At 38.9% G+C, this 57122-nt stretch carries 65 protein-coding genes, 6 pseudogenes and 2 riboswitches (2 of these 73 cut by a window edge); of the genes and pseudogenes, 61 read left to right on the forward strand and 10 right to left on the reverse strand.

Going from position 1 to position 57122, the window contains the following annotated elements; genetic code table 11:
- Window positions 1-164: the 3' end of a peptide MFS transporter gene (locus FLK20_RS05440; protein ID WP_152655543.1), read on the forward strand. The gene continues 1318 nt to the left of window position 1, outside the view; the window shows 164 of its 1482 coding nt (coding positions 1319-1482); its start codon lies beyond the left edge, outside the window; the stop codon is at window positions 162-164.
- 650 nt (window positions 165-814) lie between these two features.
- Here the strand turns inward: FLK20_RS05440 and FLK20_RS05445 are convergent.
- Window positions 815-1588: a class I SAM-dependent methyltransferase gene (locus FLK20_RS05445; RefSeq protein ID WP_152655544.1), complete on the reverse strand. Its 774-nt coding sequence runs from the start codon at window positions 1586-1588 to the stop codon at window positions 815-817.
- A 173-nt stretch (window positions 1589-1761) separates the two neighbouring features.
- Here FLK20_RS05445 and FLK20_RS05450 point away from each other — a divergent pair, with 173 nt between their 5' ends.
- From FLK20_RS05450 to FLK20_RS05470, 5 genes and pseudogenes are all read left to right on the forward strand, one after another.
- The gene (locus tag FLK20_RS05450) at window positions 1762-1872 is read left to right on the forward strand and encodes a helix-turn-helix domain-containing protein (protein ID WP_370453166.1); all 111 of its coding nucleotides are present in this window, start codon (window positions 1762-1764) and stop codon (window positions 1870-1872) included.
- Between the two features lie 237 nt (window positions 1873-2109).
- Window positions 2110-2529, forward strand: coding sequence for a nucleoside 2-deoxyribosyltransferase (locus FLK20_RS05455; protein ID WP_152655545.1), 420 nt, complete (start codon window positions 2110-2112; stop codon window positions 2527-2529).
- Between the two features lie 178 nt (window positions 2530-2707).
- A pseudogene (locus tag FLK20_RS05460) lies at window positions 2708-3158 on the forward strand (SRPBCC family protein).
- On the forward strand, window positions 3159-3491 hold the full coding sequence (locus tag FLK20_RS05465) for an ArsR/SmtB family transcription factor (protein ID WP_152655546.1): 333 nt from the start codon (window positions 3159-3161) through the stop codon (window positions 3489-3491).
- A gap of 156 nt (window positions 3492-3647) precedes the next feature.
- A complete protein-coding gene (locus FLK20_RS05470; RefSeq protein ID WP_152655547.1) occupies window positions 3648-4016 on the forward strand; it encodes a YybH family protein in 369 nt (122 codons plus the stop codon).
- Window positions 4017-4153: 137 nt separating this feature from the next.
- Here FLK20_RS05470 and FLK20_RS05475 read toward each other — a convergent pair whose 3' ends face one another.
- Window positions 4154-4582 (reverse strand): SRPBCC family protein, encoded by a 429-nt coding sequence (locus FLK20_RS05475; protein WP_152655548.1) that lies wholly within the window; start codon window positions 4580-4582, stop codon window positions 4154-4156.
- Window positions 4583-4806: 224 nt separating this feature from the next.
- Here FLK20_RS05475 and FLK20_RS05480 point away from each other — a divergent pair, with 224 nt between their 5' ends.
- From FLK20_RS05480 to FLK20_RS21845, 12 genes and pseudogenes are all read left to right on the forward strand, one after another.
- Window positions 4807-5319 (forward strand): GNAT family N-acetyltransferase, encoded by a 513-nt coding sequence (locus tag FLK20_RS05480; protein WP_152655549.1) that lies wholly within the window; start codon window positions 4807-4809, stop codon window positions 5317-5319.
- Window positions 5320-5566: 247 nt separating this feature from the next.
- Window positions 5567-6514, forward strand: a complete 948-nt coding sequence (locus FLK20_RS05485) for an ABC transporter ATP-binding protein (RefSeq protein WP_152655550.1) — start codon at window positions 5567-5569, stop codon at window positions 6512-6514.
- Between the two features lies 1 nt (window position 6515).
- Window positions 6516-7262 carry an ABC transporter permease gene (locus FLK20_RS05490; RefSeq protein WP_194165536.1) on the forward strand — a complete coding sequence of 249 codons (747 nt, stop codon included), beginning with the start codon at window positions 6516-6518 and terminating at the stop codon, window positions 7260-7262.
- Window positions 7259-7942 carry an ABC transporter permease gene (locus tag FLK20_RS05495; RefSeq protein ID WP_152655552.1) on the forward strand — a complete coding sequence of 228 codons (684 nt, stop codon included), beginning with the start codon at window positions 7259-7261 and terminating at the stop codon, window positions 7940-7942. Before FLK20_RS05490 ends, FLK20_RS05495 begins: the two co-directional genes overlap by 4 nt.
- A 100-nt stretch (window positions 7943-8042) precedes the next feature.
- Window positions 8043-8921, forward strand: a complete 879-nt coding sequence (locus FLK20_RS05500; protein WP_194165537.1) for a CPBP family intramembrane glutamic endopeptidase — start codon at window positions 8043-8045, stop codon at window positions 8919-8921.
- Window positions 8922-9052: 131 nt separating this feature from the next.
- Window positions 9053-10162: a sensor histidine kinase gene (locus tag FLK20_RS05505; RefSeq protein ID WP_152655554.1), complete on the forward strand. Its 1110-nt coding sequence runs from the start codon at window positions 9053-9055 to the stop codon at window positions 10160-10162.
- Between the two features lie 24 nt (window positions 10163-10186).
- Window positions 10187-10792 (forward strand): response regulator transcription factor, encoded by a 606-nt coding sequence (locus tag FLK20_RS05510; protein ID WP_152655555.1) that lies wholly within the window; start codon window positions 10187-10189, stop codon window positions 10790-10792.
- 314 nt (window positions 10793-11106) lie between these two features.
- Window positions 11107-11523 carry an ester cyclase gene (locus FLK20_RS05515; protein WP_152655556.1) on the forward strand — a complete coding sequence of 139 codons (417 nt, stop codon included), beginning with the start codon at window positions 11107-11109 and terminating at the stop codon, window positions 11521-11523.
- Window positions 11524-12059: 536 nt separating this feature from the next.
- The gene (locus tag FLK20_RS05520; protein WP_152655557.1) at window positions 12060-12761 is read left to right on the forward strand and encodes an EcsC family protein; all 702 of its coding nucleotides are present in this window, start codon (window positions 12060-12062) and stop codon (window positions 12759-12761) included.
- A 220-nt stretch (window positions 12762-12981) separates the two neighbouring features.
- On the forward strand, window positions 12982-13446 hold the full coding sequence (locus FLK20_RS05525; protein WP_152655558.1) for a hypothetical protein: 465 nt from the start codon (window positions 12982-12984) through the stop codon (window positions 13444-13446).
- A gap of 68 nt (window positions 13447-13514) precedes the next feature.
- Complete coding sequence (locus FLK20_RS05530; protein ID WP_152655559.1) at window positions 13515-14021, forward strand: hypothetical protein; 507 nt, start codon at window positions 13515-13517, stop codon at window positions 14019-14021.
- A gap of 26 nt (window positions 14022-14047) precedes the next feature.
- Window positions 14048-14267: pseudogene (locus FLK20_RS21845) on the forward strand (IS5/IS1182 family transposase); the annotation flags it as partial.
- 112 nt (window positions 14268-14379) lie between these two features.
- Here the strand turns inward: FLK20_RS21845 and FLK20_RS05535 are convergent.
- Together FLK20_RS05535 and FLK20_RS05540 are read right to left on the reverse strand one after the other, a co-directional pair.
- Complete coding sequence (locus FLK20_RS05535) at window positions 14380-14937, reverse strand: cupin domain-containing protein (protein ID WP_152655560.1); 558 nt, start codon at window positions 14935-14937, stop codon at window positions 14380-14382.
- 161 nt (window positions 14938-15098) lie between these two features.
- Window positions 15099-15350: a Rossmann-fold NAD(P)-binding domain-containing protein gene (locus tag FLK20_RS05540; protein WP_152655561.1), complete on the reverse strand. Its 252-nt coding sequence runs from the start codon at window positions 15348-15350 to the stop codon at window positions 15099-15101.
- Between the two features lie 273 nt (window positions 15351-15623).
- Here FLK20_RS05540 and FLK20_RS05545 point away from each other — a divergent pair, with 273 nt between their 5' ends.
- From FLK20_RS05545 to FLK20_RS05565, 5 genes and pseudogenes are all read left to right on the forward strand, one after another.
- Complete coding sequence (locus FLK20_RS05545; protein ID WP_152655562.1) at window positions 15624-16064, forward strand: hypothetical protein; 441 nt, start codon at window positions 15624-15626, stop codon at window positions 16062-16064.
- A 30-nt stretch (window positions 16065-16094) separates the two neighbouring features.
- Complete coding sequence (locus FLK20_RS05550; RefSeq protein WP_152655563.1) at window positions 16095-16967, forward strand: DUF6612 family protein; 873 nt, start codon at window positions 16095-16097, stop codon at window positions 16965-16967.
- Between the two features lie 2 nt (window positions 16968-16969).
- Window positions 16970-17662: a DUF6612 family protein gene (locus tag FLK20_RS05555; protein ID WP_152655564.1), complete on the forward strand. Its 693-nt coding sequence runs from the start codon at window positions 16970-16972 to the stop codon at window positions 17660-17662.
- Window positions 17663-17683: 21 nt separating this feature from the next.
- Window positions 17684-18508, forward strand: a complete 825-nt coding sequence (locus FLK20_RS05560) for a nucleotidyltransferase domain-containing protein (protein WP_227994859.1) — start codon at window positions 17684-17686, stop codon at window positions 18506-18508.
- Window positions 18509-18715: 207 nt separating this feature from the next.
- Window positions 18716-18919: pseudogene (locus FLK20_RS05565) on the forward strand (dihydrofolate reductase family protein); the annotation flags it as partial.
- 143 nt (window positions 18920-19062) lie between these two features.
- Here FLK20_RS05565 and FLK20_RS05570 read toward each other — a convergent pair.
- Window positions 19063-19215 carry a small acid-soluble spore protein P gene (locus FLK20_RS05570; protein ID WP_152655566.1) on the reverse strand — a complete coding sequence of 51 codons (153 nt, stop codon included), beginning with the start codon at window positions 19213-19215 and terminating at the stop codon, window positions 19063-19065.
- Between the two features lie 24 nt (window positions 19216-19239).
- Window positions 19240-19479 carry a DNA alkylation repair protein gene (locus tag FLK20_RS05575; protein ID WP_152655567.1) on the reverse strand — a complete coding sequence of 80 codons (240 nt, stop codon included), beginning with the start codon at window positions 19477-19479 and terminating at the stop codon, window positions 19240-19242.
- Between the two features lie 291 nt (window positions 19480-19770).
- Here FLK20_RS05575 and FLK20_RS05580 point away from each other — a divergent pair, with 291 nt between their 5' ends.
- From FLK20_RS05580 to FLK20_RS05665, 19 genes and pseudogenes are all read left to right on the forward strand, one after another.
- On the forward strand, window positions 19771-20226 hold the full coding sequence (locus tag FLK20_RS05580) for a MarR family winged helix-turn-helix transcriptional regulator (RefSeq protein WP_305080929.1): 456 nt from the start codon (window positions 19771-19773) through the stop codon (window positions 20224-20226).
- 207 nt (window positions 20227-20433) lie between these two features.
- Window positions 20434-21372, forward strand: a complete 939-nt coding sequence (locus tag FLK20_RS05585; protein WP_152655568.1) for a ring-cleaving dioxygenase — start codon at window positions 20434-20436, stop codon at window positions 21370-21372.
- A gap of 33 nt (window positions 21373-21405) precedes the next feature.
- Window positions 21406-21576 (forward strand): annotated as a pseudogene (locus FLK20_RS05590) (flavin reductase family protein); the annotation flags it as partial.
- 545 nt (window positions 21577-22121) lie between these two features.
- Window positions 22122-23384, forward strand: coding sequence for a group II intron reverse transcriptase/maturase (ltrA, locus tag FLK20_RS05595; protein ID WP_152655569.1), 1263 nt, complete (start codon window positions 22122-22124; stop codon window positions 23382-23384).
- Window positions 23385-23436: 52 nt separating this feature from the next.
- Window positions 23437-23871 (forward strand): annotated as a pseudogene (locus FLK20_RS05600) (flavin reductase family protein); the annotation flags it as partial.
- 121 nt (window positions 23872-23992) lie between these two features.
- Window positions 23993-24598 carry an alpha/beta hydrolase gene (locus FLK20_RS05605; protein WP_152655571.1) on the forward strand — a complete coding sequence of 202 codons (606 nt, stop codon included), beginning with the start codon at window positions 23993-23995 and terminating at the stop codon, window positions 24596-24598.
- Window positions 24599-24828: 230 nt separating this feature from the next.
- On the forward strand, window positions 24829-25440 hold the full coding sequence (gene wrbA / locus FLK20_RS05610) for an NAD(P)H:quinone oxidoreductase type IV (protein WP_152655811.1): 612 nt from the start codon (window positions 24829-24831) through the stop codon (window positions 25438-25440).
- Window positions 25441-25608: 168 nt separating this feature from the next.
- Window positions 25609-27318 (forward strand): YeiH family protein, encoded by a 1710-nt coding sequence (locus tag FLK20_RS05615; protein WP_152655572.1) that lies wholly within the window; start codon window positions 25609-25611, stop codon window positions 27316-27318.
- A 137-nt stretch (window positions 27319-27455) separates the two neighbouring features.
- Window positions 27456-27644 (forward strand): annotated as a pseudogene (locus FLK20_RS22215) (phosphopantothenoylcysteine decarboxylase domain-containing protein); the annotation flags it as partial.
- A 131-nt stretch (window positions 27645-27775) separates the two neighbouring features.
- Entirely contained in the window at window positions 27776-28642 is an 867-nt protein-coding gene (locus FLK20_RS05625) for a class I SAM-dependent methyltransferase (protein WP_227994860.1), read from the forward strand.
- Between the two features lie 119 nt (window positions 28643-28761).
- A riboswitch (TPP riboswitch) is annotated at window positions 28762-28857 on the forward strand.
- A 111-nt stretch (window positions 28858-28968) separates the two neighbouring features.
- A complete protein-coding gene (locus FLK20_RS05630) occupies window positions 28969-29586 on the forward strand; it encodes a thiamine phosphate synthase (protein WP_370453167.1) in 618 nt (205 codons plus the stop codon).
- Window positions 29587-29588: 2 nt separating this feature from the next.
- On the forward strand, window positions 29589-30725 hold the full coding sequence (thiO, locus tag FLK20_RS05635; protein ID WP_194165538.1) for a glycine oxidase ThiO: 1137 nt from the start codon (window positions 29589-29591) through the stop codon (window positions 30723-30725).
- Window positions 30722-30925 (forward strand): sulfur carrier protein ThiS, encoded by a 204-nt coding sequence (gene thiS / locus FLK20_RS05640; RefSeq protein ID WP_152655575.1) that lies wholly within the window; start codon window positions 30722-30724, stop codon window positions 30923-30925. The genes thiO and thiS overlap by 4 nt, the downstream gene beginning before the upstream one ends.
- 4 nt (window positions 30926-30929) lie before the next feature.
- Complete coding sequence (locus tag FLK20_RS05645) at window positions 30930-31700, forward strand: thiazole synthase (RefSeq protein WP_152655576.1); 771 nt, start codon at window positions 30930-30932, stop codon at window positions 31698-31700.
- Complete coding sequence (locus tag FLK20_RS05650) at window positions 31690-32712, forward strand: ThiF family adenylyltransferase (RefSeq protein ID WP_152655577.1); 1023 nt, start codon at window positions 31690-31692, stop codon at window positions 32710-32712. Before FLK20_RS05645 ends, FLK20_RS05650 begins: the two co-directional genes overlap by 11 nt.
- Window positions 32713-32985: 273 nt before the next feature.
- Window positions 32986-33555: a DUF4256 domain-containing protein gene (locus FLK20_RS05655; RefSeq protein WP_152655578.1), complete on the forward strand. Its 570-nt coding sequence runs from the start codon at window positions 32986-32988 to the stop codon at window positions 33553-33555.
- A 109-nt stretch (window positions 33556-33664) separates the two neighbouring features.
- Window positions 33665-33790 (forward strand): hypothetical protein, encoded by a 126-nt coding sequence (locus tag FLK20_RS22095; RefSeq protein ID WP_255473809.1) that lies wholly within the window; start codon window positions 33665-33667, stop codon window positions 33788-33790.
- Complete coding sequence (locus FLK20_RS05660; RefSeq protein ID WP_227994861.1) at window positions 33759-34124, forward strand: hypothetical protein; 366 nt, start codon at window positions 33759-33761, stop codon at window positions 34122-34124. Before FLK20_RS22095 ends, FLK20_RS05660 begins: the two co-directional genes overlap by 32 nt.
- Window positions 34125-34206: 82 nt before the next feature.
- Complete coding sequence (locus FLK20_RS05665) at window positions 34207-34548, forward strand: VOC family protein (protein ID WP_152655579.1); 342 nt, start codon at window positions 34207-34209, stop codon at window positions 34546-34548.
- Window positions 34549-34685: 137 nt separating this feature from the next.
- Here FLK20_RS05665 and FLK20_RS05670 read toward each other — a convergent pair whose 3' ends face one another.
- Together FLK20_RS05670 and FLK20_RS05675 are read right to left on the reverse strand one after the other, a co-directional pair.
- Window positions 34686-36194 (reverse strand): alkaline phosphatase, encoded by a 1509-nt coding sequence (locus tag FLK20_RS05670; RefSeq protein WP_152655580.1) that lies wholly within the window; start codon window positions 36192-36194, stop codon window positions 34686-34688.
- Window positions 36195-36340: 146 nt separating this feature from the next.
- Complete coding sequence (locus FLK20_RS05675; RefSeq protein WP_152655581.1) at window positions 36341-36895, reverse strand: nucleotidyltransferase family protein; 555 nt, start codon at window positions 36893-36895, stop codon at window positions 36341-36343.
- Between the two features lie 156 nt (window positions 36896-37051).
- On the opposite strand from FLK20_RS05675, the gene FLK20_RS05680 reads away from it, so the two are divergent.
- The 11 genes from FLK20_RS05680 (at window position 37052) to FLK20_RS05730 (ending at window position 46892) form a co-directional block, all read left to right on the forward strand.
- Window positions 37052-37717 (forward strand): HAD family hydrolase, encoded by a 666-nt coding sequence (locus FLK20_RS05680; RefSeq protein ID WP_152655582.1) that lies wholly within the window; start codon window positions 37052-37054, stop codon window positions 37715-37717.
- Between the two features lie 36 nt (window positions 37718-37753).
- On the forward strand, window positions 37754-38698 hold the full coding sequence (locus FLK20_RS05685; protein WP_152655583.1) for a helix-turn-helix transcriptional regulator: 945 nt from the start codon (window positions 37754-37756) through the stop codon (window positions 38696-38698).
- An 86-nt stretch (window positions 38699-38784) separates the two neighbouring features.
- On the forward strand, window positions 38785-39273 hold the full coding sequence (locus tag FLK20_RS05690; RefSeq protein WP_152655584.1) for a DinB family protein: 489 nt from the start codon (window positions 38785-38787) through the stop codon (window positions 39271-39273).
- A 31-nt stretch (window positions 39274-39304) separates the two neighbouring features.
- Entirely contained in the window at window positions 39305-40360 is a 1056-nt protein-coding gene (locus tag FLK20_RS05695; protein WP_152655585.1) for a DNA glycosylase AlkZ-like family protein, read from the forward strand.
- A 19-nt stretch (window positions 40361-40379) separates the two neighbouring features.
- Window positions 40380-41096: a hypothetical protein gene (locus tag FLK20_RS05700; RefSeq protein WP_227994862.1), complete on the forward strand. Its 717-nt coding sequence runs from the start codon at window positions 40380-40382 to the stop codon at window positions 41094-41096.
- Window positions 41097-41138: 42 nt separating this feature from the next.
- Window positions 41139-41687, forward strand: coding sequence for a GNAT family N-acetyltransferase (locus FLK20_RS05705; protein ID WP_152655587.1), 549 nt, complete (start codon window positions 41139-41141; stop codon window positions 41685-41687).
- 121 nt (window positions 41688-41808) lie between these two features.
- A complete protein-coding gene (locus FLK20_RS21850) occupies window positions 41809-42339 on the forward strand; it encodes a hypothetical protein (protein ID WP_227994863.1) in 531 nt (176 codons plus the stop codon).
- Window positions 42340-42742: 403 nt separating this feature from the next.
- Window positions 42743-43180: an NUDIX hydrolase gene (locus FLK20_RS05715; protein WP_152655588.1), complete on the forward strand. Its 438-nt coding sequence runs from the start codon at window positions 42743-42745 to the stop codon at window positions 43178-43180.
- A 201-nt stretch (window positions 43181-43381) separates the two neighbouring features.
- On the forward strand, window positions 43382-43906 hold the full coding sequence (locus tag FLK20_RS05720) for a DUF308 domain-containing protein (RefSeq protein ID WP_152655589.1): 525 nt from the start codon (window positions 43382-43384) through the stop codon (window positions 43904-43906).
- 350 nt (window positions 43907-44256) lie between these two features.
- On the forward strand, window positions 44257-45435 hold the full coding sequence (locus tag FLK20_RS05725) for a glycerate kinase family protein (protein WP_152655590.1): 1179 nt from the start codon (window positions 44257-44259) through the stop codon (window positions 45433-45435).
- A gap of 5 nt (window positions 45436-45440) precedes the next feature.
- On the forward strand, window positions 45441-46892 hold the full coding sequence (locus FLK20_RS05730) for an SLC13 family permease (protein ID WP_227994864.1): 1452 nt from the start codon (window positions 45441-45443) through the stop codon (window positions 46890-46892).
- 506 nt (window positions 46893-47398) lie between these two features.
- On the opposite strand, the gene FLK20_RS05735 is transcribed toward FLK20_RS05730, so the two are convergent.
- Window positions 47399-48274 (reverse strand): LysR family transcriptional regulator, encoded by an 876-nt coding sequence (locus FLK20_RS05735; protein ID WP_227994865.1) that lies wholly within the window; start codon window positions 48272-48274, stop codon window positions 47399-47401.
- 106 nt (window positions 48275-48380) lie between these two features.
- On the opposite strand from FLK20_RS05735, the gene aroA reads away from it, so the two are divergent.
- Together aroA and FLK20_RS05745 are read left to right on the forward strand one after the other, a co-directional pair.
- Complete coding sequence (aroA, locus tag FLK20_RS05740; RefSeq protein ID WP_227994866.1) at window positions 48381-49736, forward strand: 3-phosphoshikimate 1-carboxyvinyltransferase; 1356 nt, start codon at window positions 48381-48383, stop codon at window positions 49734-49736.
- A gap of 153 nt (window positions 49737-49889) precedes the next feature.
- Window positions 49890-50429 (forward strand): helicase, encoded by a 540-nt coding sequence (locus FLK20_RS05745; RefSeq protein ID WP_227994867.1) that lies wholly within the window; start codon window positions 49890-49892, stop codon window positions 50427-50429.
- Between the two features lie 110 nt (window positions 50430-50539).
- Here FLK20_RS05745 and FLK20_RS05750 read toward each other — a convergent pair whose 3' ends face one another.
- Window positions 50540-52075, reverse strand: a complete 1536-nt coding sequence (locus tag FLK20_RS05750) for a BCCT family transporter (protein WP_152655591.1) — start codon at window positions 52073-52075, stop codon at window positions 50540-50542.
- Window positions 52076-52456: 381 nt separating this feature from the next.
- A riboswitch (FMN riboswitch) is annotated at window positions 52457-52594 on the forward strand.
- A 141-nt stretch (window positions 52595-52735) separates the two neighbouring features.
- On the opposite strand from FLK20_RS05750, the gene ribD reads away from it, so the two are divergent.
- From ribD to FLK20_RS05780, 6 genes are all read left to right on the forward strand, one after another.
- Window positions 52736-53863, forward strand: a complete 1128-nt coding sequence (ribD, locus tag FLK20_RS05755) for a bifunctional diaminohydroxyphosphoribosylaminopyrimidine deaminase/5-amino-6-(5-phosphoribosylamino)uracil reductase RibD (protein ID WP_152655592.1) — start codon at window positions 52736-52738, stop codon at window positions 53861-53863.
- Window positions 53796-54422, forward strand: a complete 627-nt coding sequence (locus tag FLK20_RS05760) for a riboflavin synthase (RefSeq protein ID WP_152655593.1) — start codon at window positions 53796-53798, stop codon at window positions 54420-54422. Before ribD ends, FLK20_RS05760 begins: the two co-directional genes overlap by 68 nt.
- A 10-nt stretch (window positions 54423-54432) precedes the next feature.
- The gene (gene ribA / locus FLK20_RS05765; RefSeq protein WP_152655594.1) at window positions 54433-55632 is read left to right on the forward strand and encodes a GTP cyclohydrolase II; all 1200 of its coding nucleotides are present in this window, start codon (window positions 54433-54435) and stop codon (window positions 55630-55632) included.
- A 2-nt stretch (window positions 55633-55634) separates the two neighbouring features.
- Window positions 55635-56102, forward strand: coding sequence for a 6,7-dimethyl-8-ribityllumazine synthase (gene ribH / locus FLK20_RS05770; protein WP_152655595.1), 468 nt, complete (start codon window positions 55635-55637; stop codon window positions 56100-56102).
- A gap of 193 nt (window positions 56103-56295) precedes the next feature.
- Window positions 56296-56733 carry a MarR family winged helix-turn-helix transcriptional regulator gene (locus FLK20_RS05775; RefSeq protein ID WP_152655596.1) on the forward strand — a complete coding sequence of 146 codons (438 nt, stop codon included), beginning with the start codon at window positions 56296-56298 and terminating at the stop codon, window positions 56731-56733.
- A gap of 60 nt (window positions 56734-56793) precedes the next feature.
- A protein-coding gene (locus FLK20_RS05780; RefSeq protein ID WP_152655597.1) for a ring-cleaving dioxygenase crosses the window boundary here: on the forward strand, window positions 56794-57122 show its start. It continues 610 nt past the right edge of the window; 329 of the gene's 939 nt are visible here — the first part of the coding sequence; it begins with the start codon at window positions 56794-56796; its stop codon lies off the right edge, out of view.

The raw sequence follows: 57122 nt of genomic DNA on the forward strand, positions 1-57122 counted from the left end.
TTTGGTTCTTGTCCAATGCTTCGGCACAGGCCATTAATGCGCAAATTGTTAAATTCTACAGTCCTGAAACGGAGATTCTTTATTTTGGAATAATTGGTGGGACTGCTGTCTTGCTTGGTGTTATTTTGTTTTTATTTGCTTCTGTATATAAGAGAAAAGTATAGGTTTAGACAGGGGCTGCTGCACAGTCAGTTATCTGATTGTGCAACAGCCCTTCTTTTTTCAAGAAGGTAGTGATCGTGTCTATTTTCATAGAAATTAACTGATCGATTACAGTATAATAAAGAACCATTCAAAATAAGTACAAACTATATTGAAGGTTTTGAATTTCCTGCCGCTGAACCTGAATAAGTTCCAATATTAATGGTATATTTAGTTTTATATTCACTATATGTTGTAGATTATAAGGAACTATATTTAATTATTGTAATTGTATTATTTGTCACATCATTAACTATGTTTAGTTTAATAAATTTATCTTATGTATCAAATAATAAAAATCAAAAGAATAATATGATTAAATCGTGATGTGGATAAGGTTACTTTTTTGAATTAAGCGCATAACAATTTTCAGTTACTCCTTATAGCTGAGATTTCTCCCTCCTGTACCTTAAAAGCTATATATTATAACCATAACACTTACTCTAGAGCCATGAAACTCAAAAACTTTTACGAGCAGATTTAGTTAATGGGCTTCTACATTGACCCAGAATCAGACTAGATTAAAAGTTTTATGAAAAAGCTAGTAAATAAGAGTGGTATCCACTCAATTGATGAGGGTACTACTCTTATTTACTACTGTTCTAGCAAGCTGTCAATCCTTCTTCACCCCAACAACCCGAATTCGCTTATAATCCGCAATCCACTGCCCCTTTTGATACAAAACTTCCCGCAGGTTATTTTCCACATCTGTCCTAACCTGTTCTTTTACATCCTCAGCTTGATTTTCAAAAATATTTCCACAGAACATTTCCATCCAATTTCGCAATCCTTTGTCCCCTTCTAAAGGTGTTGGTCTGTCGAAATACTGAGCAAATGTTACGTTAAACCCAGTTTCCTCCATCAATATTGCATACTCACCGATACTTGGAAAATACCAAGGGAATTGTTCCGATGTATAGGGGATTCCTGCTTTTTTCACCTGATCGATGATTTCATTCGTAATGATTTGAACATTATCTTTACCGCCAAACTCTGCAACAAATCTCCCACCAGGCTTCAGGCTGTTATAGATGTGCTGAAGTGCCTCCTTAGGTTGTTTAATCCAGTGAAGTGTTGTATTTGAGAAAACAGCATCAAAATCATTTTTGTATTCGAGCTCTAAAACATCTTTCGTCATAAATGTTATTTCTGGATATTTATTGTTTGCCTGATGCACCATGTTCTCCGATTTATCAACACCGATTACATTTGCACCATGCTGATAGATTTTATTTGCCAGGTCTCCTGTACCGCACCCCACATCAAGAATCTGCTCTCCTTCTACAGGGGATAGAAGCTCTAATAAATGATTTCCAAACGTAGATACAAATGAATGATTCCCATCGTACAAACCTGCATTCCACATATCTTTTACATGGTTCCTCATAGCTGCTCCTCCTTCAAATATAACACTGGATTCAATTTGCAATGGTTAATTGCATTATATTGAATTGAGCTTATAATTAAAAATAAAATAATTTGTGTGTTTTAATAACGATCTGTTATTAGTGATTAGAAGGAGAAGATTCAAAATGGATATTAGATGGTTAAAAAACCTTTGTGGTTTCAGCAGGGCTTGAGAATTTTAGAAAAGCCTCTGAGGAATTGTTTCTGACCCAGCCTGCGATTTCAAAGCATATCAAACGGCTGGAAGTTTTATTGCCTTTTTGAAGAATGCATTATAAAAGATTTGAAGCAGTTAATGGATTTCTGGCTGATTTCGCGGTAATAACAAAAAATTTGATACTGGTATGAATATTACCAGCATCCAATCTTGAGTAAGTCTGGTAATATAAATATACTAAACATACATGCCATTTTATCAGAAACAGGCGAGAAAACTCCCTCTTAAAGCGCATGAAGGGTATCACTCAGGCATAATCAATAGGTAAATATGGAGGACGAAATATGAGAGTCTATTTAGCAAGCCCGCTCTTTAACGAAAAAGAGATGGAGCCTTTAAAAGAAGTGGAACAAATTTTAGAGGAGAAAGGATTAAAGGTCTTTTCACCACGAAAAAATCAAATGGATCATTTGGAACCGGGAACGAGGCTGTGGTCGATGGAAACATTTACAAATGATAAAAAATTCATCGATTGGGCAGAAATAGTTGTTGGTATTTATCATGGCAATTATTCAGATAGCGGAACAGCATTTGAATTAGGTTATGCCTATGGAACAAATAAACCATTTATCGCAGTCCATCTAGGTGAGGACAGCAACTTAATGATACATGAAGGAGCCCATGCCAATCTCACCCTGGATGAGCTGCGAGAATATGATTTTGAAACAATGCCAAGCTCTTTCTACAATGGGAAAATGTTCTGATGAAGAATATGGATAATTATCTTATTGGCTGATAATGTATCAAACTGTAATAAAAAATCCTGTATATGCAGGATTTTTTTTGTTATAAAGAAATATTGTTGACATGAAACCATTTGGTGTTATATTATGAAATGAAACCAAAAGGTGTTATATGAAATGTGAAATGAGGAATATCGACATGGAAAAACTGAAAGATATAAAACAAACAACTACTTTTAATACTCCAATCAAGACGGTCTGGGATAAAGTATCCACATCAGAAGGGATGGCTGCCTGAAGTATCCACATCAGAAGGGATGGCTGCCTGGTTTATGCCAAATGATTTTGAAGCGATAGTGGGACATGAATTTACTATCCAATCACCATTTGGGCCGTCACCCTGTAAGGTATTAGAAGTAGATATGCCTAATAAAATATCTTTTGCCTGGGATATAGATGGATGGGTTGTTTCATTTATCTTAAAGGATTTAGGTGATCGGACAGAGTTTACACTTATTCATGGCGGCTGGAAAGAAGCAGAAGCAATTATCACCAAACCAAATGAGAAGAGCGATGTCATTAGAGAGAGAATGAATGAAGGCTGGAAAAACATTGTTGCTGAAAGACTGAGAAAGGTTGTTGAGGAGTAAATGTCAGCATTAAAAAAACATGATGTTTTCCAAGCTGTTGCAGATCCGACCAGAAGAGAGATTCTGCACCTGCTCTCCCATCAGAATTTAGCTATCTCAGAGATTACATCTCATTTTTCGATTACCCGAACAGCAGTGGTTAAGCACCTTACTATCCTGTCTGAGGCAAATTTGATTTCTGGAAAAAAGAATGGCAGAGAAAAAATTTACCATTTACATCCAGAGCCATTAATGGAGATAAAAGATTGGATTTCTTATTTCGAGCAGTTCTGGGATAATAAATTGTCTATGCTGAAATTTTTGGTAGAGAATGAGGAAGATAAGAAAGAATAGTCATTTTTGGAGAATAAGCCGTTATGAATGGAACAATAATTACCTCTTTTTACCTCTCTTTTTGTCGATAGATTTCCCTAAAAAGCAGGAATTATTGAGCTGAGCAGAGAAAGAATAGTTAAGCTCTAAAAATATAACTCCTGGGAGGGGAAGCAATTGGACTTTCATCAGGCTTTGGAAAGACATATGCAGGCCATGACACAAAAGGATATGAAGAGCTTTGCAGATACGATTCATCGGAAAGATGTCACGCTTATTTTGCCAAATGGGAAGCTTATTCAAGATCGGGAAGAATTCATTCAGTTTAATCAGGACTGGTTTTCAGATCCAGATTGGAAAATGACTTATGATCTGGTCAAGACAAGGGAATCAGAGGGCATGGCATTTGCATTACTGCTTATTCATTATGATGATTTAGATGAAAACGGAAATCCTTATCATCAGGATTATTATCTCCATCTCGTATTTGAAAAGGAAAAGGATGAATGGCTCCTGATCTATGATCAAAATACGTTTATACAATAATAGAATGATAGCTCCCGTTATTTCTTAGTGAGAGAGATTAGAGAAACAGTCTCCTTGAGCGGCAGAAGACTGTTTCTGCCATGTTACCCTTAAAAATGAGCTGTTTTCTTCCATTTGACAATTGCCTTGTTACCGGTTTATTCAGCTTGCTCACTATATGCTTTAAAATTATCTAATATCGCCTGCCAGCCGCTTTGCTGCATCTCTATCGAATTCTCAGCTTCTGCTTCAAAAGCTTCTGTAATCTTGGTCTCTTTTCCTTGATCAGCAAAAGTAATGCTGACTTTTCGTCCATCGCCAAGTGTATAAGAAATAAATTCATTTACACGCACTTCATCATATACACCACCAAAATCAAATCCAAAGCTTCCATCCTTGGCTTCCATTCTTGTTGTGAATTTTCCGCCAGCTCTTAAATCATTTTCAGCATGTGGTGCATGCCATTCGTCTGAAGCAAAAGACCACTTTGTTATATGCTCCGGCTCTGTCCAATGCGCCCATACTTTCTCAACAGGTGAATGGACAATTGTTTCAATAGTTATCCATTCTGGTTTATCTGCTCCCATTAAAAGACCTCCTAATCGTAATTTAGAGTCTATCAATACTTATAATACCATGTTGTTTATTATAAGTGTCTTTTTATTGTTATTTTTATCGTCAGAATATGTGATAAGATAATTATCTATAAAAGATTCGTTGCAGCTGGATGAAGGAGACATTATCAGATAAGAGATTCAACTTTCAGCGCAGCATATATATTTGAAATAATTATCATGAAAGGAAGAAAATGATGATAAGAGAAGCAACTCTGAAAGATTTAGCAGATATTTTAGAAATTTATAATGATGCCATCCTCCATTCTACCGCTGTATATACATATAAGCCGCAGACATTGAAAAATAGGCAGGACTGGTATAAGCAAAAAAAGGATGCAGGCTACCCAATTTTAGTAAGCGAACAGGATGGAAAAGTAGCAGGCTTCGCAACGTTTGGTCCTTTTAGAGATTGGCCGGCTTATAAATATACTATTGAGCATTCCGTCTATGTAGATAAAGGATATCGGAAGCAGGGGATTGCCAGCTCTTTAATGAAAGAAATTATTGCTATTGCGAGGGAAAGAGAATACATGACAATGATTGCCGGAATCGATGCAGCAAATGAGAAAAGCATTGCCATGCATGAGAAATTTGGTTTTGTGCATGCAGGAACTATCAAAAATGCCGGCTTTAAATTTAATCAATGGAGAGATTTAGCTTTTTATCAATTAGAGCTTGGCGGACCGGAACAACCAATAGAAAGATAGTGATATTTTGAACGTGTTAAAATCATAGGGCAATATATTTTATGGTGCTTCTTACGATAAAAAGAAACGTATTTTTATGTAATCACATTTGATCTAAGTGTTTAACTTAATTCAAGTGTGATTTTATTTTTATTTTAAATAAGTGCGTCCTATCTGAAATTCATTACATTTGTAACTATTCCTGCTAAAGCTCTCCTGCAATAATAAAACCATAAGAGAAAAACAATTAATAATGGGAGGTTATTGCATGACCATTGTATATATGAAAGACATTGTAAAGAGGTACGGTTCTTTCCGGGCGCTGGATCATGTTGATCTGGAAATAGAAGAGGGAACTATCCTCGGGTTACTCGGGCCGAATGGAGCTGGTAAGACGACACTGATTCATTCACTGGCAGGGTTAATAAAAATAGATTCTGGTGAAATTTATTTATTCGGAAAAAAACTGAATGAAAATATCATGGAATTGAAGCGGCAAATTGGTTTGGTAACACAGGAAGTAACGGTGTTTGAGGACTTAACTGCCCGTGAAAATCTGGAGTTCTTCGGCGGTATTTATGGTCTGAGAGGTGCGGAATTAAAACAGCGTGTGAATGAAACGCTGTCCTTTGTCGGGTTGACGGACAAAGCGAAAAGTCTGCCTACTAAATTTTCCGGCGGGATGAAGCGCCGTCTGAATATTGCTTGTGCCCTGGTTCATAGACCAAAACTGTTGATTATGGATGAGCCGACTGTGGGAATTGACCCGCAATCGAGAAACTATATTCTAGATTCGGTTCGCAAGCTGCAACAGCAGGGAACAACCATTTTATATACAACGCACTATATGGAAGAAGTTCAAACGATTGCTTCCCAAATAGCTATTATGGATCGGGGGCATGTTATTGCCAAAGGGACACTGGATGAACTGATTGAAAATATACAGCATGAGGAAAGAATAGAGTTGGAAGTAGTTAATGAACCTACGAGTGAGCTTTTAGTGGAACTCGAAAACCTGAATGGAGTAAAACAAGTGACACAGGATAGCAAGAATATCCAGGTAGTATCCAGCGGTGGTGCAGAAAATGTCGATAATGTACTAGAGATTATTAAAAAGGCAGGAGGAGTTCGTTCCGTGTCTGCTAAGAAACTAACCCTGGAAGATGTATTTCTTACGTTGACCGGGAAAACCCTTCGAGATGGGGAGGAGGATTAACATGCTGCTCAGGTCTATTTATTATTCTTTGCGACGGATGCTCCGTGGTTATGTCGGTTATGTTATTTTAATCCTGCTTCCTTTAGCAATTATCACGGTAAATGGCTTTGCAGCGGCAGGTGATGGTATTGTGGTTGGGGACGAACATGGACGATCAGGGATGGAGGTGATTTCAGTCGGGATAATTATCGCCTTTCAGCTTGTTGGAGGGTTTTATACGATGGAAACGATAAAAGCCGATCTATTTTCAGAAAAAAGATGGCGCATGCTTTCCTTGCCGTATCCGATATATATACATGCTATTTCCATCTTGATAAGTAGTGTCCTGTTCAGTGTGCTGAATGGAAGCATTATGGTGCTGTTCACCTACTGGGTATTTGATGTGAATTGGGGTAATATGGGCTGGGTTATCCTTGTTCTGATGCTCGTTTCACTCGTTTCCCAGCTTGTATTCCTGATAGCTGTTACGGTAATAAAGAGATACAAAATTGCGGAATTTATTGGTTATGCGTACCTTTTTCTCTTTATGATTTTGTCAGGCTATCTATTTATTCCGGTTCCTGATATTGCACTCATTGATTGGATCAATCAATATATCAATCCGTTAACACTTGGGGAGACAGCGATTATTTATCAAATGCAGGGACAGGAAATGAGTGAGGTATATCGAAGTACAGGAATGTTATTCGCCATTTCGGTTTTATTGATAGCATTCATGGTGCTGTTCGGGAGGAGGAGGTATACATGACCATCTTCTTCTTTGCGATTAAGCGATGCTTCCGAAATGTAATGAATATTATCTTCTTATGTGTTCTGCCGATTCTTGTTATTTTGATGCCTGATGAAGAGTGGCTGCCATTACCTTTAGGCTTTCAAATGTATGGCGTTATCCTGCTTTTCGCAGCCGGGCGAATCGTCAGTATTATGATGGATGATCGGGCTAAAGGGATTTTGACAAGGGTTGGAATCTCTCCAATAACACATTTACAGTATCTCTGGCAAAACCTGCTGGCGTACTCTCTTATCCTTATCGTACAGGTGGGGCTGGTCATTATTGCCGGCAGTTTATATGGACATGATTTAATTCACCCATTTTTATTATTTGTAGTGTATTCGTTATTTGCCTTAACAGCAATTGGGTTTTCGCTCGCCTGGTTTTCCCTGTTTAGACATAAAGAGACCGCCTTTGCAGTTCTGATTGGAATGGTTTTTCTGATGGCAATGGCTGGAGGAATGCTTTGGCCGCTGGATATGATGCCCGAACTCATGCAACGATTTGCGATGCTGCTCCCTACTTATTGGCTGGCAGAGTCGATAACCATTGTGGCAAGTCAAGGGGATATATCTGAGCTGCTTATTCCCTTTGCGATGCTGCTGCTGTTCACGATAGCTTTTCTTATCATTGGCAGTAAAAGACGTCTTGCGTAGTTTTATATTGCTGGAATGTGTTTCAATTGGATGATCAGGGTAGAAATATATTTTTCAAATCCATGTGCATACTTTAATGAAAAAGGGAGAGAGCAAGCAGATGAAGAATGGTAAATATCATTGGGTTGTATACACCGGGTTTATTCTTATTGGAGCTGCAGCAGTCTGGATTATTATCCAAAACAGCGGGATGATTCAAACAAGTGCTGACCATGACATGACGATCCCTTTTTGGCATAACTGGGTAATTTCAGGTGTGCTGGTTCTCCTGATAGCTGTATTAGGGAAATCTTCTCAAAATAACCCGTTTATCCATGCAAATAAGAAGATGCTGATACAGCAAACAGGTATCTTGACGGCTGCTGCCCTTCTTTTTGTTGTTGGTTTGCTAATCGTTCCGAATGAAAATGTCTTTACCTATTTTCCCGTTTTTAAAATCGTGCTTTTCTTAATTGTACCGATCATGATGTTCAACCTGTATACAGAGAAAAATCCGCATTATAAAGATTTAACTAAAAAAACTTCCTTCTTGAAGGATAACCAATGGTTTTATCCGCTGCTTATAACAGTAGCTTGGATTGTTCTATACTTCTTTAGCCCGGTTGCCATGCCTCAAGCACCTGAATATGAGACGGGATTATATATGTTAATCATTGGCGCTTTTCTTTCTTTCCTGATAAACAGTGTGTTAGAGGAACTTTTTTATAGAGTATGGCTACAAACAAGACTGGAAGCCTTACTTGGTACCTGGCCGGCTATTATGGTCACTGCTTTGCTCTGGGCAGTATGGCATATGGCCATTCAAGGCGGGATTTCCCCTGATATTGCATTTTCCAATGTGCTGGTGAATCAAGGTGTAATGGGATTGTTTTTAGGATTTTTATGGGCAAAGTATCGAAATGTTTGGGTTCTAATTATTATTCATGGGCTGATAAATCTGCCATTGCAGATTATTACTGCATTATTCGCCACAGGATGAGACAATCGTCGCTCGCTGAACGAAAAAAGCATGCGGTTTTCTGTCACTGCTTCACATGGTAAACTTAAACTGAATAAAAAAGCCGAAAAACATATCAAAGAGAAGGAAACTGGCAGAAAGGAGACCAGCCTATGACGTCAAATAAATATGAAGTGTTGACGCCAGCACTATGCACGCTCATATGGCGGTCTCTTGCCTTCCTTTTCCTCGGTTTTTATTGGGTGATGAATAATGCAGAAGAAGCAGGAATTCTCTTTTTGCTTTTTCTGATTATTATGGCTTTGGCAAGATGGAGGATAGAGATGCCTGCCTGGACAACATTGTTCGATCAGGCTGTTTGTATTATTACGGTTACACTCTGGCCCGGCGCCTGGTTTGCCTTAGCTATTCCTGTCTTTGAAGTCATGCTGAAAGGGAAGCCATGGTTTATGATCCCTTCTCTTATTTTTTTAATCGTCGAAGCACAATCGTCGCTTATGTTGCTATTGATTCTATTTTCGGCAGCATTTACAGGAGTGGCTCTATATAGCTGGTCGAAGAGTGTAGATTTATATAAAAAAGAATCAGACCGGGAGCGTCGACACCGTTATGAATTAGAAAGCTTTAAGCGTGAGCTGCTGTCGGCGAGTGCACAGACAGCAAAAATGGCTAAATTGGAAGAACGAAATCGTATTTCTAAATCACTGCACGATCACGTTGGCCATGAATTGACAGGAGCTATTTTAGCACTGAGAGCTTTTGAACAGCTATGGAAAGAAGGCGACCCGCAGGCAGAGAGGCTGTTTTTTCAGGCAAAAGAGAGATTTTCTGAAAGCTCCCGTCATTTGCGGGAAACAGTGCGTAATATGAAACCGATAAGTACGCTGGGAATGGAAAGCTTTAAAGAAATCACGGAGCAATTCAACATGTGTCCCGTTCAATTGAACATTTATGGAGATACTTCAAAGATTCCTTCTTATCTATGGGGAATATTAGAGCCGGCTTTGAAGGAATCACTGACCAATGTTTTTCGTCATTCAGAAGCAACGCATGTAAAGGTGTCTTTGGATGTCAGTGAGAGTATTGTCCGGCTGTTTATTTTCAATGATGGTGTTTTGAAGGGATCCAGCGGATATGGTATCGGACTCCGAAATCTTCGCCAGCGGGCACAATCCGTCGGGGGGAGCTTATCAGCCTCATCTGTAAAAGAAGGATTTCAACTGGTCTGTGTATTGCCGCTTGAAAAAGACGAACAGGAATAAAAATAAAAGAAAGAGGTCTTTAAAGTGAAGATAATCATTGTAGATGATGATTCGATGGTGTATGAAAGTCTTCAATTGCTGTTTTCCCGCGAAGAGGATATTCAAGTTGTGGGAACGGCTAATAACGGCGCAGAAGCGGTTAAAGCTTGTGAAGACGCGATGCCGGATGCTGTTCTTATGGATATACAAATGCCGGAAATGGATGGTATTCAAGCAACACGTGAAATTAAAAAGCGCTGGCCTGAGGTACGAGTAATGATGCTGACAACCTTTGAGGATGAACAAAATATCAGGCTGGCACTTTTAGCCGGAGCTGAAGGGTATTTGCTTAAATCTGCCCCAGTTGAAGACATGGCGCAGCAATTACGGGCACTGATTTCTGGAAGCTCTGTACTGACGGCAGATGTATTATTGCGGCTGACACAGCCGGAAAAAGAGGGACTTGACAGCTTAACAGCACGTGAACAGGATATTTTAAAGCTTGTCGCACAAGGCTGCTCCAATAAAGAAATTGCCAGCCAGCTGTTCGTCAGTGAAGGAACGGTGCGTAATGTGATTTCCATTATTTTGGATAAGCTGGAGGTTCGTGATAGGACGCAGCTGGCGTTATATTATTGGCGGAGGACGTAGAAAGACTTGCTGCTGTATTCCTGTTTTTTCTCTATTAAGAGAAAATGGAAACTTAACCATCTTTTTTTTAAAATGCTGAACCAGTGGTTTTGACAGGGTGAGTAAATGCAGTCCCGACCTCAATGGAAAAGCACATTAACTAAAGCGTTCCCCATTTATCATTTGAATACTTTTTAAACATCCTCTTAAAGAAAATTCATATTCCAACATAGTATAAAATGATTAATAATTAAATTTGAAGGCTATTAAAACAGAATTAAACTTTAATAAAGGTTTCACAAATCTACTATAAAAACGAAGGAGGAATTTGTTTTATGAGTGGAAAAGAAATTTATAAAATTTGGATGGATGCCTGGAATAGAGATATATTATTTCTTAATGACATTACAGATGAAAATTGTATCGTTCATCAAGCAAGAACAGATGGCAAAGATTCGAAAAGTATAAAAGGGATACAAGCGTTGAAAGATGTTGTTGAATCAGCTAAAGAATATTTTAATAATATAGAAATGTCACTTGTAGTAGAACCTATTGAAGATGGGAATTATGTCTCCGCACGCTGGAATTTTAAAGGTATTTATAATGGTGAAATGGAGGGAGCTAAGGCTGAAAAAGGAAAGCTGGTGTCCTTTGATGGTACCGATATCTTCTATATTGAAAGTGGCAAAATCAAGGATTATTGGGTTTCTTCTGATGTTATTGATTTTATGAATCAGTTAGAATTATTTTAGTCGTACACAATGAAAATGAATCATTGGATTAATTCATTTTTTATAGTTCAACACAGCGAATGAATATAATTATAATTCATTCGCTGTGTTGAAAGGTACAAAAAAGGAAGTCATACACGAATGAAGAATAATCTGGATGGAACAACAGAACTTGCTGTTGAGGCGAAAGATCTTGTAAAAACATTCGGGCGAAATTGTGTCGTGGACCTACTGATCTCTAATATCACTATACGAAATAGTTGCAGTTACCGGAATTATTTTTAAAATTGCCTTCAACAATACTGGAGGTATGTTGTCGGAAAATGAAAGAATTTATGCAACCCTAAATAAAGTTGTATAAAATGTTTAATGAGTCAGGGGCGAACAATGATGAAAATCATTAAATTGACATTGAAAAAGCTTGTCGTGACTATCCTTACTTCTTGGTAAACATGGAATGAAAAGGATAGATAAAAAGCTTTATTCAAACCATAGCTGAATCTATTTACGGACAAAATCGTATAATAAAGTACAGCAAATGAAGGCAGGTTTTAAATATGGAATATGAAACAATCGTGTATAAAGAGCTTTTGGATTGGCGTAATAAAGTTTTGAAAAAATCCAGTCTTTTTAATCAGTTATCAAAAAAAGCACAGAAGAAAATAAACAGCATGATTCCTGAGAAGGCGCATCAAATCATTACAGACAGCATTAAAAATATGGTGAAGGCTACGCTGGTCGGGTCCAATATGACAACAAAGAAACCAAAACCAACAGAACTTTCCTTGTATGAAAGGGATGAAATGGCTAAAGAAAAGCTCATTTCCTACCGTAAAACAGCAGTCATTGAAGGGGCTGGAACAGGTGCAGGAGGCATTTTCCTAGGACTTGCAGATTTTCCGCTATTATTGTCGATCAAGATGAAGTTTTTATTTGAATTGGCAGCAGTTTATGGCTATGATGCGAGTGAATATGAAGAACGGCTATTTATTCTCCATGTTTTCCAGCTTGCTTTTTCCAGCGATGAAAAACGGAAGGATACGTTTTATCTAATCGAAAATTGGGAGCGGGAGAAGGGGAAGCTGGTTGATATGGATTGGCGTGTTTTCCAGCAGGAGTATCGCGATTATATTGATTTGATTAAAATGCTGCAGCTTATTCCGGGATTCGGTGCAATCATAGGTGCATATGCCAATCATAATCTGATGGATACCCTTGGAGAAACGGCAATGAATGCGTATAGAATGCGTTATCTATAAATACAGGCTGACTGACGAGTGAATAATGCTAGCAGGAGTCCGTGTCAAATCGACTATCTTTCTATCTTGATTGTTCTTAGTTTACTAATTGTTTCTGAACCTCATATTATTTTGTTATTTCTATTGTTGCTCGGACAAACAATTTGCTTTCTGATATTTCATATTCGAGGGCAAAGGTAGTCCTATAAAAAATCCTATACATTTTACAAGGAGGCAGAAAATGAAGAAGAATCTATTGTTTCTTGTTATGATTTTTGTACTTGGTGCATGCAGTAATAGTAATGCAGTTGAAGCAGATTTTGAAAAACTGAACTATGACTTCACTGAACCAGGTGAATTGGATGAGAATGATATTATTCTACCAGGCTCGACTGTTATGCTTGAAGGAGAAATAAAAAGTAAAACGGAGGATGCCCCCGATATTTTAGCGAGCAGAATTTCTGAACAGGAAGATATAAAATTTGAGAATGTTGCTTTTGAAGATAGTAATTTATTTATGGTGGAAACAGAAGAAGCACCGGAGTATATTGTACTCGTTAATAATACGGATGATTTTAGTGAATGGAATGAGGGAGATTTTATTACTGTCACGGGAACATTTGAGGGGACCAATCATCAGACATTTGGACCTGTGATTAAAGCAGATGAGATTGATCGTATTGATGATGAGATTCCAGATAACTAATGCTCATAGCTTTGAAGTAAAAAGTGTAGTAAAAGTTGCTTGAGTCATGTAAATAAAGGGGTTTTAATTTGAAAAAAATCTTATTTTTATGGTTTGTTATGCTTTTATTTTTAGTTGGTTGCAGTTCTGGAGAAATAAAAAGCTTCGCCTCTGATTTTAATGAAGTTGTAAAAAACGAAGGTATTGATGTATTAAATCCTGACAACTTTGGAGAGATAGAGGGAGGAGACAGAAATAGATGGCAAACATTATATAAATCAGAAGGGTATACAATCGAGGCTAATTATGAAGATGGAAAAAAACTATCTGGATATACCGTAAGAATAGAATCATCAGAACCGTATGAACAGTTAGAAGGAGAGGGGTATAAAGCCAGTGTTGCAGCTGCCAGAGCATTTGGCTTAACCCCGGGAGACTTTGTTAATAATTTTGAAATAGAGTTGGAAAGAAAGCTTCTGGATGATATCCATTCCTATTCAGAAGGTAATTATGAAGTTGTTTTTGTTGCAGAACGGTTAAGTGAGCATGATCCAGAGACAGGATTATCGATTCTCTTTAAAAAAGTAAATCAATAGAGGGTTTATTAATTAAGAAAGAGAAGGCCATTATTTCAGCTATTGATCTGGATCGTATTTATCATGTGATAAATAATCATCCCGGCTTGGAGTGCCTGTTGAATGGAATGGTGCCGGGATGATTATTTCTTTTTTATTCTATATATCAAGCGTATTCTAACCATCAAAGACTTAATCAAACGTCTGAACAATGACTGTATCTTTAAATTAAACTGTGGTTTTCTTGTGTCTGACGCCATCAGAAGCTGCTTGTTCCTGATGAAGTTATTGCATTGATGCGACCTGTTTTTGGGCGGAGGACAATGGACCTGCCCAAAAATAGGGAAAATTCTATGTGCTGCTCATAGTGTTATTGATATCAACTTTCTATTTTATAACCAAGATTTTCCGCTAATGTAGCCAATCCTCCAAGAATTATTTTCTGGATGAACCTGGGTGGGCCATCCAGATAACCATCAATACATTTCCAAGCAATTCCGAGCCAGAGTGGATTTCTTGGTATTCCATTTTTCGTTAATTTACCTTCGCACTCTAATTTGTGCATCAGGACAAACATTTTCCAATGAAGTCCAGGTGGCCGGATCTCGTGGACAACCTCCAGGTTTCCTTGGCTAACATTCCAAAATTGATGAACTTGATTGGGGTGAATGGTTATTTCCTCTCCAGCCTCAAGCGTTATTTCCTCTCCATCCACTAAAAAGCGCATTTTTCCTTCTATCATTTTAAACGTTTCTTTCAGCAAAGGGTGATAATGCGCCCCATTAACTGCTCCTTGCTGTGTCATACGATGCCTCAATGTAATATATTCCCCGTCTTCATCCTGTCCTTCCTGCAGAAAAGTAACCGTTCTTCCATCAGGATGGACAAGTTCCTTGCCAAGTTCAACAGTTTCTCCAGCTTTAAGCTTTTCACGCATTTTTTTCCTCCTGTCTTTGGTCATCTGGATTTAAATATGAGAAAAATATGACAGACACATCCGACATTCGAATAAAAACTTAATATTAAAAATAGTTACTAGCACATATATCGTTGTTATGCATATTTACTAAAGCTTCCCATGTTAATGTAGTAAACTAGTTATCCTGTCCAAGCTGATAAATAATAGATATACCTCATCGTATGCCTATTAGAAAAGAAGCAGGTATCATATACATCTTGGAATGTTGTTGTCAATTTTTTGGACATGTCAGAAATGATCTCTTCCTCTGTAAATTTGTGTACACCCTGCGTATGCTTCCATTGTAAGCAGGAGACAATTACTCCGCTGGCATCAGCAAGGACGTCTGGTATAATCATTCTCCCTTGAGCTTCCGTTGAGATGAGGGGCATTAGCTCCTTCTGCTAAGATAGAAACTTTATGAGAACCCGGATATTCTAACAAAGTGATAAAAGTCCTGTAAATTTTTTATGAAGAAAATGACTATTATCACTAAAAAGTATTTGGATAATGATGTAACATGAGCACTGTATGGCATATATCAGCAATCAGCATAATTGTTGAGAACGATTTCAAACTGTTATCTCTATACTATCAGAAAAAAGAATATTTCACACATAATGAAATAAAGCTGTATCAAGTATTTAAACGAATGGAGTGAAACAATGATTAAACGGATACTAAGAAAGCTGGTCGAAGCTGTTTTATCTGCCTTTATGCTTGGTATTATGATGGCTGTAATTTATTACCAGCCGCCACAGGAAGGTTACCCAGAGGCTCCAGATTTTGAAGGTATTTTTCAACTTGTTTTTATGGTTTCTATCTTTATTTTTATAATTGGAGGAATTCCTGCCTCCATCTTAATTGAAAGCATAATGAGGAGTATAAATTTTCGGTACCGGGCATTTGCTTATCTTCTTCATCCAGCACTGTATATTTTTGCAGGTTTATTAGCAGGTGTACTATTTGCTCTGCTTATAGGAATTGACTTGGATGGGCGAATCATTATCGTGCCAAGCCTGATTGGAGGAGCGTGCTTTTATGCTGTTTCTTTAGGTATGGGTACAGTAATCAAAATTTTTAAGGAACAGGGGCATGAAGAATAAAGCTATTCAAATCAACAGGAGGCGAAGTCTATGAAATTATTCTATTCTTTTTTTCTTTTATTATTGCTTACAGTTATTGCTGCTTGTTCATCCGAGTCCGAGGAACAAGAGCCGGAACAGGATTCTGAGGCAACATACTTTGATGATGCGGAGGAAAAGGCGGATCTATTGAAGGAATTTCAAGCTGCTGAGGATGAAATTAACAGTGTGAGCGTAAGAGCAAGCGTATCGCAGATTATCACAGGAGAAGAGAAAGTCATTGAAGAAAGTGAGGTTTCTGCTACTTATGATTTAATACTTGAACCTCTTGCAGCCCGTATAGATAGTGAAGTGAACTCGTTTAACCAAAGCATGGAATTAAGAATGCATCTGAATGAGGATGCAACTTATTTATCAGCGAATCCAAATGATGAGGAGCCACACTGGCAGAAATTCACTGGAGAGGAGCATGAAGAAATCCTTGCAGGCATAGAAGAAGAGAATGAAGCATTTTTATTTGTAAATTATGATGCTTTATTGGAATACACAGATGAATTAGTCCTTGCTTTAGTAAGTGTCGATGAGTATGAAGAAGATGAACATAACATCGATTTTTATGAATTGTCCTTGAGAGGGGGCTCCAATATCTATCATGAACTAATGAATAATCGCAATATGGATGAATCCGATCAGCTTGCTGATGTCGATGAATTTTATTTTAATTTAACCATCGATAAAGATACGAACCATCCAATCGATATCTATACAACGATGAACGGCACGCTGGATGTTGAGGGAGAGGTTGTTCAGGTGGAGGAGACTATCTTTACGCATGTAGGAGCGAATATTTTTGAAGACGGAGATTTGAGGATTCCCTGGCGTGTTGAAATGTCAGTGGAAAATGGTGAAGGAGAGGAGGAATAAAGTTGGGCAAACGAATTCTTTTACTTTTAACTATGCTAATGATGGCAGGATGCGGCAGCTTATCGGAAGAGGAAGTCGTTGAAGAGACAATGGAAAATATAGGTGAAGTCCATAACTACGAATTAGAAATTGTATCGAGTGTCCAAGGAGATGAGATGGAAGACATATACTCAATGGAAATAGATATGGAAAATAATCAGGGCTCCATCGGTATTGATTTAGCGGAACGGTATGATGCAGACCCTGTAGAAATGTATTATGATCATGAAAATGTTTATGAAAAAACACAGGAAGGGGAGTGGAGAAACAGTGGAATCCCCGTTGAAGAAATGCATGCCATATTTTTTATAGACTACCCGACAATTGCCCAAACATTAGAATTTATTGCGCAAAAAGAAGAGACTGCATTTGAGGAGGCAAAGGATTTTTATACATTTTCCTACCAGGCTTCTGAAGGAGAAGCTGCCGCATTTTTAGATGAATGGGGCTTTGATTCGGAGGTTTATACGGATATAGATGATATTGCTGCCCAGTTTCAAATGAACGAAAGCACCTTATTGCTTGATCATGTTAATCTGGAATTAATGATGCGTTATGAGGATGGAGAACACGTTATCATTACGCATGAGCTTCAATATAACAATATAAATGGACTTTCTGAAATTGAAGTCCCTGATGGAATAGAAAAAGAGTGAAAGTATGATCGGAGAAAAGGAATGATGTGGGAGGAGCTGGAAGGTGTCATGTTGAAATCTGGATATGGTTTAGATTCTGACGGGTTTATCGTAAGTGATGTGAGCATGGATAAAGTGGATTCAAGATATTTGCCATGTATAGAGGAAACCGTTGATTGTCTTGGGGATTTGTTCCAAAAGCAATTGCATAGTGTCTATCTTTACGGCAGTGTGCCGAGAGGAGAAGCTGTTCTTGTGAAATCGGATTTAGATATTGTGGCTATGTTTCACAGTAAATTAAGTTCTGCTGAGTTGGCTAAATTAAAGAAACTTGCTGGTGAACTAACTCGAAAATATCAATCACTGGTTCGTGATGTCGGGATAGCTGTTGCAGATTATAATGATACCTTCAACCCCTCTAATTACTATGAAAATGCATTTTTAAAGGAAATCTGTGTTTGTGTATATGGAGAGGATGCAGGGGGAAAATTTGGTCCATACAAACTGACACCGGAGATACCGATTTCTTTTAATGGTGATATTTGTGAGGTCTGCAATAGGGCTTTACAAAGGATGAAAGCAGCTTCTGATAAAGATTTTAAAGCTCTTTCACAAGGGTTTGCCCGCAAGCTTATCCGGACATATTATTCGATGGTAATGGTGCGCTCACAGATTTGGACGACGCGCCTGCATGAGCAATCTGAAGTGTTTACGCGCTACTTTCCTGAAAAAAATACGGTTGTCGATACCTTGTTAAGCTGGATAGAAGAACATCCATTGGATCGCGATTCTGCATATACGCTGCTGCAAAAGGAAGGAGGCTGGGCTTGCAGGAATTTTGAGAAGGAAGCTGGCATGTTTCGTTGAATGGAAACGGAATATCCGGACTGCATAGATGAAGCCGCTGCTTTAATCCTATTTATAAACAATGCAGCAAATGAGAAGAAATATAGCCTGTTTGTACTTGATAAAATGACAGCCAAGGAGATTTTGAAATGAGTAAAGTGATTCTGAATATCTCGATGTCATTAGACGGATTTATAGCAGGCGAAGGAAGCAGCTGGTACGAAAGATGTAAGTGTTGGAACAGCCAGTGTTGCCCAGCAATGTCTGGAACGTGGTCTGCTGGATGGACTTAATTTGCATATTGCTCCTGTGCTATTAGGGAAAGGTGTACGCTTATTCGATCATATTGGAGAAGAAAGTATCCAATTGAAATCAACCAAGGTAATAGAAGGAACAGCTGTAGTTCATATTAAATATGATATTTTAAAATAATCATGGCATTTTATTTATTAGAAAAAGCTTCGTTCGTCATGAATGAAGCTTTTATTTCACGATAGGAAAGTATAAGAAAAACTGCCGATTCGCTAAAAAGACGAGCTTTGCTGAGTTTTTCTAATGGGTAAACGTTTATGACACTACATATCATGCGATGCATTATGCTTTTGTCTGGAATGGTTTTTATTCTTAACTTTATGAGATCCTGCCAAGGGCTCACCATAAGGCTGCTTCGGACTTTGAGGTAAATCAGGCTGTTCCTGTTGTTTTGGTCCTTTTCTGTTTTTAGTCATCTTCAATCCTCCGTTATAGTGTGGTTATTGTGCTTTCGTGTTTATAAACGTATTTTCATCCTCAATTAAACCGCATGCCCCGCACTGTATTCTCTTGTCAGGTCCATTATAGGCAATATGAAAGACTTCCAATGGTTCATGCGTATAATCATTTAACACTTCCCCGGTATGAGCATCCAATTTTACCGGCTTTGCAACTTGTTCAATGATATTAAAGCGGGAACGGTTTGTTTTGCATCTGGGACATTGGTAAGACTGATTCATAACAAAACTCCTCCGATTTATTTGATAATTGTTTTCCTGCGTATTGGTTTTATTTTCTCTGATTCCTGTTAAATTATACGGAGTTTTGAAGTATGCCCTGCATATGTGTTGCATCATTGATGACAGCATGGTGAGGTTAGAAGAAAATCAGGAAACGAAAGCATAGCAGATAAAATTATCTTTAATTAAAAATATTTTTTATAACCTGTTGACAAATGAAAATAGACATCATATAATTTATATTGAATTAAAAATAAATGAATTTGAGATAATTTAGAAAGAAGGATTTTTATGGGCAATCCGATGAACGACCATCAGGAAGAAGTGTTGTCTTTAAAACTGTTTATTGTTTTAACCCGGGCCTTGGAGTCTCTGAAAAAGCGAGCAGAAGAGGATATTAAATCAAAAGGGTTGAATCCGACTGAATTTGCCGTTCTCGAACTTGTCTACAATAAAGGAGAACAGCCAATTCAAAAAATTGGTGAAAAAGTCTTGATTGCCAGCAGCAGTATTACGTATGTGGTTGACAAACTGGAGAAGAAAAAATTATTAGAGAGAAAACCTTGCCCCAATGATCGGCGTGTTACTTTTGCAGCGATTACTGCTGAGGGAAGAGGTTTAATGGATAACATTTTTCCGAAGCACCGGACGGCGATTAATGAAATATGCGCCGGTTTAGATGGAGATGAAAAGCAGCAGTTGATTGAGCAGCTGAAAAAGCTGGGTTACTACGCACAAGGATTATAAATTTTTTTAAACAATTATCTCGAATTAGTAATATATGAATTTCAATTAAATGAAATTAGGCTGATTCATTTGAAGCTGGATAAACTAGAGATGTGTACTTAATCAAATGACAGAAGTTAACTGGGTGAGACAACAAGTGCTGTTAGCCTATTGAATCACATCCCTCATATTAAAGAAGTACAAGACCTAAAAAGGGGAGAACAGAACATGACAAAAAGAACAAGCGGCATTCATCATATCACTGCAATTGTTGGTCATCCGCAGGAAAATCTTGACTTTTATGCTGGTATTTTAGGATTACGTTTAGTGAAGCAAACAGTAAACTTCGATGACCCAGGGACATATCACCTCTATTTTGGTAATGAAGGTGGTAAACCAGGAACCATTATCACCTTCTTCCCATGGGCGAATGCATATTCAGGAAAAATCGGTGATGGTCAGGCAGGGGTAACTTCTTATGTTATTCCAGAAGGTGCACTTGGATTTTGGGAGCAGCGTTTAGAGAAATTTGAAATTCCTTTTGAGAAAACAGAGAGCTTTGGTGAATCGTACATCACATTTGATGATCCGCATGGACTACATTTAGAACTTGTTGAACGGAAAGAAGGAGACGACAATACCTGGACTTTTGGAGCTGTTACTTCAGAAGTGGCAATTAAAGGGTTTGGAGGAGCGACGTTATTTTCTGCACAGCCGGAAAAGACAGCTGACTTATTAGAACATGTGATGGGTCTTGAAAAAATAGGTCAAGAAGGGGATCTTATTCGTTTCCGTTCTACAGCTGACATTGGAAATGTGATTGATTTAAAAACAAAGCCAACTGGCAGGGGGCAAATGGGAGTCGGCACAGTCCATCATATTGCATGGAGAGCAGATGATGATAAAGACCAACTAGAATGGCAGCAGTATGTTGGCGAACATGGTTATAGCGTAACTCCGGTAAAGGATAGAAATTATTTTAATGCGATCTATTTTAAGGAGCATGGTGAAATTCTATTTGAAATCGCGACAGATCCACCAGGATTTGCACACGATGAGTCAGAAGAGACGATGGGAAGTGAATTGAAGTTGCCTGTCCAATATGAACAGCACAGAGAACAGCTGGAGCGTACGTTGATTCCGATTCAGGTAAGAGAGTTAGATTAACTTGTAACACGCATTAAAAGGGGGCTGACGGCGATGATATCTATTACTCCGGATTCGATGACAGAGAGAGAAAATTATAAATTCCTGACCGGGAGTATTATTCCAAGGCCGATTGCTTTTGTTACGACGCTATCTGAAGCGGGAACGTTAAACGGCGCTCCATTCAGCTACTTCAATATTGTATCATCCAATCCGCCGATGATTGTGCGCCACGAAAGTGTGCGTGAGTAGCGAGACTACTCAAAGCAGCTGTGCTGTGCAAATGATGACGGTAGGCCCGTCGAAATCGCCATACAGGTGGAGATTTCAAACTACCTTAAGGTGCTGTAGTCAAAAGCTATGGTATTGAGCGTTAAGGAAAAGGCAGTCAGGAACTGTCAAGTGTGTGTTATGGAGATGAACGAGCATGTAAACCACTTACGGAAATGTCGAAAGCGTAGAGACTCCATCAAAACCAGGGGGTAGTCGTTAATCTGGGATGAGCTTAGAGGAAACCTGTTTACTGTCTAAGTGGTGGGCGGCATAGAGGTGGCATGAACATAACACAGGCGTTTGTACGGAACGTGGGAACCTACGGGCTGATGTGAAGGGAGTATTTCAAGTGGAAGACCCACAAGAAAAGAGTACCGATGCAGTCATAGGGGCAGATTGGGTTGTAGTAGTGAAGAAGCTTCTGTAATGGAAGTGGAGCGAAGAACCCGAATTATTCTGTTTCAAGGATAAGTCAACTTTGAAAGGAGGAGGAACTTATGCAAGAAACAAAACCGTTTCGTATTTCAAAGAATGCAGTAATGATGGCGTTTGAGCGCGTAAAAGCGAATCGAGGAACATATGGAATAGATGAACAATCCATTGAAAGTTTTGAACGAGATTTGAAAGACAATCTGTACAAACTATGGAACCGTATGTCCTCCGGAAGTTATTTTCCAAAACCAGTAAAAGCAGTCGCTATTCCCAAGAAAAATGGGGGAACAAGAACACTCGGAATTCCCACAGTCGAAGATAGAGTGGCGCAGATGGTTGCGAAATTATACTTTGAACCAACTGTAGAAAAACTGTTCTATGAAGATTCCTATGGGTATCGACCAAATAAGTCGGCAATACAAGCCATAGAGGTCACAAGGAAAAGATGTTGGAGAAAAGATTGGGTATTAGAGTTCGACATTAAGGGGTTATTTGACCATATCCGGCATGACTACCTCATAGAAATGGTAAAACGACATACTAATCAAGACTGGGTTGTCTTATATATACAAAGGTGGCTAACAACACCTTTTCAAATGGAAGATGGCAAGCTAGTGGAACGAACCTCTGGTACTCCGCAAGGAGGAGTAATCAGCCCGGTTCTTGCGAATCTATTCCTTCATTATACGTTTGATGACTTTATGGCAAGGGAATTTCCGAATATTCCTTGGGCAAGATATGCAGATGATGGCATAGCCCACTGTGTATCACTGAAACAAGCCAAATATCTTCAGCGAAAACTGGAAGAGAGGTTTAAATTACTAGGGCTAGAACTGAACTTGGAGAAAACGAAAATTGTCTACTGTAAAGATGAAGACAGGCAGCTGGACTATCCCAACATTTCATTTGATTTCTTGGGGTATACTTTTCGACCAAGACATGCAAAGAACAGATATGGAAAATTCTTCACAAACTTCTTGCCAGCTATTTCGGATAAGGCGAAGAAAGCAATTCGGAAAGAGGTAAGGAGTTGGCGATTACAACTCAAAGTGGATAAAACACTGCAGGATATTTCGAACATGATTAATAGGAAAATCCAAGGATGGATTAATTATTATGGACATTTCTATAAATCAGAGATGTATAGTGTATTGCGATATATCAATGGATGCTTAGTAAAATGGGTTCGTAGAAAATACAAAAAGCGAGAACATCGAAGAAGAGCAGAACATTGGCTAGGAGCGATTGCACAGCGAGAAAGCAAGCTGTTTGTGCATTGGAAATATGGAATACGACCGGCGATGAATAATGGGAGCCGTATGAGCTGAGAGGTTCACGTACGGTTCTGAGAGGGACTAAGGGGGAGGTTCCCTTGGTCTACTTACTTCTTTATCATTACAGCGTTCTGGAGGAGAGCAAAAGGATACAGCAAGAAACATCCTGAAGAACGAGGACTTTGTCGTTCATATGGTTGATGAACAAAATGTAGATAAAATTAATCAAACAGCTGCAACACTTTCTCCAGATGAGAGTGAAGTGGAACTGGCAAAGCTGACACCGGCAAATAGTAAGAAGGTTTCTGTTCCGGGGATTTGTGAAGCAAAGGTACGATTAGAATGCACGCTGGAGCGGTCTCTCGAATTAGGGGGTACTGGTGACGTACCCGGCTGTGACTTGATTATTGGAAAAGTTGTTCAGTTTCATATCGATGATGCCATTTATGAAAGTGGCAGGGTGGATGCAAAGGGATTGGCTGCAGTAAGCCGGCTGGCTGGTGCTAATTATGCAAAGCGATGTGTATTTAAAAGGCGGTGAGCAGGTTGCTGAAAAGTGCAGGGACCCATCCTATTACCGCAATGGTTAATAATGCGCAGAAAACGATATACAAATCTTGCCGCCTGTATGTAGAGGTAAGTGCGATGAAGGAGGATAAAGAATGAAACATATATTTCAAAAAGGAAATAATCCCAATAAACCAACGTTTCTTATGCTGCACGGAACAGGCGGGAATGAATTAGATCTTCTGCCTCTCGCAGGAAGAATTGATGAAGATGCTTCTGTATTGAGTGTCCGTGGAAATATTTTAGAAAATGGCATGCCTCGTTTCTTTAAGCGGCTGGCAGAGGGGATATTCGATGAAGAAGACCTTATTTTCCGCACGAAGGAACTAAATGAATTTCTTGATGAAGCGGCAAAAGAGCATGGCTTTGACAGAGATAATGTCATTGCAATCGGCTATTCTAATGGAGCCAATATTGCAGCAAGCTTATTGTTCCACTATCGGGATGCCTTAAAGGGTGCTATTCTTCATCATCCGATGGTGCCGAGAAGAGGGATGGATCTACCTGACTTATCCGGGAAATCTGTATTTATTGGAGCAGGAACCAATGATCCAATCTGTTCACCGGAAGAATCTAAAGAACTGCAATCCTTATTAGAAAAAGCGAATGCAGAGGTAGAGATTCATTGGGAAGACCAGGGACATCAATTGACGATGCAAGAGGTAGATGCTGCCGGCAGATGGTATGAGCAATTAAAGTAAGGCAGTGAGAGGAAGCAAGTGAATTAACTCCAATGTTTATATTGGTATAGAAAATGCAGTAATGAGGCATAAAAAGAACAATCAGCTCTTGGAAAGGATTTATTTTCAGGTAGGGGAGGTGGTTCTGGCAAAGAAGGGCAGTAAATTATTCATACTTATAATGAGGTGTAACAATGGGATTTTTAAATAAATTATTTGGAAAATCAAATGAATCAAAGGAGATGGAAAAGATGTCAAACACAAAAGTAGCAGTTATTTTTTACAGTATGGGTGGTACCAACTACCAAATGGCAAAATGGGCAGCAGAAGCAGCAGAGGCGAATGGTGCCGAAGCAAGAGTGTTAAAAGTACAGGAATTAGCTCCTGAGTCTGCAATTGAAGGAAATCCAGCATGGAAAGCAACGGTAGAAGCAACAAAAGACGTTCCAGTTGCAACTTCAGAAGATCTGGAGTGGGCAGATGCCATTATTTTCAGTGTGCCTACACGTTTCGGAAACATGGCTTCACAAATGAAACAATTCCTGGATCTTCAAGGTGGACTTTGGGCCAGCGGAAAAACAGTTAATAAGGTAGTCAGTGCGATGTCTTCTGCACAGAACCCGCATGGCGGTCAGGAAGCAACCATCCTATCATTATACACAAGCATGATGCACTGGGGAGCTATCATTGTACCTCCAGGTTACTCTGATGAATCTGTATTTGCAGCTGGCGGAAACCCTTATGGTACAAGTGTTACTGTGGATCAAAACGGAAAAATGGTTGAAGATGTTGAAGCTGCTGTAAAACATCAGGCACAGCGTACAGTTACAGCTGCTGAATGGGTTAAAAAAGGAAATCAATAATTGATTATATTGAAGAAGATGGTATCTCTTTCTAATTGGAGGAGGCCGTCTTTTTTTGTTAATGGGAGAAGAGTCGGGCAATGCCGATGATTACTTACATAAAAATGAATCCTTTCTGTATGCTTTATCGTAAATATAGATGCAGCAATGAGAGAGGAAGAGCAGAGAATGGGAATTTTATTAGCAACTTTAATTAGTATGATATTATATGTACTCGGAGCAGTTATAGCAGCTGTTACTTCATCTGTACAAACGGGACGGGTGCTGAAATTTGCTTTTGGATTATTTATTTTTGGATTTATCGTTTTAGCTGTTATTAACTATTTTATGATGCCGGCTATTACTATTCCGAATATGCTATTGATTAATTTAATTACAGCTATGGTCCTTATACCGGTTTTGACGGCAATATTAAAGCCGAAAAATTTTATGGAGAAAAAGCTATTAATACCATTATTCAGCATTTTTTGGTTAGGGCTGTTATTATTTATCGCTGTAATCATTACAGGTTTTACAGTATTGGATAATGCGCACAATACCATCACTGTAAAGGAAGAGGCTGAGGCAAAGCCATTATCTAAGGATGAAACACCGATTACAGTTGCCCCTGAATTTGCACGTAATAAGATTCAAAAGGCAATGAGTGTTGTGCCAAATGCTCAATTCTATGACTTAGGCAAGTTACAGGTACAGCAGGTGGGAGATGAAATTGTTTACGTTGCCCCTGTTGAATTCGCCGATTTTTGGAAGTTTATCCGTGGGAAAGAAACAGCAGGATATTTTACGATTTCAGCAACAGATGTGAATGCGCAGCCAACGTTTGAAGAGGAGCCTATGGAATATACAAATTCCAGTTATTTTCATAAATATGTGCAGCGCGTAATTTATAATAAGTTTCCGCAATATATACAAAGTGGAGAGGCACAAATAGAAGTGGATGATGCTGGAAAGCCATGGTATGTGCAAACCATTTACAAGCCGATGCATATTACAAATAAACCAAATCTGGATAAGCTTCAGGTTGTGGTGATTGATCCGGTGACTGGTGAAATGAATGCCTACCAAACAGATGAGGCTCCAGACTTTATTGAAGGATCTGTAAGCTCAGAAATGGCTACGTTAACGAATGACTATTATGGGAAATATGTTCATGGCTGGTTAAACAGTGTCTTTGGCAAGAGAGATGTGAAGCTGCCTAACCAATCTGGCACAGAATCCGGTGTTACACCGATGTTTGACGAGAATGGCAATATGTTTTACTTTACCGATATGACTTCCCCGAAGGAAAATATTGATTCGGCATTAGGTTATACATTAGTCAATGCACGGACCGGAGAGCTGACCTATTATGGCGGTGAGAAGAACAATGGTATTATGGATAGTGAAGGAGCGAAGCAAATCGTTAATAAGGAATTCCCGGAGAAGAAATGGGAAGGCTATATGCCAGTGCTGTACAATATTGACGGAAATCCAACCTGGGTTGTCAATGTACTGGACCCGAACGGATTGCATAAGCAATATGCCTACATTAAAGCGAATGATTCAGATTTCGCCGTGTTTGGCGATACCGCTAATGCTGCGCTGGATGCCTATCGGATGGCTCTGCTGCAGGATCCTGGAAATACAGGAGCTACTGATGACACTGTCACTGAGACTGTTCAAGGAACTGTCAGCCGTGTGGTTGTGAATTCGACAGAGCAGGGACAGATTATTCAATTCTTGCTTGAAGACGATACAACGATTTATACTGTTAATGCCAGCAAGTCTCCACTGGCAATCTTTCTGGAACAGGGGGATAATATCGAGGCAGAAGCACAGCTGATGGATAATGGTACAGCAACGATTGAAGTGATGGAGATTGAGGGATTGACAGAATAGAAGAAAGATACACATGCACCGATTCCCTATTGTTAAAAAGTAGCAATAGGGAATTTTTTTAATGATATGTTGAGAGATAATAATTCAGTGTAATAGAAAAGTTAAAATAATAAGAAGTATGGAAAAGGAGGAAGTGAATGTTCCACAAAAATGTGCTGATCACCAGTGGCGGCTGTCTGGAAAAATGGGATAATGTCCGGGGTCATACGAATTTAGCGAAAGGCACCATTGGAAAAAAGATTGCAGAGGAAGCATTATTAAAAGGAGCCAACGTTACATACCTGCATGGATATTTCGCTGATAAACCGGATGCAGTTAATACTCAAAACTTACAATTAGACGCTTATAGAAAAGGCAAAGTTGCGAATGGTCACATCGGGCGCTGATTTTATGGTAGCTAATTCTTCGGAATCTTTATACTCGGCTTTAACACCACATTATATAATGAATCATAACCATGAAGTCTTTGCGTATTCCGGTAAAGAAGAAACAGCAACTGCCATTGTGCACCATATTAACCAATTATTTTCTTTCCAATAATCAAAAGGCGGGTATAAATGATATGAAAATCACGGATTACTCAAAAATTGCTGATAAGTATGAGAACAACCAGTATCGATTAGATGAAATTCAAGTTGATAATGATTTGAAGGAGTATTTTGATAACCATCCTAAATCAATGTACCAAGTGTTAGACTTAGCATGCGGAACAGGGCTTTATCTCGATCATCAAATAAAATATTTTGATAAAAGAAATATCTGCTGGCATGGGCTTGATGCATCAGAGGATATGTTAATAAAGGCAATGAGCAAATTAAAAAATGTCTCTTTCGTCCATGGTCAGGCTGAAAATATGCGTTACGAAAATGAAAGTTTTGATTACATTTCAAATAACTATGCTTTTCATCATTTCTTAAATAAAGAAGCAGCTCTTGATGAAATTTATCGTGTTTTAAAGAAGAACGGTGTATACAAACTGCATAATATTGCTATCCATGATATGAAAAAGTGGTGGATCTATCACTATTTTCCAACAGCTTATTATGAGGATTTAAAAAGGTTTTGGGAAAAGGGAGTGCTTTTTAATGAGCTTTCAAGAAGAGAGTTTATCGTAGATATACAGGTAAAATATCGGTTAGGAAAAATCAAAGTATCTGATTATGTGGGATATGCAGAGAATAGAGACATATCTATATTAACGTTGATTGATGATCACGATTATCAAGAAGGGTTAGAGAAGATGAGGTATGATGTGAAGCATGATCCTCAAACAACAATCGTAAATGATTTTGCAGAAATATTTGTTGTTTCGAAAAAAGGTTAATGCCTTATGGAGAAAAAATAGAAGAGCTATTATCTTTGAATGTCTCCAAACCATCTGAAAAATATCTTTGAAAATAAAAAATTATATGTTATTCTTTAGTTGTAACTCGAAAATTAAATAGTCAACACTGGGGGAGCCTTTGGCTGAGACGAATATTCGGACCCTTTGAACCTGATCTGGTTAGCACTAGCGTAGGGAAGTGGCAGGAACATGACGATATATCATTCGATCGATGAATTTTTATATAATCAGGGCCACTTATCCAGATAGGATAAGTGGCCTTTTCATGTTCTTCGCCGGCCCTGGAGCAATGGAAGGAAGGGATAATGGAAATGGGCAAACAGCTGCATGTTATCAGCGATGGAAATTTTTCAAAACAGCACTTGCAAATAGTAAAGCGGATTCATAGAGAGATTGATTATTTGCATATCAGAGAAAAGGATAAGACAGCGAAAGATATACTGGCAATCATCGAAGCATTAGAAGATATCGGATTTCCATTAGCGAAAGTAATTGTTAATGACCGGGCTGATATTGCGGTAATGAAGCAGTGTGCAGGTATCCAGCTGGCATATCATAGCCCTTCTGTTTCATTTGTGAAAGATAGCTTCCCTGCACTGCTCGCGGGGAAATCTGTCCATTCCTTACCAGAAGCGGAACAGGCTCAAAGGGAAGGAGCGGATTATGTGCTGTATGGCCATATCTATCCCAGCAGGTCCAAGCCTGATCAGCAGCCTAGAGGATTAGCTGAGCTTCGGGAAGTTACCGGTGTATTAGCTGTACCGGTATACGCTATTGGCGGAATTACTCCTGAACGAACGAAAGAAGTGATTACGGCAGGAGCAGCCGGGGTAGCGGTAATGTCTGGTATTTGGGTGGTGGATAATCCGGTACAAATTGCTGAAGCTTACCGTGAAGTGTTGGAGACCTGGGAAGGTGGGTGAAGGTGAAGAATCAGTTTGATCAAATCATTGTAGGTGGTGGAGTAATCGGCTGTTCCATTGCATATCAGCTGGCTAAAAGAGGTTATCGGGTGCTGATACTGGAAAAAAATCATATTGGATGTGAGGCATCAAGTGCGGCGGCTGGAATGTTAGGTGCTCAAGGAGAATTTACAGAGAGGAGCCCTCTATTCCAATTTGCACAGGAGAGCAGGGCGTTATTTAAAGACTTATCAGAAGAGCTGTATGAAAAATCAGGAATTGATATTCAGTATATTCATAAGGGAATCATGAAGCTTGCCTTTCATCAGCAGCAGTACAGCAAACTGAAAACAATTGCCGCATTTCAGAGAGAAGAGGGTAACCCTGCTTATTTGCTGTCACGAGAAGAAGCAAGACAGATGGAACCCGGATTAACAGAGAATCTTCATGCTGTTCTTTATCTGCCGAATGATGGTCAGGTTTCTGCCTGTCATCTGACAAAAGCATTTTCGCTGGCAGCCTGCCATCATGGTGCAGTTTTGCAGGAGCAGGAAAAAGTAAGCGGGCTGCTGGTGGAAAATGGAACGGTTCAGGGGGTCCGGACAATAGAGGCAGCTTATTATGCTGATCAAGTCGTTATTGCAACGGGAGCATTTGGGGATGAGCTGTTGCCTGAAGATTATGGCACACTTCCTATGAAGGGTGAATGTCTGCTGCTGGAATTGGATCAGGAATTATTTCGATCTACACTTTGGATGGAAGGCTGTTATCTTGTTCCAAAACAAGGAAAAAAAGTGATTGTCGGCGCATCTTCCATAGCTGGTAAAACGAATAAGCATGTCCATGCTGCAAGTGTTCAGAGGCTACTATCGCGGGCACAGAAAATGGTTCCACAGCTGGCAGAAGCGAGGATAAGCAGTTTTTGGGCAGGAGTAAGACCTGCGACGGCTGATGAGCTGCCCTACCTGGGAGAGATTCCGGGTGTTAAAGGCTTATATGTGGCAAAGGGGCATTACCGGAATGGCATATTATTATCACCGATTACGGGAATCTATATGGCAGACTTAATAGAGAAAAAGCCAGTTAATCCTTTTTATTACGATCGCTTTCGTGTAGACCGTCAAAGCAATAAACGGGAAAAGGCAGGTGAGTCAAAATGAAAATAATGGTGAATGGCAATGGATTAGAGGTGCGGGAAGATGTAAAGCACATTAAAGGTTTAATTGATTTTCTGGAATTGGAGGATAAACCGTTGATTATCGAGCATAATCAGCAAATATTACAGAAGGAAGAGCATGAAAAAGCAATTTTAGAAAATGGAGACAAAGTTGAGATTGTTCATTTTGTAGGAGGAGGCTAAGCAAATGCTTAAAGTTGGAAACTATCAATTTAAATCTCGTTTATTCTTAGGAACAGGTAAATATCCTGATTTCGATATTCAAAAGCAGGCGGTAGATCAATCAGAGACAGAGGTACTTACTTTTTCGGTAAGAAGGATGAATATTTATGATCCTTCCCTGCCAAATTTCTTAGAAAAAATTGATGTGAATCAATATACATTTCTGCCAAATACAGCAGGGGCGAAGGATGCAAAGGAGGCGGTGCGAATTGCTAAATTAGCTGCTGCTTCGGGACGATGTGATATGGTGAAGGTGGAAATCATAGGCTGTGATAAAACATTGCTTCCAGATCCCGTCGAGACATTAAAAGCTACAGAAGAACTGGTAGCAGAAGGTTTTACCGTGCTTCCTTACACATCAGATGATGTTGTATTAGCAAAAAAACTGGAGGAAGCAGGAGCACATGCTGTGATGCCTGGAGCTTCTCCGATTGGAAGCGGGCAAGGTATTATTAATCCGTTAAATCTTTCTTTTATTATCGAACAGTCGAAAGTGCCTGTTATTGTAGACGCAGGTATCGGCTCGCCGGCTGATGCAGCTTATGCAATGGAATTGGGAGCAGATGGTGTCTTATTGAATACAGCCGTTTCCGGAGCGGATGACCCAGTAAAAATGGCAGAAGCAATGAAATATGCAGTGAAGGCTGGACGACTTGGATATGAAGCAGGAAGAATTCCCCGGAAAGACTATGCTGTAGCCAGCAGCCCAGAGGAAGGGATTAGTGTTGGAAACTAATCGTTATCACCGTCAAATATTATTTGCACCAATAGGAGAGAACGGTCAGGAAAAGCTGAACCAGAGTCATGTGCTGATTGTCGGTGCAGGTGCACTCGGATCAAGTAGCGCGGAAGCATTAGCTCGTGCGGGTGTTGGTCATCTGACATTAATTGACCGGGATTATGTAGAAGAAAGTAATTTGCAGCGGCAGCAGCTATTTAGTGAAAAGGATATGAAGCAAAAAACGCCCAAAGCGATTGCTGCCAAACAAAGACTTTCTGAAGTGAATAGCCATGTCAGGATAGACGCGATTGTCGGAGATGCCGAGATAGATTTACTGAGGCAAATTGCACCTGAAGCAGATTTAATCATTGATGCTACGGATAATTTTGATACAAGGCTTTTGCTGAATGATATCGCGCAAAAGTATCAGAAGCCTTGGATTTACGGAGCTGTTGTAGCAAGCTATGGAGTAACCTTTACCGTACTTCCTGATAAAACGCCTTGCTTGCAATGTCTGCAAGAATATATACCAGCTAATGGTGCTACCTGTGACAGTGTTGGTATTATTCAGCCCGTTGTGCAAAGGGTTGTGTCCCAGCAAGTAACAGAGGCCTTAAAGCTGTTAACAGGTAATGAAGCAGCTTTATCAGGAAGGCTTATTTCCTTTGACCTTTGGAAAAATGAGCATACAGAAATAGAAGTAGATGCCTTGCGTAAAGCGGATTGTCCATCGTGTTCAGAGAAAAGGAGCTATCCAAACTTAGCCTATGATTCCCGTTTGAAATCAGCTGTGTTATGCGGGAGAAATACCGTCCAGCTGCGTCCGCAGCGTAAACAAACAGATTTGGATGAGGTAGCAAAAGAGCTGCAAAAGAATAAACAAATTAAGCTGTTTCAAAATCCTTATTTGCTTTCATTTGAAGTGGATTCCTTCCGTATTGTTCTCTTTCAGGACGGAAGAGCACTGGTTCATGGAACGATGGATCAGCTGGAGGCGAAAAATGTTTATCATCGCTATCTGGGGTGAAAAGTACTGAAGTAAGACAACGCAGATATTCTTTTTAGATAAAAAAGTAATCAATATAGTATCCTGGCTTTATTCATTATTTAGCCTTTATCATCGTTCCATGTTTTCATGGGCGATTTTTTTCTTTCTCTAAAGAATAGTAGTGAAAACGGTATGTAATTTAAACTAAAAATCTATTGATAAGAAATGAAATTATTAACCTATATGGATATAATAATGAATAAATAAGAAACATGAAATTGTCTTAATAATAAAACATGAAGGAGAATAGGTATGACAACAGAAAATATAAAAGAGCTCTCTCAAAATGAACAGGAAGAACTGCTGAACAAATTAAAAGCACGTTTTGAGAAAAATATGGATCGTCATCAAAACCTTGACTGGGAGCAGATTCAAACAAAACTGGAAAGCAATCCGGAAAAATTAGGCTCTCTCTATGAAATGGAGAGAACGGAAGGAGAGCCTGATGTGGTTGGGTATGATGAAGAAAGTGGAGAGTATATCTTTGTTGACTGCTCGAAAGAAAGTCCTAAAGGACGCAGGAGTGTTTGCTATGATCGTGCGGCGCTGGAATCGAGGAAGAAGCATAAGCCGGAAAATAATGCGGTAGATATGGCAGCAGAAATGGGTATTGAGATTTTAACAGAAGACCAATATCGAGAGCTTCAAAAGCTCGGAACATTTGATACGAAAACATCGACATGGGTGCAGACGCCTGAGGGCATTAGAAATCTAGGCGGCGCGCTCTTTTGCGATTTCCGTTTTGGGCATGTTTTCGTGTATCATAACGGTGCGGAATCTTATTATGGTTCCAGAGGGTTTCGGGGCTTGTTAAGAGTGTAGTTGTAAACAGGTGAAAGGATATGGAGAATCAGGAATGTATGTAAACCAACAGTTCTTGATTCTTTTTTATTCCTGCACAAAGGATAGCTATGCAGAGAGGAGCATTTATTTGCGAGTTAATAAAGGATGGCTTATTTTTGGGGTTATTTGGACGGTTATTTTTGCAGGTATGAGCTTTTATTGGGCAACGGGCGGCATGTTTGGTGTCAGATCCTCTGGGTGGAGCAATCTATGAGATGCCTCTTAATCCAGACCGTTCCTTTATTCTGATTGTATGGCTGACGGGTTTTGTGAAATTATTAGGTGTGTTATTACTGTTAATGCTGCTGGTTTCATGGGAAAATGCTGCTATCTCTAAGGTGCTTTACTACATTACAAAGGCTGCAGGGGTATTCTTATTTTTATATGGATTCTTAAATTTTATCACTATTTCAATGAGTGCATTTGCTGTTTTAGATATGGACTTAGAAGCCCATGCAACCTTTTGGAGATTGGCGTTTTGGGAGCCATTCTGGATGATTGGCGGTATTAGTTATTTTTTCTCTGTGAAAAAATATCGCTCTGTTTAGAGTTTACTCTTGTTTCAAGTGTACTTGTTAAATAGTTATTATTTCAAAAATGAAGATTATATTAATATAAAGAGGTGATTGTATGCAGTTAAGTCATTTAAATCTGATGGTAAACGATGTGGAAGCTGCACGGGAGTTTCTGGAGAAATACTTTGAAATGACATGTGTGAACAGTCGTGGAAAAGGATTTGCAGCTATGTTTGACGATAATCAATTCGTTTTGACACTGATGAAAGGGAAAGATGTTCAATATCCAAAAACCTTTCACATTGGATTTCCGCAAGAAAGCAGAGAGAAAGTGAATCAAATAAATAAACAGTTGAAAGAGGATGGTTATGAAGTAGATTCTCCCATTGAATCTCATGGATATACTTTTTATGTGAAAGCCCCAGGTGGATTTACTGTGGAGGTTTTGTCTGAGTAAAATAAAAATTTAACTCCTTTCCTGGAAGTTTAAGATATTCAAAAACCCCCTGTGAATAACCGAGTATTTGATAAAACTCGAATTCACAGGGGTTTTCAAAAGGATTTATAAGCTGTGATTATTTTTTGGTAAAATACTTATTTTACATGCACTTCATCCCCTGGATAAATCAAATGTGGGTTTGGAAATTGATTTATCTCCTGCAGTGTCGTCCATAAATAATTATATTTCAGACCAATTTCAAATAGTGTATCTCCAGGCTTTACAGTATATGCAGTTTCTTCAGACTGATTTTGACTGGTTTTTCCACCAAATTCAATTCCTGCAGATTCAGCGATGATTTTAGGTAAATCTGTATTATCATGATGCCCTGAAAATTTATCAGCTCCTGGACCATATGCGTAGACCGGGATATCGACTCCTGTGTGATTCGTGCTTGTCCATCCGACATTGGCCTTCGCGCTGATTACTGTATTGATTGCTATTTTTGGATCTTCCGCTTCCTGAATCGATTGAATTTCTTCTTCTGAAAATTCCATATCTGTATATTTACTTACGACTTCACTAACGTTAGAGCGATCTTCATTTAATTCTTCAGCGATATTCGCCCCGATTGCTGTGATACCGTGAAGCAGCTCTGGATTTGCAGTTCCTGAACCATTAGCTCCTGCAGTCATCCCGCCTGTTTCATGGTCTCCGCCAATAACGACTAATGTATTACCGTCTGCTTCAGCAAAGTTAATCGCTTCTTGAACTGCTTTTTCAAATGCCTCTACATCTGTCATTGCCCATACTGCATCATTATCATGACCTGCCCAGTCAATCTGACTTCCTTCTACCATAAGGAAAAAGCCGTCTTCATCATTTTTTAGTGTATCGATAGCAGTTTGCGTCATTTCCGCAAGGCTCGGTTCTTCCTCCGCATTACGGTGCAGTTCAGGTGACATAGCATCATCTGCAAATAAACCCAATAAATTTTCGTTCTCTAAATCGATATCTGCTTCAAGCAATTGATTGCGATTTTCTACGAGCTGATAACCTTGTTTTTCCGCTTGCTGGAGTACATTCGCTTCTGCCTGATTTCCGCCTTCTGATTCTGGAAGGAAATTATTTTTCCCGCCGCCTAGTAACACATCAATCTCATTATCTATTAACTGCCCGGCAATCTCTGTTTCCTTATTCCGGTCATCTACATGCGCCCCAAAAGCTGCTGGCGTTGCATGTGTAATCGTCGAAGTAGCGACGAGCCCTGTTGACTTATCCTGATCTTGTGAAGCTTCTAAAATCGTCTGCAGTGGATTACCTTCTGGATCCAATCCAATGATGCCATTATTCGTTTTTACGCCTGTTGACATTGCTGTACCTGCTGCTGCAGAGTCTGTAATATTGGAATCAGCGGAATATGTAGAATACATCCCTTTTAAATGGTTATCCCATACTGCATCCTCTCCCTTATAGTGCCGATAATTTGTTGCATAATCATCGTTAAAGCCGTCTGGAATCATATAAATGATATTCTTCGCTTCCTCTCCATTGTTACTGTTGTTATTCACCTGGCTGTTCCCGTCTGCACTTGCTGCTGTCGCGCTGGCTCCTGAAAAAATCAGTCCCGCACTTAACGCAGCTACTCCGAGCTTTTTAATCATTCTTTCATCCTCCTTCAAAATGGAACCTAATCTCATTGTAGGCGGGAAACTTTAACTGAGGATGAATAGAATGTAAATAGTGTGTAATTTTCTGTTTTTTATATGATGGAAAGGAAGTGATTAGATTGATGAAAGAAGTTTTTCAACTAATATTCAATTTCTAAATTTGTCCAAAGGGTATCCCATTTTTTGTTTTGCATCCGCTCTGTATAAACGGAATGCAGTTCTACCCCTTTTATATAGTAAGGTGTTGGCTTGACAACGCCTTGAAACAAATCCTCCAAACCATAGGGAGCTATTATTTTTATTTCCTGATGACACATCTGCACAGCAACCGCAGTAGGTGTTTCAGGAAAATGAGCAACACCGTCAAAGGAAGAGGTATAAGGTGGGTTGCTATTTTTAATATGCATTCGAGCCTGATTTTTTACAGACCAGGGCAGTCCAGGCATCATTTTTTCTAATTTTGCTTCTAATCTTTTCTCTGTTTCCGTGGAAAGGTCGGTCTGATCAAAATAAATGACATCGATATCGTTTATTTTAGTATGACACTCGTATAAGGTGTCCCAAACTTTACTTCTAATTAACCCTGCAGCAACCCAGCAATCATTCAATTGTAATTTTTCAACCGCTTGTAAAATCGATATAATATAGCTGTCTTCTTTGATAATAGTTATTAATCTGTCTTCTAATTCCGCCATACGTGCTTCAACTCCCTATTTGTCTACTTTTATTGTATAGGAAAATCAGTCTGAATGAAATTTGGATAAAAGGTTCTATGAGAATCTCGAATTATAAAATAAATGGTAAAATAAAAGGCATATGAAGTTAACTAATGAAATAGAGAGGAAGTTTCTATGAGTAAATACAAAATCATCCTTTTTGATTTAGACGGGACACTTTCTGATCCGAAAGAAGGTATAACAAAGTCAGTTCAATATGCATTAGACAAAATGGGAATTGAGGAACCTGATCTCGATAAGCTGGAATGCTTTATTGGTCCGCCTTTGCAGGATTCTTTTACGGAATATTACCATTTTAATGAAGAGAAAACGCAAAAAGCAATTCAGTTATATCGGGAAAGATTTAAAGAAAAAGGGATGTTTGAGAATACGTTATATCCTGATACGTCAGGAGTATTACAATTTCTGAAGGAACAAGGGTTTGTCTTAGCAGTTGCAACATCAAAGCCGACTGTTTTCGCAGAGCAAATACTGGAGTATTTCCAAATCAGTGAGTACTTTGATATTATTGCAGGAAGCAACCTGGATGGGACAAGATCTGCAAAAGCAGAGATTATCCAGTACATTATTGACAATTACTCAGAATATGGGCTGGAAGAATTTATTATGATTGGTGACAGGAAGCATGATTTGATTGGAGCCAATAAAACTGGCATAGATTCCATTGGTATTACATATGGATATGGATCGCTGGAAGAGCTGAATGATGAAAAGCCTGCATTTATTGTAGACAGTCTGAAGCAGGTAAGCATGATTTTAACAGAGAAACCTGTCCCTTAATCAATCTCTATCTTTCACGTAAATGGAGGCAGCATCATGTCCAAAACAAAACGTTTAATCGAACTAATGATGACAGTAAATGCAAAACGAAAATTTACAGCGAGAGAACTGGCAGAGGAATTTAATGTCTCTTACCGTACGATTCTCAGAGATTTGGATGAATTGAGTGAGCTGGGGGTTCCACTTTATTCAGAAGTAGGTGCGGATGGCGGCTATTATGTATTGAATGAGCGGATGCTGCCGCCTGTTTTATTAAAAGAGTCTGAGGCGATTGCACTTTATTTTGCTTTTCAATCGCTGCAATTTGTAGGCTCTCTCCCCTTTGAAACAGAAATCGGTTATGTTTTAAAGAAACTATACAGCTACCTGCCGAGCGATGCGAAGCTGCGTATTGATACCATGAAGGACCGGATTGTTTTTTGGAATCCCCGCCGTGTTCAGACAGCAAACGAACTGGATGTATTATTACATGCAGCGGTAGATCAATCCACAGTAGTTATTCAATACGACAGTCAAAAGGAAATAAAAGAGAGAACCATTCAGCCCATCGGCTTGTACAGCCATAATGGCTTCTGGTATTGTCCTGCCTATTGTTTTCTGCGCAAGGATATCCGTTTATTCCGGGCGGACCGGATTAGAAAAGCAGTACATACAGGTGGAAAAGGGCAGGAGCTGCCATACCAATCTATTATGGACTGGATAGAGCTGTCAGAATCCGAAGTTTCTAATCCGATTACCTTTTTGGTGGAATTGACAAGAGAGGGAGTTCGGCGTGCGATGTCGGATCGGCATTTGGAACGGAATGTTCAGGAACGTGAGGATGGGACGGGCTGGGTGAACATGGATATACCTGAGTCTGAGCTAATGTTTTTTGTTGAATTGATATGGACATTTGGAGAGGAGGCACATGTATTAGAACCGGAAGCAGCAGTAGCCTCTCTGAAAAGAAAACTGAAAAACCTGCTGGAGAAATATAATTAATTTTCAATACCTTTATCAATGATGACAGGATTTGTCATGATTCCATGGTACGTTAGGGTAGAAAAAATAACGAAAGGATGAGTGTCATGCATGCTGTATCTATTTTAAGAGACGAATTATTGGCTGAATTAGAAGTTGGTATCCGGTCTATGGAGGGATTATTGAAAAAGGTGGAGGAAAAGGATTGGAGTTACCGTCCGGCAGAAAATATGCGCAGTCTCGGGGAGCTTGCCAGACATATTGTTTCTGCACCGGAAGTGGGCTTAAATCTCTGGCAGGAAAAAGACCAGGAAGCAATTCAAAACGTGGAAGCAGGGTATGAACAGCTGGAATCAGCAGAGGCGATGATGGAAGCAATGAACAAGGGATTCGATAAGTATAAAGCTTATATGCTGTCCTTATCAGACGAGGAATTTTTGACGAAAAAGACGAAGCCATTTTATTTAGAAGAGGGTGCAATACAGGCGCATTGGCTTGTGGAGGATGTTTCTCATTTATTTCATCACCGGGCGCAGTTCTTTAACTATTTAAAGCAACTGGGTTACGATATAAATATGTTTGATCTTTACGTTTAAGAGATAAGGAAGATGACTGGGGGAATCCTATTTGAATAAGAGAAAAATAATTTGTGAACGCTTGCAAAGACAAAGATTAACAGCGCCGCTTGAGGATAGTCATGATATAGAAGCATATAAACAGTTATTTCAGAAATTGCAGCCGATAGCGCCGGTTTTTAACAGTCGTCCCGGTGAAGCCCCAAAGCTGGTACGTCGGACAGTTTTTAATGATACCTTTCTGGCAGAAGACTTACGAAAAAAACAACTGCTGGTAAAAGGCCGCTTTCAGGGTGGACGCATCGGATATGTCCTGGAAGAAGATCTAGATTTATACAGTGCTATTTTCCGAAAGCCTATTCAAAAAACAACGATGCTTAAGGAAGCGGTTTCATCCATGATTCAGCAATCTGGCGGTATATCAAAGGAGCAGTTAAAAGAGGAATTGCCTTTTAAAGCAAGAGAAATCACTGCTGCTTTAAAAAGATTGCAGGAGGCCTTTTTAGTCTATGAATCGCAGGTTGATACCGATTGGAATACAGGCTGGTTTGATTTTAAAACAGAGTGGCCGGAAGTAAAATTGCAGGAGGATACAGTTCCTGCCGCAGCGGAAATGCTGCTGCGCTTTTTGGATGCAGCAGTATTTGCCACTTTAGATCAAATGAAAAGCTGGACGCAATTGAAGCGCAAAACGATACAGAGCGCTTTAACCGTATTAATGGAAAGAGAAGCAATAATAAAAATAGAAGTGGAAGAGCTTGGGGAAGGATTTATTCAGAAGAAAGATTTACAACTAACGGATGAAGAAATCCCCCAGTCTGTGTTTATGCTGGATAAATCCGATTTTCTGGTCAGAGCAGATTTAGATAAACTGAAAGAGCAGTTTAAAGGAAAAGAAGTTCTCCAGTATCTTCTGATTGACGGGGAATTTAAAGGAGCGGTGCTTGGGCATTGGCGGATTGGTCCACATGATATCGAGGATATTGTGCTTTGTCTTGGAGAAGAAGAAACAGAAACAAGGAAAGAAGAAATCATTTCTGCCGTCAGAGCTGGCTATTCCGTGGAGACAAGCTGTATTTTGCGTTTTAATGGAGAACAGATCTGCTAAGAAAAGGAGGATAATGGGAGTGGGGCTGATAAGGAATAATATTGTATTGGAATATAACGATAAAGGATATTTAATGTACTCTGAGAGTTTTCCGGGAGCATACACAAGGGGCAGAGAGCGTGAAGAAGCGCTCTCTAAGTTTCCTGCTGAGATTAAAAGGTATTGCAGATGGGCCGGGATAGATTATCCTGAAACGGATGTGGTTGAATCTGTTGTTGTTCAATCACAAGAGAGCAAGCTGGATATACATGAAGCGGATTCGGATGTGATTTTTTTGTCAGAACAAGCTGCCTTGTCAGAAGAGGAATATGAAATATTAAAAAATCGGGTATTAAAATCTGCGCATGATTTTCAACTGCTTTATGATTCTGTTCCTGATAAGGCATATACTTCCTTGCCGAACCGAAAATCCTTTTATGGAACAGTGCCGAGAACGTCTGAAGAGATGTATGTACATACGAACGGTGTTACAAATTACTATGCGGGAGAAATTGGCGTAAGGATAGATAATGTAGATCATATTTATCATAATAGAGTTCTGGCTTTAGAAGCGATGGAAGAAGGAAGCAGCTTTTTGGAAAATAAAATATTTCATGGCAGTTATGGCGAGCAGTGGTCACTTCGGAAGGTATTAAGAAGGTTTATCTGGCATGATCATATTCATGCGAAAGGTATGTATCGTATGGCTGTGAAGAAATGGGGAGATAGTAAAATTCAAAATCCGTATTATTTTTGAGGATGGATAATTCAATACATAGGATGAATGGAGAGAGTTGTTATGATAGTTGACGAGAGCAGATATCATGTTCAAAACATAGATTATTTAATAAGAACTGCCGCAGAAAAAGATGCCAAAAGGTTATCCGATATAAGATTACAAATTGATGGAGAAACAGAAAACATGGATAGGGAGAGAGGAGAGGCCTACATAGATGAAGCAGGTTTTAGATATATTATCAAAAATGACGCTGAAAGTATGAATAATTTATTTTTAGTGGCTGAAGTGGCTGGAGAAATTACAGGGTTTTCAAGGTGTGAAGGTAATACATTAAAAAGAACTTCTCATCAAGTGGAATTTGGCGTATGTGTACTCAAGGAATATTGGGGATATGCTATTGGCCAAAATCTTTTAAAAGAATCTATTCGTTGGGCTGAACTCAATGGGCTGAAGAAAATAAGTTTGAGCGTCCTTGAAACGAACGATAAAGCGATAAAATTATATGAAAAGTATGGATTTGAAATAGAAGGTGTATTAAAAAAAGATAAAAGGTTATCGGATGAAAATTACTATAATACAGTGCTGATGGGAAAGTTCATAGACAGATAGTAATTTGACAGATGCCGAATAGGATAAAAGGAATAACTGTACGGTTGTACGTCAGAAGTTATTAAAACACTTAATAAAACAGAGTGAACAAGATTATTTAGTACTGTATGGAAGTGATAAGATGAATTTAAATATTCTAGCATACAAAGCCGCAAAAGTGTATCAATTAAACCCAAAAGTAGATGCTGTTTTATTAGGCGGATCGGTGTCCAGAAATTGGCATGATTCTTATTCAGATATTGAGCTATTTATTTTTTGGAATAAATCTCCGACTGATGAGGATAGAAAAATGCCTATTAACAAGCTGGAAGGGAATATTATTGATTTTTACCCTTACGAAGAAGAGGAATGGTCAGAAACCTATATTGCTGAAGGGATAAAATTAGAAATAAGTAATTTTCTAACGAACAGTATGAAAAACATTATAGATGATGTCGTTACGTCCTTTAATCCGGATGTCTATAAACAATGTCTTGTGGCTGCTGTACATGACGGTGTAACACTGAGTGGCGGAGCACTTATTAAACAGTTGAAGGAAAGGGTAAAAAAGTATCCTGATGAATTAAGTATTGCAATGATCAAAGAATACATGTTTTTAGGTAACAGCTGGACGAATCGGGCGGCTTTGCTGCATCGTAAAGACATAAGGTAATAACAGATGTTCAAACAAACATCATGGGAATGCTATCTGGCTTAAATAAACAATATGTGCATCATCCTGCTTTTAAATGGCAGAAGCAGACATTGGAGTTAATGACTATAGCTCCTGGAAATATATCTGCTCGTCTGGAATCTTTTTTTCTGGGTGACTCTGTAACCTCCTTAAGTGAACTGGAAAGTATCGTTCGGGAGGTTTACCAACTTATACAACATGAATACCCACAAATGGATATATCGTCGATCATTAACAAATCACTATTTTTGCGACCTGAACATGGAGAAGAATAAAAAAACAGATTGGACAGATATCACATATAGCAATGATTGGGTTTTACTCAAGAACTCTTTTAAATAGTGTTAATATTTAATAAGAATTTGGATGTGGAGGAAGATTATTGGGACAAAATAAATCAGAAACCTTCGCACCACCCAAGCATATCATATCTGCAGCAACAATCGTCCGCAATGAAAACAATGAGCTTTTATTAATTAAAGGTCCAAGGAGAGGCTGGGAAATGCCTGGAGGTCAAGTGGAGGAAGGAGAATCCATCAGGGAAGCTGCTATCAGGGAGACGAAGGAAGAATCCGGGATTGATGTAGAGATTTTAAAGTTTTGTGGAATATATCAAAATGTAAATAGATCCATTTGCAATACACTATTCTTAGCTAAACCGGTTGGCGGGGGATTCACAACTACATCAGAAAGCTTAGACGTTGAATTTTTCCCTGTTGAGCAGGCTTTGGAAATGGTGAAGGCGAGGAATTTTAGAGAAAGGATTGAGCATTATCTGGACGAAAACAAGCATCCACTTTATGTGTGTGTGGAATTTTAATATGAACTTCTATAGAAAATCAAAAGGCAGAAATCTATTTGGAATAGCAAATAGATTTCTGCCTTTTGATTGGGTTCTTTGTAGAATGTAGATGTATTAAAAAATGCTAGATGTGGAATGTAAATATTTAAATCTGTTTATATAGTAAAAAAACAATTTTTACATTAAAATAATAAAAAGACATAAAGGAGGTAATACGAAATGATCAAGGATTTCAAAGAAAACTTTCAACGTCATGCGATTCTCCGGGCGGTTATATTTATATTCATTGGAGCGGCTATTTTTATTAACCCAAATGGTTTTCTACATTTTATTGGTTATTTGATTGCCGGGTATTTAACCTTACTAGGTGTGATTAAAATATATCAGAACTATCAATTTAAAAAGCAGACCGGTTCTTATGGGATAGGGTTAGCTGGTGGTATTATCTTGATTATATTGGCGGCTATCTTTCTTTATTTTGCTCCGACACTTTTCTCGATTTTACCTTTTTTACTAGGTTTAGCGATTATCATCAATGGACTAATGCACCTGATTGTAGCCTTGAATACAAAGAGTACCGGCTGGACTATTTTTTGTATCCTGCTCATGGTCGGAGGAGCAGTCCTTGTTTTTAATCCTTTCCAAAGTACACTCATACTATTTCAAGCTTTTGGAATTATCTTGACATGTATAGGAATCTCTGAAATTGTCGGGCATTTTCAAAAGAGAGAAAATAATAGATAGATATATAGGAGAGAAATCGAGACTAATAGATGCTAAAACACAACAGAGAGGGCTAATACATAGCTTCTCTGTTTCTGTGGTTTATAGAAGATAAAAAGGCGGAAGTCTATTTGCTATTCCAAATAGATTTCCGCCTTTTTATTCTGCTCTTTGTAGAATGTGGATGCATAAAAAATGCTAGCTGTTAATGGCAGGAAACTTCTTTTATGTGTGAGTAGTTCTTCTTTATTGTAAAAAAATTAAGATTTTAATTATATTCTAATTATTTTCGTAGTCTTTTTCTCATTATTTTCTAATTTTTTGATAGTACAGTAAAAACTACCAAAGAAAATCTTAGGAGGAATGTTGAAATGAAAATTGTAATGGTACCTTCAGGTTTTAAAGAATGTCTGGATGCGGAGGAAGTAGCTGTAGCAATGGAACGTGGAGTGAAAAGCTTTAACCCGTCTATCGATGTGGATGTTATACCAATGATAGATGGAGGAGAAGGATTTGCGAAGACCATTGTGAATATAAAAGATGGAGAATTAATATATAGAAAGGTAACGGGGCCAGTAGGCAAGAAAATCAAAAGTCATTTTGGTATTTTCGTAGAGAATGGTAAAAGAACTGCTGTCATTGAAATGGCAGCGGTATCAGGATTGAAATTAGTACCGCATAATCTAAGAAATCCTTTAAAAACAACGACCTATGGTGTCGGCGAATTGATACTTGCTGCACTTGATTTAGGTGTTGACAATATATTAATCGGCTGTGGAGATTCAGGCACATCTGACGGTGGTGCAGGAATGGCGCAAGCGCTGGGTGTTCAATTTTTAGATGAGAAACAGCAAATTGTCGATATTCATGGAGGAAAAGATTTAATGAATGTGGAAACTATTGTAATGACGCATATAGATAAACGATTACAGGGTGTTTCCATTAATGTTGCATGTAACTGGAAGAATATTTTATGCGGGGAAAAAGGGGTCGCACGTGTTTTTGGACCGCAAAAAGGAGCAACGCCAAAACAAGTTGAACAGCTATCATCCGCATTAGACCATTATGCAAATTTAATTCATGACGAATTAGGAATTAATGTTCGTTCCTTGCCGGGTAGTGGAGCATCTGGCGGGTTAGGCGCGGGGCTTATTGCGTTTGCTGGAGCCAAATTACATCCACGGTTTGACATTATTATGGACTATATAAACATAGAAGAAAAAATTGCAACAGCTGACCTTGTATTTACGGCAGAAGGAAGCCTGGATTTCCAGACGCCAAATGGAAAAATCCCGGCAGAGGTCGCGCGTATTGCGAAAAAAAATAACATCCCGGTCATCGCTATTACCGGTACCATTGGTAAGGGAGCAAAATTAAATTATCGTGTGGGTATAGATGCATACTGCAGTATTATTCAAAAACCTATTTCTTTAGAAAAAGCAATAGAAAAAGCACCGAAATGGATTGAGCAGAGCACGGAATCTGTGTTACGGCAGGTTTGGGTCGGTTTGGAGCTTGCGCAAAGAAAATATATGAAGGAAAGCGTTTAAGAACCATGATGACAAGAACAGAGAGGCATGCCGCGAAACAGTCTAAGATAGACATCTGGATGCAACAGCTGTCTATGAAGACAATAGTGATTATCGGCATACATGTCTTGATGATGGTTGCAGTTTTATTTATTGATGCTCTGGATTACCGTGCTAAGATATCCTTATTTGCATTTTTGTCAGCGATGACGTTATGGGTGGCAACGAAAATATCAGCAGGATTTGTAGCCATTGCACTCATTGTGTTCATTATTTTAATGGGTGCAGGAGAATCGGAATTATTATACCACTCACTTTCTGAGGAAGTCGTGTGGCTAATGGTCGGCTCGTTTATCATTGGTGAGGCGGTGAAAGTATCTGGATTAGCGGAACGGTTAACACTTTTCATATGGAGCAAGTCTAATAAAAAGACCAATATGCTCTTTGGGCTAAGTTCCGTTTTATTTACATCAGCATTTTTCATACCTTCTACATCTGGTCGTGCGGCCTTATCCATGCCGATTATCAACCAGATTGGCCGGAATTTTTCGGCGAAGGAACAGAGTGTGTTAGCTATATTAGCACCTGTTATCATATTAATGAGTACCTCAGCTACTTTAATAGGTGCAGGATCTCATTTAATTGGGATAGGACTGCTGAAAAGCACGACAGATCAAAGCATATCTTATATCCAATGGTTTATATGGGGAGTTCCATTTACCATCGTCATTTCATTATTTTCTGTTTTATGGATTAAATGGATGCTATGGCCAAAAGATGAGTCAGAGGAAATAGAAAACCTGCAATCTGAAGAAAAAGCTAACTATCAAAAAGCAATGAATGGAAAAGAAAAAAAGACCTTGATGTTCATTTCGTTTTTAATAGCGGGTTGGATGACAGAAAGTATACATGGCTATGATATAGCGTTTATCACAATGGTAGGTGCCATTTTAATGATGATGCCGCATTACGGAGTTCTTAGCTGGAAACAAGGAATCAATGCCGTATCCTGGAATTTGATTCTATTTGTTGCTGCTGCAACTGCACTGGGGAGGGTGCTGATAGATACAGGTGTCGTTCAATGGATTGAAAATGAAATGCTGGGCATCTTGCATTTATTTACGGGTTCTCCAGAATGGCTTATTGTTTTGATTATCCTGCTGATAACTGTGACAAGTCATCTATATATTACTTCGCATACAACACGCGCAATCGTTTTTATTCCAGGTTTATTATTATTTAGTGAAACAATAGGAGTTGATCCTTCCACAGTTGTTTTTCTAAGTCTGGTAGGTATGAACTATTGTGTTACATTTCCAGTCAGCTCTAAAGCATTGCTTCTCTTTTATGAGGAAGCAGGAATTTCATACGATGCTGGCAATCTATTAAAGATCAGTGCTATATTAATGCCAGTTTATATAGGAGTTACCATGTTATTCTATTTTACTTTCTGGCAATGGACGGGGATGCATTTTTGAACTACCTCCACTTCATTTTCTAATGAAAATTTGAAGTGGGAGATTCCTGCGAACACCGGTGCATCCACCAGTTTTTTAGCAGGCTAACCCCGTTATCCCGACGGTCCGTGCTTCATATCTTGTACGTTGGACTCGCCACACGTCCTACTTTAGCTTGATTTTCGCAACTTCGGGTCGTGTGGGGCGACTGAACGTTGAAGATTTTACGTTGCAGACGAATTTTCTGCAACAACCCCATATCTTCCATTTTCAAAGAGCAACTTACAAGTATATTATAGTACAAATGTTCGTGTTATTCAACCATTTAGGCTAACGTCTACCGACATTCATCTCCCATCTGCTCATTGGGCTATGTCCTTCACATTCCTTGAGGTGGGAGTCTTCTGTCGGAGTTTGATAAATAAATTCGTTTCATGATACATGTAAGGAAGGTATAATTATTCTGTTTAAGCAGATGAAGCGCACGTTCGATTTTATCACGTTAATTGTACGTATGCTTTTATCTGCTATGTTAACAAATGATTTAAAAACGTATCAGCTGCCAACGATAAAGAAGCATCTTTTTTCGTTGCCAATCCAATCTTTCTCTTTTCAATAACCTCATCGATTTTCACTTCAAATAATTGTTTTTCAGCTAATTCCTTTAACACAAGCTCTTTTGTCACAAAAGCAATCCCCATACCAATTTTTGCACATTCAATTAATAATTCCACACTGCCCACTTCGATATCCGGTTTCACATCCAGCTCTTGCTTTAAAAAAAGCTGATTAAGAAATTTTCTCGAGCTGCTTGCTTCGGAAAAAGATATAATCGGATATGCTTGTATTTCTGATAGAGAAAGCCTTTCTCTCGATAGGTACTGAAACCTTTTCCCAACAACAAATATGCTGTTAATACTTAAAAAATCCGTTATGGAAACATTGCTTTGATGGACTGGTAAGTGAACGATGCCGATATCAATCAATCCATTTGCCAGCTTGTCCAAAATCTGTGGTGTAGAGCCATGCTGTAATTTAATTTGAATATCAGGATATAACTCCTGGAAGGTTTGGACATACGGCAGCAGATAATGTTTGCAGGTTGAATCACTTCCCCCGATTGTGACAGTGCCGCTTTGCAAGTTTTTCATTTCCGCTATTTTCTGTTCTGCATTATCAATTAAATCAAACGCTTGTTTGAGGTAATTAAATAACACTTCCCCTTCCTTTGTAAGCAAGACTCCTTTGGATGTTCTGGTAAAAAGCTGAATTCCCAGCTCATTTTCTAACTGCTTGATGGAATGGCTGACACTCGGCTGTGTGATAAAAAGCCGTTTTGCTGCTTTACTAAAATTCTTTTTCATTGCTGTTATATAAAATACTCGATATAAGTCTGTATTCATGATATAGATACCACCTATAGCCAATGTTAAAAATATTAATTTTATTTATATCATAACCCTGATTATAATGAATAACAAACAGCAGCGAATAAAGGAGAGAATAAGGATGGAGGAAAATCATATGTTTGATGTCAAAGCCAGAAGTCCGTGGACACCTTTAAATGGGATAAATCAGATAACCGTTTCACCTGCGAAGCGAAGAATAGAAGCTTCTACCACCATTCCCGGGAGCAAAAGCCTGACGAACAGAGCGCTTATTATCAGTGCTTTGGCAGAGGGCAATTCTAAAGTGATCGGTATTTTGAAAAGTGATGATTCATACTGGTGTATCGAGGCTTTAAAACGATTAGGAGTGGATATCAAGATTCAGGGTGATACAGCTTATATTAAAGGTAGCAGCGGGAATTGGAGATCTAATCATTTATACATAGGTGCAGCTGGAACCATTGCAAGATTTCTGCCAGGAGTATTAGCAGCATCCGGTGAAGGTGAGTGGGAGCTGGAAGCAAGTCAAAGTATGAGCAAAAGACCGATTGCACCGCTTATCCATGCTTTAAGGCAGCTTGGTGCTGAAATCGACTACTTGTCTGATAAAGATTATTATCCGTTACAGATTAAAGGCAAAGAAATGAAAGGTGGCGAAGTAAGTCTTTCGGGCACTATATCCAGTCAATTTATCAGCGGGGTATTAATTGCTGCACCATACTTCAAAGAAACAACAACAGTAAGCCTTGAGGATGAAATCGTTCAACATGCTTATGTATTTTTAACGCTTGATTTAATGAAGGATTTTGGGGCAGAAGTGCAGTATGATAATGCTCTCGAGCAAATCATTGTAAACCCTAAGACGTACACTGCAAAGGATATTCAACTCGAGCCTGATGCTTCCGCAGCCTGCTACTTTTTAGCACTGGCTGCGGTAACAAACGGCAGAATTCGGATAAATGGATTAACAGAGAAGACAAAACAGCCGGATATTCAGATGCTGGATATTTTTGAAAAGATGGGCTGTAAGGTGACAGAAGGTGATTCCTTTATTGAGCTGGAAGGCACTGCACAATTAAAAGGAGGCTTTGAGATATCTATGAAGGAGATGTCTGATCAGGCATTAACTTTAGCAGCGATTGCTCCATTTGCGGATGCTCCAATAACTATCAAAGACGTTGCTCATATCCGCCATCATGAGTCTGACCGGATAAGTGTTATCTGTGAGGCTTTAAAGGAGTTAGGAATTCAGACAGAGGAATTTGATGATGGGTTAAAAGTCTATCCGGGGACTCCGAAACCAGCCTGTTTAAATACCTATGATGATCATCGGGTTGCGATGGCATTAGCGCTGATCGGATCAAAGATTGAGGGAATTCAGTTACATGATCCGGGCTGTGTTTCTAAAACATTTCCGGGATATTTTACGCTGTTGGAGGAGCTTGGGTTGGATATAAAACAGGAAAGAACTCGGTGATTACAAAAGATTATATCTAACAATATGAAAAATTATCATAACATAATGTTGAGAATATTGTGTTATGATAATTGAGCCGACTTGCGTATGCAAAGGAACTATTTTTTTGTTAATACAATTAAAAAAATAGAAGATCATGAGGAGGAGCTGCCCGTGACCAAAGGTGAAAAGAAATACCATGATTGCGATCCAAATATAAAAATAATTAAAGCAGGCGGTTATACGAAATCGGAGTTACTTCAAAAAATGAAAGAAAATAAGATATTTTTAAATGAACTTGCCGAGCAACTGTTAGCCAGTAAATATTTTGAGGTATCTAAAAAACATTATCAAGCTAAGGTTATTGAACTTGCTGTAAAGGACCTTGGATGTATTGATGGAGCTACGACATCCCGGCTTTTTAGTAAAGCCGCTGATCTTAAACTGGAACCTTGTCCACTTGAATTAGCGCCTTATGTAAGATTGGCGTATTTAAATCAGGCAGAAGGATATGATGAAAATCAGCTTCAACATCGTGCTCCTTATGGCTCAATAACGATAGCTTCAAAGATTTTTAGTGAGGATGTGAGTGTTCCCAAAGGTTTTTATCTTCGACGGATTCAAGGAAATTTATGGTTGCGTGGGTATATTGCTGATGAAGAACATGTTTGGAATCCGGATGATCATTTTATATTTTGTATTGCAAAGAAATAATGATATAAAGCAGATTTAGAATCCCACTCATGCGGTATTTATAAAGTTTTTTCATATGATAAAAAACAACCTTTCTTCCAAATTAAGAGAAAGGTTGTTTACACTATATTTTACAAAGTTTCTTTTTTATGATTATCATACAGATCTTTAGCTGCTTTTGGAGCTGTCCAGAATGTTGTAATCAGTAGGAATACAACAGGCACGGCTGTCACCACAATAAAGGATTGCAGGGCATCGACACTGCCTTCACCAATGGTAACTAAAACAATAGCAACAAGCCCCATAACCAATGCATAAAATGCTCTTAACCAGCTGGGAGGGTTTCCTTCGCCAGTAATCGTCATGGAAATGGACAAGGCCATAGAGTCTGCCGTTGTTAATACGAAAATAACAGTAGCCAGCAGGAACAAGGCTCCGAAAACCATAGGAAATGGCAATTGCTCTGTAATAGCTATCATTGCAGCGGGAGGACCAGCCTCGTTCAATGCAGTTGATATCGAGCCAGGGGAATTTAATTCATGAAAAATTCCTGTTCCGCCGACAACCGTAAACCAAAATGTTGTAATAATTGGAGCGATAACGGCAACCGCAATAATGAGTTCGCGTATGGTACGTCCGCGTGAGATTCGTGCTGTAAATAATGCCATAATTGGGCCATAGCCAATAAACCATGCAAAGAAAAATACCGTCCACAAGCTAAGCCATTCTTCATCCGCCCGGAAGGTACTGAATGAAATAAAATCATTTACATAAAGGCCGAATGCTTCGAAATAATTGTTAAAGATAAAGAAACCTTGTCCGAGTAATAAGATTCCGATGATTAATCCAAGTGCCAAAAGAACATTAAAGCTGGTTAACAGCTGAATACCCCGATGAATTCCTGTTACAGCAGAAATAGCTGCACCAACAACAATGACGATAATAATGATAATTTGAATAACTAAGGTATTTGGCAAACCAGTTAATGCGTTTAATCCATAGCCAGTCTGCAGCCCTAAGAATCCAATCGGTCCAATTGTTCCAGCAGCAACAGCAAGAATAGAAAAGGAATCAACAAGTGTTCCTAATATACTGTTCTTCATGATTTTCTCGCCGAAAATCGGATATAACAAAGATCTTGGCTTTAATGGCATGCCTTTATGATAGTGGGCATACATTAATACGATGGTGCCCAGTGTTCCTAAAATAGCCCATGACAGGAAGCCCCAGTCAACGAAGCTGGATGCTAAGGCAGGTACAACTGCCTCCATTGTCCCATTTTCAATTCCAGAGAAATGAGGAGGCACGGTTATAAAATGGGATAGAGGCTCTGCTGCCGCCCAAAATATTCCTCCACCTGCTAATAAAGTACACATAATAATACAAATCCACTTAAATGTACTCATTTCCGGTTTTTTCATCTTACCTAAACGGATTTTTCCGTATTTAGAAAATGCTAAGCCTAAAGCAATAAAAAATGTGACTAATACAGTCATCTGATAAATTACTCCAAAATAAGTAGCGGACCAGCCGAATAAAGTATCAACCATATCAGCAACAAAGTCAGCATTGATAAATGCAGCTATAACAAATAATAATAATGCACCGCCACTTATAAGGAATGTTGGTAAATCTAAAGAAGTTCTCTTTCTATTTGAATCTTGCATTCCTTCTTTTCCTCCATTTTGTTAAATTATTCTATATTTTTATTTTTTCTCCGAATCCAGGTTTTTTATTTAATGAGTATAATCCGGGGGAAATGCGAAAAAAACCCCGACATGTCATTTTAATATCATGAAATAGGAAACAGAAACGCAGCAAAATAAAAAGTGGAATTATACTCCAGCAACGGAAGTATAATTCCACCGTTCTATACCCTAAATCACTTTTATCGTATTGTCAATCATACTTTTTTATTTGAAATTGTCTCTTTTTTTCAATAATTATTAAAGGAGCAGCGTGCTATAAAATGTAGTAGAAATTATCATATTAGGTGGAATTTAATTTGACAAATTGGTAAAATAAGATATTCTATAATGGAATCGAATATTATTCTTCGGGGCAGGGTGCAATTCCCGACCGGCGGTGACAAACATTTAAGGTTTGAAGTCCGTGACCCGCGTATAGCGGTGGATCCAGTGAGATTCTGGAGCCGACAGTTAAAGTCTGGATGGGAGAAGAAAACTTAGTCAGCACAATAGACGGGTGGAGTGTATTCTTTTTGCGTACACAAAAGTCCGCTCAGGTGACCATGACATAGTTTATTTAAGTATGCCCCGTGAAGATTCTTCACGGGGCTTTTTGCGGTTTAAGAAAGGAGGAAGCACGTGGATACACTGTATATGGAGCAAGCGATAGAGCTTGCAAAACTGGGGAAAGGAAGCACATATACGAACCCTTTAGTCGGTGCAGTAATTGTAAAAGATGGTGCCATTTTAGCGACTGGTTTTCATCAGAGATATGGTGAGAGGCATGCAGAGAAGATGGCTATCGACCAGTGTGAAACTCCCGGAGATTTAATCGATTCAACGATGTATGTAACGCTGGAGCCATGTAATCATACTGGAAAACAGCCCCCTTGTACCCAAACGATTATCGATAGTGGTATTTCAAAAGTTGTGATTGCACAGCTTGACCCTAATCCTGTTGTTGCGGGAAAAGGGAAGGCGTATCTAGAATCCCATGGGATACAAGTGATTTCCGGTATATTGCAGGACGAGGCAGAAGTATTGAATAAGCATTATAACTATTTTCATAGAAGCAAGCGCCCTTACATTGTATTAAAGCAAGCTGTCAGTCTGGATGGTAAAATTTCCGTCGATCCGCTACAACGGACGTATCTCACAGGAGAAGAAACGTATAAAAGAGTGCATGAGGAGCGGCAATATTTCCAGGCTATTATAGCAGGGAGCGGGACAGTTTTAGCGGATAATCCTAAGCTATTACCGAATGAAATTACTGATTTCCCGCCGATTCGTATTATTTTGGATCGGAAAGGAGTGACACTGGATTTTGAAAAGTATCAGATTTATAGGGAAGCCATTCCTGTCTGGGTGTTTACAAAAAACGATGCTATAGAGAATATCCCTGATCATGTCCGATTGATACCCGATGACCATTGGACGATATCAAAGCTAGTAGATTATTTGCAAAAAGAGGGGGTTCAATCGGTTTATGTGGAAGGTGGAAGCAGAATTCATGATGCTTTTTTAGCGGAAGATCTGTTTGAAGAAGTAATTACGTATATCTCTCCTAAGCTGATTGGCGGAAACGGAGTATCAGCCTTTTCCAGTGATAGAAATGTTTTATCCACGAAACCGTTAACTTTGCAGAGCATGGAAGCAGTTGGTGAAGATATACGAATAGTCAGCAGGAGGGGGAAGAAGGATGTTTACAGGATTGGTTCAGGAAATAGGAACAGTCAAGCGAATCAAAAAAGCAAGTCACCATATTGAGTTGACATGCTCTGCTTCTAAGGAACTTTTGCAGGGTTATAAAATTGGCGAGAGTATGGCAATCAATGGTGTCTGCTTGACTGCAATCAAAGTGACTGATTCAGATTTTACGGTAGATATTATGCCGGAAACATTTCATAAGACAATTTTCTCTGATTTGCGTGTACATGCAGCGGTGAATCTGGAACGGGCGATGGCTGCTAATGGACGCTTGGAAGGACATATTGTTTCAGGCCATGTAGATACAACGACGCGGTTAATCAAAAAGGTAAAAAAGGAGAATTCCATTGTGCTTACCTTCTATTATCCGCCGCAAATACAAGGAGAGATTGTAGCTCAAGGTTCTGTAGCGATTAATGGAACAAGCTTGACCGTATCCGCTGTAACGGCAGGGGCATTTAGTATTTCGCTCATTCCTCATTCGATGAATCATACTAACCTTGGGCAATTAAAACAAGGTGAATTTGTAAATGTAGAAACGGATATACTTGGAAAATATATCAAAGCTATGATAGGCACGGAAAAGAATCAGATTTTGAGTAAATACACTGGAGAATAGAGGGGAAATCATGACTGTACAAAATATAGAAGCAGCTATTACAGTTTTGAAACAAGGGCGGCTGATTATTGTTGCTGATGACGAGAATCGGGAGGCAGAAGGTGATTTAGTAGGTCTTTCCAGTAAAGCTACGGCCGAAACTATAAACTTTATGACAAAACATGCCCGGGGATTGATTTGCGCTCCAATATCTGAACAAATTGCTGAGAACTTAAATTTATGGGAAATGACCAAAGACAACACAGACGAATATCAAACAGCATTCACCATCAGTGTGGATCATGAGGAGACAACCACAGGGATTTCTGCTTTTGAAAGGGCAAAGACCATTCAAGAGCTGGCAAATATAAATAGTCAGGCCGCTGATTTCAACAGGCCGGGGCATATTTTTCCGTTGATAGCCAAGAACGGCGGGGTGTTGGAACGCAGAGGTCATACGGAAGCGGCAGTAGATTTAGCGAAGCTGGCAGGAGATGTTGAAGCTGCTTATATTTGCGAAATTTTAAAGGGAGACGGGACAATGGCCAGATTGCAGGATTTAAGACAGCTTGCGGCAGAATGGAGCATGCCATTGGTTACCATAGAAGAGCTGGCAGATTACCTGACTTATTCCAATATCAAAGCAAATGCAAAAGTGAAGCTGCCGACAAAACACGGAGAATTTGATTTGTCTCTTTATCAGGATGAAGAAGGAAAAGATCAGCTTGTATTATCCATGGGACAAATTAAAGATAATGAAGAGCCTGTCTTAGTCAGAGTACATTCAGAATGCCTGACTGGTGATATTTTTGGTTCCCGCCGCTGTGATTGCGGTGAGCAGCTGGAGCATGCCATGCAAATGATTGCAGCGGAAGGCCGGGGGGCTATTCTGTATTTGAGACAGGAAGGAAGAGGAATTGGACTGCTCAATAAATTAAAAACGTATGAACTGCAGGAGCAGGGAGCAGACACCTATGAAGCCAATGTTTCTCTTGGATTCCTCCCTGATGAACGCCATTATGACATTGCTGCATGGTTATTGAAAAAGGAAGGAATATCGAAAATTCGTTTGTTAACGAATAATCCAGATAAAGTGAAGGAATTACAGCAATATGGTATTGAGGTAGCTGAACGGATTTCGATAGAAACAACCATTTATCATGAAAATAAACACTATTTAAAAGTAAAGAAAGATAAGTTTCATCATTTATTATCTATGGAGGGAGAATGATTATGACTATATATGAAGGAATGTTTCAAGGAGAGCAGTTGAAAGTAGCAATAACGATTTCACGATTTAATGAGCTGATTACTTCTAAATTATTGGAAGGTGCCAAGGACATTTTAAAAAGGCATGGAGTAAAAGAAGAGGATATTGATGTCTACTGGGTACCGGGTGCTTTCGAGCTTCCGTATATTACAAAACAGGTAGAAAAAACAAAAAAGTATGATGGCATTATTACACTCGGAACGGTTATTCGCGGGGCAACCACACATTATGAGCTGGTCAGTAATGAGGCAGCCAAAGGCATTGCACAAATTGGTCTGCATGCAGACATTCCGGTTATGTTTGGTGTTCTGACCACAGAAACCATCGAACAGGCGTTAGAGAGAGCTGGTACAAAAGCAGGGAATAAGGGTGGAGAAGCTGCGTTAGGTTTATTGGAGATGATTTCATTAAATAAATTGATTCAGGCTTAAATATAGATGAATCAAGGTAATGAAAAGAAGGTTATCTGTATAAAGGATAGCCTTCTTTAATTTTAGGGTATTAAAGCATTACGTATGTCCCTCTTGGAAGAAGAAACGGAAAATATCTTTAATTAAATATAAAAAGGGTTGCGTTTTTATCACTTAACATGTAAAATGATATTAACGAAAGGGGATGGGGCGGATGAAAAAAAATACACTTGGCTCATTAATCTGGCTGCGTATTGCCCGTTTTATGCATCAAAGCAATCTATTGTCCAATGATTTTCTAAAACAATTTAATATTACAGTTGCACAATTTGATGTATTAAACCAAATCTGGTCTTATCAGCCTCTCACACAGAGTGAACTTGCTGCCCGAGTGACGGTGTCAGAAGGAGGTATTTCACGGATGCTTACCCGGCTGGAGCAGGAAGGGTATATCCAGCGAAAGCAGGATTGGAAAACAAAATGGATCAGCCTGACGTCAAAAGGAGAAGCTAAAATAGAGGAAGTTTTTGAACATCAGCTGGCTTTTCAAACTTCCATTGTCAATGATTGTTTAACAGGAGAAGAACAAAGAACACTATATATGCTTATGTCGAAGCTGCAGAAGAATACAGAAAGAAAGTTAAAAAAATAATAGTCCTATTATTTTTTTAATTATAACTTGACTAGTAAACTGATAAGGGAGGAATTGACTATGTATATCATTCCAGGACACCATCATATTTCGATGGTTACAAAAAATGCAATTGAAAATAATAGATTTTATCGTGATGTACTGGGTTTACGTCGTGTGAAAATGACGGTTAACCAGGATGATCCATCCATGTACCACTTATTTTACGGTGATAGAACAGGCAGTCCGGGCACTGAGCTAACCTTTTTTGAGATTCCGATGGTCGGCAATACCCATCGGGGTACTAATGCGATTACCCGAATTGGATTATTGGTTCCATCCGAAGAAAGCCTGCATTATTGGGAAAAACGGTTTGATATGTATAATGTGCTGCACGGCGGGATAACGAC

The organism is Oceanobacillus sp. CFH 90083 (assembly GCF_009389585.1).
Taxonomy (GTDB): domain Bacteria; phylum Bacillota; class Bacilli; order Bacillales; family Amphibacillaceae; genus Oceanobacillus.

What these genes read in the sequence shown, in the direction of transcription:
- FLK20_RS05445 (WP_152655544.1), bottom strand. Translation starts at nt 1,588, where the DNA reads ATGAGGAACCATGTAAAAGATATGTGGAATGCAGGTTTGTACGATGGG.
- FLK20_RS05455 (WP_152655545.1), top strand. Translation starts at nt 2,110, where the DNA reads ATGAGAGTCTATTTAGCAAGCCCGCTCTTTAACGAAAAAGAGATGGAG.
- FLK20_RS05465 (WP_152655546.1), top strand. Translation starts at nt 3,159, where the DNA reads ATGTCAGCATTAAAAAAACATGATGTTTTCCAAGCTGTTGCAGATCCG.
- FLK20_RS05475 (WP_152655548.1), bottom strand. Translation starts at nt 4,582, where the DNA reads ATGGGAGCAGATAAACCAGAATGGATAACTATTGAAACAATTGTCCAT.
- FLK20_RS05480 (WP_152655549.1), top strand. Translation starts at nt 4,807, where the DNA reads ATGATAAGAGAAGCAACTCTGAAAGATTTAGCAGATATTTTAGAAATT.
- FLK20_RS05485 (WP_152655550.1), top strand. Translation starts at nt 5,567, where the DNA reads ATGACCATTGTATATATGAAAGACATTGTAAAGAGGTACGGTTCTTTC.
- FLK20_RS05490 (WP_194165536.1), top strand. Translation starts at nt 6,516, where the DNA reads ATGCTGCTCAGGTCTATTTATTATTCTTTGCGACGGATGCTCCGTGGT.
- FLK20_RS05495 (WP_152655552.1), top strand. Translation starts at nt 7,259, where the DNA reads ATGACCATCTTCTTCTTTGCGATTAAGCGATGCTTCCGAAATGTAATG.
- FLK20_RS05500 (WP_194165537.1), top strand. Translation starts at nt 8,043, where the DNA reads ATGAAGAATGGTAAATATCATTGGGTTGTATACACCGGGTTTATTCTT.
- FLK20_RS05505 (WP_152655554.1), top strand. Translation starts at nt 9,053, where the DNA reads ATGACGTCAAATAAATATGAAGTGTTGACGCCAGCACTATGCACGCTC.
- FLK20_RS05515 (WP_152655556.1), top strand. Translation starts at nt 11,107, where the DNA reads ATGAGTGGAAAAGAAATTTATAAAATTTGGATGGATGCCTGGAATAGA.
- FLK20_RS05520 (WP_152655557.1), top strand. Translation starts at nt 12,060, where the DNA reads ATGGAATATGAAACAATCGTGTATAAAGAGCTTTTGGATTGGCGTAAT.
- FLK20_RS05525 (WP_152655558.1), top strand. Translation starts at nt 12,982, where the DNA reads ATGAAGAAGAATCTATTGTTTCTTGTTATGATTTTTGTACTTGGTGCA.
- FLK20_RS05535 (WP_152655560.1), bottom strand. Translation starts at nt 14,937, where the DNA reads ATGCGTGAAAAGCTTAAAGCTGGAGAAACTGTTGAACTTGGCAAGGAA.
- FLK20_RS05540 (WP_152655561.1), bottom strand. Translation starts at nt 15,350, where the DNA reads ATGCCCCTCATCTCAACGGAAGCTCAAGGGAGAATGATTATACCAGAC.
- FLK20_RS05545 (WP_152655562.1), top strand. Translation starts at nt 15,624, where the DNA reads ATGATTAAACGGATACTAAGAAAGCTGGTCGAAGCTGTTTTATCTGCC.
- FLK20_RS05550 (WP_152655563.1), top strand. Translation starts at nt 16,095, where the DNA reads ATGAAATTATTCTATTCTTTTTTTCTTTTATTATTGCTTACAGTTATT.
- FLK20_RS05560 (WP_227994859.1), top strand. Translation starts at nt 17,684, where the DNA reads ATGATGTGGGAGGAGCTGGAAGGTGTCATGTTGAAATCTGGATATGGT.
- FLK20_RS05570 (WP_152655566.1), bottom strand. Translation starts at nt 19,215, where the DNA reads ATGACTAAAAACAGAAAAGGACCAAAACAACAGGAACAGCCTGATTTA.
- FLK20_RS05575 (WP_152655567.1), bottom strand. Translation starts at nt 19,479, where the DNA reads ATGAATCAGTCTTACCAATGTCCCAGATGCAAAACAAACCGTTCCCGC.
- FLK20_RS05580 (WP_305080929.1), top strand. Translation starts at nt 19,771, where the DNA reads ATGGGCAATCCGATGAACGACCATCAGGAAGAAGTGTTGTCTTTAAAA.
- FLK20_RS05585 (WP_152655568.1), top strand. Translation starts at nt 20,434, where the DNA reads ATGACAAAAAGAACAAGCGGCATTCATCATATCACTGCAATTGTTGGT.
- ltrA (WP_152655569.1), top strand. Translation starts at nt 22,122, where the DNA reads ATGCAAGAAACAAAACCGTTTCGTATTTCAAAGAATGCAGTAATGATG.
- FLK20_RS05605 (WP_152655571.1), top strand. Translation starts at nt 23,993, where the DNA reads ATGAAACATATATTTCAAAAAGGAAATAATCCCAATAAACCAACGTTT.
- wrbA (WP_152655811.1), top strand. Translation starts at nt 24,829, where the DNA reads ATGTCAAACACAAAAGTAGCAGTTATTTTTTACAGTATGGGTGGTACC.
- FLK20_RS05615 (WP_152655572.1), top strand. Translation starts at nt 25,609, where the DNA reads ATGGGAATTTTATTAGCAACTTTAATTAGTATGATATTATATGTACTC.
- FLK20_RS05625 (WP_227994860.1), top strand. Translation starts at nt 27,776, where the DNA reads ATGAAGTCTTTGCGTATTCCGGTAAAGAAGAAACAGCAACTGCCATTG.
- FLK20_RS05630 (WP_370453167.1), top strand. Translation starts at nt 28,969, where the DNA reads ATGGAAATGGGCAAACAGCTGCATGTTATCAGCGATGGAAATTTTTCA.
- thiS (WP_152655575.1), top strand. Translation starts at nt 30,722, where the DNA reads ATGAAAATAATGGTGAATGGCAATGGATTAGAGGTGCGGGAAGATGTA.
- FLK20_RS05645 (WP_152655576.1), top strand. Translation starts at nt 30,930, where the DNA reads ATGCTTAAAGTTGGAAACTATCAATTTAAATCTCGTTTATTCTTAGGA.
- FLK20_RS05655 (WP_152655578.1), top strand. Translation starts at nt 32,986, where the DNA reads ATGACAACAGAAAATATAAAAGAGCTCTCTCAAAATGAACAGGAAGAA.
- FLK20_RS05665 (WP_152655579.1), top strand. Translation starts at nt 34,207, where the DNA reads ATGCAGTTAAGTCATTTAAATCTGATGGTAAACGATGTGGAAGCTGCA.
- FLK20_RS05670 (WP_152655580.1), bottom strand. Translation starts at nt 36,194, where the DNA reads ATGATTAAAAAGCTCGGAGTAGCTGCGTTAAGTGCGGGACTGATTTTT.
- FLK20_RS05675 (WP_152655581.1), bottom strand. Translation starts at nt 36,895, where the DNA reads ATGGCGGAATTAGAAGACAGATTAATAACTATTATCAAAGAAGACAGC.
- FLK20_RS05680 (WP_152655582.1), top strand. Translation starts at nt 37,052, where the DNA reads ATGAGTAAATACAAAATCATCCTTTTTGATTTAGACGGGACACTTTCT.
- FLK20_RS05685 (WP_152655583.1), top strand. Translation starts at nt 37,754, where the DNA reads ATGTCCAAAACAAAACGTTTAATCGAACTAATGATGACAGTAAATGCA.
- FLK20_RS05690 (WP_152655584.1), top strand. Translation starts at nt 38,785, where the DNA reads ATGCATGCTGTATCTATTTTAAGAGACGAATTATTGGCTGAATTAGAA.
- FLK20_RS05705 (WP_152655587.1), top strand. Translation starts at nt 41,139, where the DNA reads ATGATAGTTGACGAGAGCAGATATCATGTTCAAAACATAGATTATTTA.
- FLK20_RS21850 (WP_227994863.1), top strand. Translation starts at nt 41,809, where the DNA reads ATGAATTTAAATATTCTAGCATACAAAGCCGCAAAAGTGTATCAATTA.
- FLK20_RS05720 (WP_152655589.1), top strand. Translation starts at nt 43,382, where the DNA reads ATGATCAAGGATTTCAAAGAAAACTTTCAACGTCATGCGATTCTCCGG.
- FLK20_RS05725 (WP_152655590.1), top strand. Translation starts at nt 44,257, where the DNA reads ATGAAAATTGTAATGGTACCTTCAGGTTTTAAAGAATGTCTGGATGCG.
- FLK20_RS05730 (WP_227994864.1), top strand. Translation starts at nt 45,441, where the DNA reads ATGATGACAAGAACAGAGAGGCATGCCGCGAAACAGTCTAAGATAGAC.
- FLK20_RS05735 (WP_227994865.1), bottom strand. Translation starts at nt 48,274, where the DNA reads ATGAATACAGACTTATATCGAGTATTTTATATAACAGCAATGAAAAAG.
- aroA (WP_227994866.1), top strand. Translation starts at nt 48,381, where the DNA reads ATGGAGGAAAATCATATGTTTGATGTCAAAGCCAGAAGTCCGTGGACA.
- FLK20_RS05750 (WP_152655591.1), bottom strand. Translation starts at nt 52,075, where the DNA reads ATGCAAGATTCAAATAGAAAGAGAACTTCTTTAGATTTACCAACATTC.
- FLK20_RS05760 (WP_152655593.1), top strand. Translation starts at nt 53,796, where the DNA reads ATGTTTACAGGATTGGTTCAGGAAATAGGAACAGTCAAGCGAATCAAA.
- ribA (WP_152655594.1), top strand. Translation starts at nt 54,433, where the DNA reads ATGACTGTACAAAATATAGAAGCAGCTATTACAGTTTTGAAACAAGGG.
- ribH (WP_152655595.1), top strand. Translation starts at nt 55,635, where the DNA reads ATGACTATATATGAAGGAATGTTTCAAGGAGAGCAGTTGAAAGTAGCA.
- FLK20_RS05775 (WP_152655596.1), top strand. Translation starts at nt 56,296, where the DNA reads ATGAAAAAAAATACACTTGGCTCATTAATCTGGCTGCGTATTGCCCGT.